Raw genomic sequence first — 57,671 nt, 5'->3', positions numbered from 1 at the left:
TGGTGCAGGTCGTTCAGCCGATCGAGCATGTTGCGTCGACCTTGTGCGGAGATGCCGGGCGGGTTCGACAGGTACAACACCGGTTCCTTCCCGGCGCGAAACTGGACGCCTTGGTAGCGTGCCGGCAGGAACCCCGATCCCCACAAACGGGAATACAACGGTTGGCCGCCCTTGCCTTTCGTAACCAACACGACAAACGTGGGCAGGTTGTCGTTCTCGCTGCCGAGTCCATAGTGCAGCCAGGCGCCGATGCTGGGACGGCCGGACAGTTGGTTGCCGGTCTGCAGAAACGTGATCGCCGGATCGTGATTGATCGCTTCGGTGTACATCGATTTGACCACCGCGATCTGGTCGACTTGCTTGGCCATGTGCGGCATCAGCTCGCTGACCCAGGTGCCGTTTTCACCGTGCTGATTGAACTTGTAAATCGAACCGGCCAACGGCAGAATTGCTTGGTTGCCCGACATCCCGGTCAAGCGTTGCCCCTGGCGAACCGAATCGGGCAACGGTTCCCCTTGTTTTTCGTTGAGCAGTGGTTTGTGGTCCCAGGTTTCCAGTTGCGAGGGGCCGCCGGCTTGAAACAGGTAGATCACCCGTTTGGCCTTGGGGGCATGATGGGTCGGGTTGACGACTCCGCCGCTGGGCACGCCGGGACCATTCGACCCGGCCGGGGCGGCGCCCGCGAGGTCGCGGTGCAGCAACTGCGATGCGGCGATTCCTCCCAATCCCATCCCAAACTGTTGCAACCAGTGTCGTCGGTTGGTTGTCGCGTTCATGGTCGGTCTCACTTATCGAGCAAGGTTCGGGAATCGTATGTGGGATAGGCTTCCAGCCTGTCGGGGCCCGCAATGACAGGCTGGAAGCCTATCCCACAGGGCTGCCGCAGGGTTAGCGGAGCATGATGGTTTCGTCGTAGGCAAACAGGGTCTGGACCACGATGGTCGTCGCCGCCAGATCACTTCGCTTAGTCGCATGACGCAGCGGTCGAGCACCGACGCTTAGGAATTCATCGGCTTGCGCGGGTTGTTCTGAGAAAGTCGCCTGCTGTTCTTCAAACAACTGCTGAATCACTTGTCGTTCGCCGTCGCTGGGCCGACGGCTGAGCAATCTTCGAAACAGCTCGTCCCAACGTGCTTGGTGGTCGGTCGGATGGGACTCCACGAGCGATTCAGCCAACACACGCGAGGCTTCGACGTATTGCGGATCATTCAAGAACACCAGCGCCTGCAGTGGCGTTGTCGTCAGTTCGCGTCGGGGTGTACAGCTTTCTCGGCTAGTCGCGTCCAGCGTCAACATGGTCGGCGGCGGCGCGGTGCGTTTCCAGAACGTGTACAAGCTGCGGCGGTACAGCCCCTGGCCGGTCGATTGATTGTACGACTTGCCGGTCCCCGATTCTCGCCACAACCCCGCCGGCTGGTACGGCATCACACTGGGGCCGCCGACCCGTTTGACCAACAATCCGCTGGCAGCCAGGACGCTGTCACGCAACTGTTCGGCGGACAACCGGTGCTTGGGTCCGCGCGTTAGCCAGGCGTTGTCACGATCACGCTGGAAAAGGCTGGGATCGTTGACATCAGATGATTGGCGATAGGTCGACGACAACACGATTTCACGACACAGCCAGTGCAGGTCCCAATCGTTGTCCATCAACGATCGGGCCAGATGGTCCAGCAGCCGCGGGTGAGTGGGCGGTGTCCCCTGGGAACCGAAATCTTCCAAGGTGACCACGATCCCGCGGCCGAAGAACAGGTGCCACATCCGGTTGACGATGACACGTGCCGTCAGCGGATTCTGTGGAGCGGTCATCCACTTCGCAAGCGACAACCGGTCCGGTCCGGCGGCTGGCAGTCCGCCCGAGAGCGCCGGCGTGGCCGGTGAAACCTGGTCTTGCTTGTTGGTGTATTCGCCGCGTCCGAGCACGTGCGTCGGTGGTGCATCGTCGTAGTGTCGCATCGTCATGATTTCGCGGATGCCGGCGACCAGCTCGTTTTCGGCGTCACGCGCTTCGACCAGCCTGCGACGCGCCTGGGCGACGGTTTCATCCGCGGTCAACAGTTGATGCTCAAGGGCCGCTTCGGTGTCAATCTCGACAGGTGCGACCTCGGGCCGGGCCTGGGCAACCATCGCAAGCACTTCGGCCGAGGAGAGCTGGACGTCAAATACTTTTAATTCATCGACCTGTCCGTCACGAAAGCCGATGTCACGAAAACGGGCGCCCAGTGACAAGGCAACCTTCTCGACGTCCAGGTCGCCCCAATCCTTTCGTTGTCGGACGTCGCGTGAAAGTTTGTCTCGAATGATTTCCACTTCGGCGAGTTGTCCGTCCACGTAGATCCGCACGCCGTCGGCGCGTCCGCTGCCGTCATGCGTCACGGCAAGGTGGGTCCACTGGTCAGTCGGGATCTGTTTGGTGGCCCGCACCCGCAACGCGTTTCCGGGCCAAAAGTGGATCATCGAAAACTGTGGGTGCCCTTGATCCAGGGTCAGTTCCAAGCCGCGAAACGCTGCGTCTTCGGCCGCCCGGGATTGGTTCAGCACCATCATCCGCGGCCTGTGCTGTTGGGGACGCACCCACAGGCTGTACGAAAACACCGACGTCCGCCCGAACAGCGGTGCGTCCTGGCAGGGAATCGCGTCGTCGCCATTGCAAACCGTGGCCTTGCCGACAATCCCATCGACCGATCCATCGAGCGAATTCTCGTACACGGCCGCGCGAGGCTCGGGCAACGTGTCGATCAATTCGTCTTTGCGCGACCGCCAAAACTCACTCGCCGTTACGATGGCCGAATCGAATGCCGACTCCGCATCCGCAATGGCTTGCTTGGCCGCTTGGTGCTGTTGTCGCTGGTCACCTTGGTACAACAGCATCGCCGGGGTCGGTGCGGAGAAGGTGAAGTGGGAATAGAGACCGAGTTCATCGATGTCGGAAAAGTAGGCCGACAATTGATAAAACTCTCTCTGTTTGATCGGGTCGAATTTGTGGTCGTGACAGCGGCAACATTCCATCGTCAGCCCCAGGAACGCGGTGCCGGCGGTGGTGGTCCGGTCGGTGATGCCGGTCAGCCGGAACTCTTCGGCAACGCTGCCGCCTTCATTGGTTTGTCGATGCAAACGATTGAATGTCGTTGCCAGCCGTTGGGCATCGGTGGCATCTGGAAGCAGGTCACCGGCGATTTGCTCGGTGATGAACTGGTCGTAGGGCATGTTGCGGTTGAACGCGTCGATCACCCAGCCTCGCCAAGGCCAAACTTCCATCGGGATGTCGTTTTGGTAACCGAACGTGTCCGCGTAGCGAGCGACGTCCAACCACATGACCGCCATGCGTTCGCCATAGGCCGGTGACGTCAACAAACGCTCGACCACGGTTTCATAGGCATCGCCTGATTCGTCGGCCAGGAACGCGTCCAGTTCCGCTAGCGTCGGGGGCAATCCGGTCAAATCGAACGTGACCCGCCGCAGCCAAGTCGCCTTGTCCGCTTCGGCACTGGGCTGAAGCTTCTTTTGCCGATGCATTCGGGCAACGAACGGATCGACCGAAGTCCGCGGCCAATCATCGACGACTTCGGGAATGGTCGTCGTCTCGGGCAACGGTTGGAACGACCAGTGGGTTTCATACTCGGCGCCCTGACGAATCCACTCGGCCAACAACTGCTTTTGCTCCGCCGTCAAGACCTTGTGGGAATGCGGGGGCGGCATGATCAAGTCGGGATCGTCCGACAAGATCCGCTCCATCACCAGACTGTCCTCGGGGCTGCCTTCGATGATCGCGCCGTAGTCGATCGCCGGCTCGCGCTGGTCCAGCCGCAAATCGGCCGCCCGCTCCGCTTCGTCCGGTCCGTGACAGGCGAAGCAGTTCTCCGAAAGGATGGGACGGATATCCGAATTAAAGGAAATCGGTGTCTCGGACCAAACCGCCGCTGCGTGGCATTGAATCAGCCAAAACGCTGCCGCGATGGTAAGATTCTTCACAGGGAACATTCGCGAATCCGCCGATGCGGGTAGAGGTGGGCATTCTGAACGCCCTTAATTCTAGCCGATGACGCACCGAGGTCTTGTACATCCACCGGTTGTTTTTGGTACGATTTGCCGATGCCGAATTCTGACTCCCCACGAAACGGCCGGGCCTTTAGCAAGGCATTTGTGCGGCGACATCCCGGTGTGCGCAGCGTGATCGAGCTTTTCGAGCACCTTCCCCTGGTACTTTTCTACGCCAAGGACCATCGGCAGCGTTACATCGCGGTGAACCCCCGCACGCTGACCGACGTGTTCGGATTGGCGGACGTCGAGGAGCTTTACGGACGGACTGACAGCGATTTTCAGCCGCCGGCGCTGGCCGATGCCTACCACGCCGAAGACCGCCGGGTGATGAAACTGTGCCGCTCGATTCCCAACCAAGTTTGGCTGGTTCCCCACGTACGCGGGACGCCGCAGTGGTATGTCTCCACCAAGACGCCGCTGTTTTCCGCGACCGCCGAGGTGATCGGGATCGCCGGCGTGATGTACCCGATTGCCACACCGGACGAGCAGGCATCGTTCTTCAGCGAGTTGGCGTCGGCGATCCGATTCATCGACGAGAACTACGCAAAACCCCTCTCGATAAAAGACTTGGCCGAGATGTCGGGTCTGTCCTCGTCGCAATTCAATCACCGTTTTCGCTCGCTACTGAGAATGTCGCCAAGCGAATACATTCTGTCACGCCGAATCCAGGACGCGCGCGACCGCCTGACGCGCACGTCCGATTCGATCACCGATATCTCCGTCGCGGTCGGCTTTTTCGATCAAAGCCATTTCACGAAACGATTCCGCCGCTTCACCGGCATGACCCCGCTGGCCTATCGCAAACGTTTTCGAGACGTGGAATGAAAGGCCGGTCGCGCGTGCGGCACGGACCGGGATGATACTCGGGGACGTCGGTGATTTGTTGGACAACGTGACATGAACGTAGCTACGCTCGCCAGAGCGTGGAGGAGGATCCACCTTCTGGCGAAGGTAGCTACGTTTCAGCGGCGATCACGACTCGGTCGCTTCCCGCTTGCCCGTCGCGATGGCCAGGATGTCCTCCAGGATCAGGTACAAACAGGGGACCAGCACCAGGATGATGGCGGTTGCGAACAGGATGCCGAAGCCCAGTGAGATGGCCATCGGGATGATGTATTGGGCTTGCAAGGAATCTTCGAAGATCAGCGGCATCAACCCGCCGAAGGTGGTCAGCGTGGTCAACAAGATTGGTCGGAATCGCCGCAGGCCGGCTTGCAGAATCGCGTCGAAGGCGGTGTACCGTTCTTCGCGGCGACGGTTGGCGTAATCGATCATGATCAACGAGTCGTTGATCACCACACCGGAAAGCGCGATCACGCCCATCAGGCTGACCAGCGAAAGGTCATAACCGAGCAGGATGTGCCCCAGGACCGCCCCGACGATCCCAAAGGGGATGGCGACCAACACGATCAACGGTTGGATGTACCCGCGAAACGCGACGGCCAATAGCGAATAGATCACTGCGAGCGCCAGACCGAACGATCCCCAAAGCGAAGCGGTGGCACGTCGCATCTCCGCATCGCTGCCCTCGAAAGTCCACGTGATCCCGGGATAGTCGGCGCGCAATCGCGGCAGTTCTTCGTTGCGAAGGGCTTCGATCACTTGCGTCACCGCGCGTTTGGGTTCGACATCCATCGAAACGTTGATCACCCGTCGGCCGTCACGTCGATCGATCGAACGAAACGCCAACGATTGCTCCAATTCGGCAACGTCCAACAAGGGCACCTCGGCACCCGAGGGCGTGCGAATGATCATGTCCTCCAGATGATAGATGTCCTCGCGTTGATCCTCCGGCAACTTGACGCGGACTTCGGTTTCGTTGGTGCCGCGCAACAAACGCAGGGCCAACGAACCGAAGAACGCGCCGCGAAGCTGTTCGCCCAATTCTTCATCGGTCAGCCCCAACGCACGGCCTTCCGGACGCAGGCGAAAGTCGTATTGAACCTTGCCCTTGTTGTAGCTGTCGTTGACGTCGCGAACGTTGGCGAACCGCTCGCAGCGCTCGACCAAGGCTTGCGACGCCTTTTCCAAAACGTCGATGTCGCTGTGGCTGAGGGCGATGCTGATCGGGCGGCGGTGACCGCCGGGGCCGCTTTCGGCTTCAAAAGTCACTTGGCTGACGCCCGGCAGGTCGCCGATCGAATCGCGCCAAAGTTCGATCACCTGGCCGGCGGTCATGTCGCGCTGGTCCGGCGGCTTCATCACAATTTCCACGTCGATGAAACTTTCGCCGCGGACGTTGGTTTTGATCCCTTCGGCCACCTCGTACAGATTGTGTTCTTCGAACATCCGCAAACTGGCATCGGTCACCGCTTTGGCGATCGCGGCCGCCTGGGCCTGGGTGGTGCCGACCGGCATGCGGACGCCGGCTTCGATTTCATCGGCGGAAACTTCGGGCATCAGGATCATGCCCATGTGGGCGCTGGTGGCGTAACCGCCGACGACCAGAAACAGCGCCAATGCGGTCGACGCGGTGATGTAACGGAATCGCAAACAGGTGACCAAGACGGGGCGGAAGAAGATTTCGACCGTGCGATTGAACAATCGGCCAAAGGCTTGTTGGCCGCGGTGCAGGGTCGCCCCCAGTCCGCGCTTCTTGCGTCCGCCCTCGCGCGCGTGGGCCAAGTGGGCCGGCAGAATGAACAGCGATTCCAGCAAGGACAGCGACAGCACCAGGATCACGACGACCGGTAGCGGCCCCCAGAATTTTCCGGTCTCGCCGGGAATAAACATCAGCGGAACGAAGGCCACGATGTTGGTCAGGATGCTGAACACGACCGGGCCGGCGACTTCGCGCGTCCCGTCGATCGCGGCCTGTTCGTCGTCGTCGCTGTGTTGCCGTTTCTCATAGACGTTTTCGCCGACCACGACGGCGTCATCGACGACGATCCCCAACACGACCAGGAACCCGAACAACGAGATCATGTTGATGCTGACGTCCGCCAACGGCAACAACAAAATCCCACCGATGAACGAGACGGCCATGCCCATCATCACCCAGAACGCGAGCCGCATTTCCAAAAACAGCGCCAGGATTACCAACACGATGACGACCGCCATCACTGCGTTTTCCAGCACCAGATTCAAGCGGCGGCGAAACTCTTCGGCGTTGTTTCGATCGACACGCCACTTCACGCCCGGCGGCAGTCCGGTTTCAAAGGCTCGCATCGTCCGTTCGACCGCTTCGGCAACATCGGTTGGCGACTGGGAACCGGTGCGAAAGATGTCCAGTTCGACCGACGGCGTTTGGCTGAACTGGGAGTGAAAGCCGACCTCTTCGAATCCGTCGCGGATGGTGGCGATGTCGCCCAGGGTGACGGCCGGGCCGTCGCGACCGGTCACGATTTCCATCGCCGCGAATTCATCGGCCCACTGCTTGCGCGCCTTGACCCGCAACAAGATCTCGCCGCCGCTGGTCTGGACCGAACCCGCTGCGACGTCTTGGCTGGACGTTCGGATGATGTCCGCCACGTCGGGCAACGTCAGCCCGTACTCACGCAGCCGTTGGCGCGGGATTTCCACGTGAGTGACATAGGCCGGGACCCGTCGCAGTTCGACCTGGGTGATTTGGTCGTTGGCTTGCAATTGATCGCGCAGCTGTTCGGCCAGTTTACGGAGCGTCCAAATGTCGACCGGACCATAGATCGCCACCTGCATCGCCTCGCGCTGCTCGGACTGCAAACGCACTTCGGGCTGTTCGATTTGGTCGGGAAAGGTGCGGATCCGGCTGACCGCTTGCTCGATATCCTGGAACGCCTTCATCCGCTGCCCGCCGGCCACGATTTCGATTAGCACTTCGCCACGGCCTTCGCGGGCTTCGCTGGTGATTTCGCGGATGCCTTCGACCGAGCGCACGGCGCCTTCGATCGGTCGCAAGATGCCTTGTTCGACCTCTTCCGGAGCGGCGCCGGGATAGTCCACGCTGACTTCGACGATGTCGAGTTCGAATTGTGGAAAGACCTCCTTCTGGATCACGATGGCCGACCAGACGCCGCCGCCGAGCAGGATGAACATCAGCAAATTGGCGGCGATCGAATTGCGGGCCATCCATGCGATCGGTCCGCGATGTGACGGGCGGTCTGCCGACGGGGGAACCTCGACCTCGGCTGACGCAGCGTCCTGCGGTTCCGCAACTTGGGTCATTGGATCGACTCCGCATCGGCGGTCGCCGCCGGATCAGATCCGTCATCGATCTTGCGCAGCCCGATTCCCGGGGCCACCGTCGCCAGCGTGGTCACGACGACCTCTTCGCCGTCGGCCAGCCCCTGGCGGATGTACGCGTACTCGGCGTCGCGAAAGACAATCTCGGTGTCGCGGATTTCCAGGACGTCGTCTTTCATCACCCAAACGGTGTCGCTGTCGCGAATGTACTTTCGTTCCAGCCGCACCACGTCTTCGATCGGTTTGCCTTCGATCTCGGTTTCGATCAGCGTGTCCAGGATCAGCGGCGGTGCCTGGTCGGATTCCCCCAGCGGATCGGGGACGGTGACCAGCACGCGGGCCAAACGCGTCTGTTGGTCCAGCGTACCGATCATCCGCGCGACCTGTCCGATTCGCTCGGCGCCCTGCGGCCAAGCCCCCGGGTTTCGCAAACGCACGGTCGACCCGTTGTTTTCGGTGGCACCTTGATCGTCGATGAATTCGCCGTCGTTGTTGGTTGCTTGCTGGTCGACCGGTTCGGGGAACTGCACCCAGGGCAGGCTGCGGACCGGGACGGCGGCCATCACCCAGTATTCCGCAACGCCGACCAGTCGGGCGAGTTCATCGCCGGGGGAAACCTGGGAACCGACGTTGACCGAGCGGCTGAGGATTTGAGCATCAAAGGGGGCCACGACGCGGGTCCGCTGCAAGTCCAGCTCCGCTCGCTCGACGGCCGCCTTGGCCGCGCTGAACTCGGCCCGGATGGATGCGATTTGGGGTTCGCGGAGCACCAGGGATCGATTGGCGTCGCCGATCGTCCCCTCCAGCAAGGACAGTTCTTTTTCGGCCAGACTTTGCCGCCCCTGTTCGATTTCCAGCGACGCTTGGGCCTGCTCCAGTTCACTCTTGCGAATCGAAAGCGTGTTTTCAAAGTCGGCCGGATCGATCCGCAGCAACAAATCGCCGGCACGAACCATCCCGCCGGGGACGAATCGGGGCGACAGTTCGATCACTTGACCGCTGACACGCGGGCTGAGCACGATGTCTTGGGCCGGTTCCACCGTACCGAGGACAGACAATCGCGGCCGAAACGTGCCGCGTTGAACGGTAATGGTATCGACCAGTGCGGCCGATTTGCGTGTCGCACTGATCTGCTGGGCCGTCGGCTCGGTGCGGTTGATCACGACGATCGCGGCGGCCGAAGCCCCCAGAATCAAGCAACAGGCCAGTGCATTGCCGGCGATGCGGAGCAGTCGCCAAATCAGTCGTCGTCGCGGGGCGTCATTGTGTGCCATCGATTACAGGGAGTGGCTCCACCGACCGTAAAAGTTGTTCAAGTTCCGAAGCCGGCTCCGGCAGCGTTTCGGGCTGCGGGCCGAAATCACCCTCCGTTGGCGGCGATTCGCCAGGGGCATCCAACTCCGGTAACTCTAATTGCTCGGCCCGTTGGGTGTCAAAATCTCCGGCCAACGCCAGGTACAAATTGACGCGGATCAGTAGTAATTCTAGTCGAGCGGCCAAGGTTTCACGCTGCAGACGCTGTTCGGCCGTGGTCGCGCTCAGCACATCCAGGTAATCCGCCTCGCGGAACAGGTAGCGGCGACGCAGCTGATCGGAGGCCTGACGGGCCGATTCGGATTGCGACTCAAGGTGCTTCAAACGCTCCAACTGGTAGCGTTCCAGCGCCAAATTGTCCTCGACTTCGCGAAACGCCGTCAGCATTGTCTCGCCATATTCGTTGAAACGCTGGCGAAGCAGGGCCGCGGCGCGGTCGACTTCGGCCCGACGTTGCCCGCCGTCAAACAGCGGCGCGATCAATTGTCCGCCGATCGCGACGAACCAATCGCGAAACAACGTTTCCGGCTTTTCGGCGATGTTCAACACCGATCCGCTGAGATTCAAACGCGGGTATTGGGCGCTGATCGCCGCCGCCAAATCACGATCGGCGGCCATGAAAGCCAGGTAGTCGCGGCGTACGTCGGGGCGGCGTTGCAGCAGCTCCGACGGCAACCCGGTGTCCGGCAGCGGCGGCAACGCGGGCAGTTCCGATCCGGTGTAAAACTTCGCCTGCTGGGGCAGGTCTCCCAACAGCACGGCCAGCTGATGCTCCAACACATCGATCCGAGCCTTGACCACCACCGATTGCTCCAACGTCGATTCGACCAATTGGCGCTGCCGCAGAACGTCGGGGCCGCCGACTTCGCCGGAGCCGAATTTGAGTTCTTGGGCGATCACTCCGTTGCGGTTGGTTTCAATTTGTTCTTCGACCAACGCCAGCTGGGCACGCGCTTCGATCAGCGAAAACCAGGTGCTGACGATTTCGGCCGACAACGTCAATGCGATCGCCTGATAGTCCTCCCGGGTGGCCGACGCACGCAGCCGTTCGGCCTGAACCCGCGATTCGATTTGCCCCCAAAGGTCGACCTGGTACGACGTATCAAACCCCAGCGTGTAGCTGGTTCGATCGCTGCCCGGACCGAAGACGCTCGCGATCTCCGCCACGCCGTCAACGTCCGGCCACAAATCCGATGCCTCGCGGCGGGTCAGGGCGCGGGCCGCGGACAACCGATCCAGGGCCGCGGCGAGGGTGAAGTTGTTGGCCAATGCCTGATTGATGTGACCATTCAGTCCTGGGTCGTCGAAAACCAACCACCAGCGATCCGGCATCCCCTCCGACCCGCTGGCGGAAAACGGCGGCGGGGACTCGTTTCGGAATGTCCCCGCGACCTCTCGACCGGCGCAGCCGGCCAGTGTCGAAAGCAGCAGGGTAACGATCCACCCGAATTGGCGGGTGTGGAGTGGTTCGAGACGAATCATGTGCCCAGATCTAGAATTCGCCCGCCGCCGACGGCAAGACCAATCGCGCGGAACCCTGCCACCATTCTCTGCACCTGGCGCGGCGCAGCCCTTTTGGACACCGCTACGCTGATTACAATCTTCAAGCTGGAAAAGACCTGGATTCATTGGTGGATCGTCGGACGACGTCCTTCCGGGGCATCGCACAGCGTCCCATGGACGACGGCGCCGGAAGGGCCATCGTACTCCGAAACCGCTCGTCCTAGTTCCGGACGGTCACTGACCCTGCAAACTGCCCCCTTTTCCGCAGCCCCCCTCACCCATCGCGTCGTTTTGCCACTTGGCGATTTTCTCGCGGACATGGTTTACTCTTGTGACCTGCTCCCCAGCCCAGAATCTTCATGAACACTCTCCGCAGCTTCGTTGCAATGCCCCAAAAAACTTTCCTACCACTGCTGCTCTCCAGCGTCCTGGCTGCGGTGATCGCGGCCCCATCGGCCCAGGCGGCCGAGCCTTTTGAATTCCGCGAGAACGATGTGGTCGCGATCTATGGCAATGGTCTGGCCGACCGAATGCAGCACGACCCGTGGGTCGAAACGGTGCTGCAGAGCCAGTTGAAAGGCATGAACGTCAGCTTTCGCAACATGAGTTTCTCCGGCGACATCGTCAACAAACGCCCCCGCAACAAGGGCTTTACGAACGACGCCGAGTACCTGCAACACGTCGCCCCGGACGTGTTGTTCAGCTTCTACGGGTACAACGAGTCGTTTGCCGGGCCGGCCGGAGCGGACGCCTACCGGGGCGAATTGGTCAAGTTGGTCGACCGATACACACAATTGCGAAAGGAGGCCGGCAAGGACATTCGCTTTGTCTTGTTCAGCCCCATCGCCTATCAATTCACCGGCGACCGGCATCTGCCCGACGGGAAAGAACTGAACGCGAACTTAGCCGTCTACACCGAAGCGACGCGACAAGCGGCGGCCGAAACCGGCGCCACCTTCGTCGACCTGTACACGCCGACCCTTCAGCTGTTTCAGTCCGATTCCAAACGGTACACCATCAACGGCATCCACCTCAACGCCGATGGCTATCGAAAGCTCAGCCAAATCATCTCGCAGGCGTTGCTCGGCAAAACCGTGCCGGCCGACGAAACGCTCGCCGACATCTACGCGGCGGTCGAGGACAAGAATTGGCATTGGCACAACCGCTATCACGCCACCGACGGCAACGACATCTGGGGCGGCCGATCGACGCTGACCTTTGTCGATGGGCAAAGCAACGCCGACGTGCTGAAACACGAATTGGTCATGCTGGATGTGATGACGGCCAATCGCGACAAAGCGATCTGGGCGGTCGCCGAGGGGAAAGAATACACCGTCGACGACAGCAACGTCCCGCCACCGGTGAAGGTGATCTCCAACATCGGCGGAGGCAGCAAAAGCTCCAGCGCCGCAAAAGAAGGCAGCATCGATTACCTGAGCCCCGAGGAATCGTTGGCCAAAATCAATGTACCCGAGGGCTATGAATTGAACGTCTTTGCCTCCGAAGTCCAGTTCCCCGACCTGGCCAACCCCGTGCAGATGCAGATCGACGCCAAGGGGCGGCTGTGGGCTGCCAGCTGGAACACCTATCCCAAGTGGGAACCCGGCAAGGAGATGAACGACAGCCTGATGATCTTTGAGGACACGGACAAAGACGGCAAAGCCGACACGCGCAAGATCTTTGCCCACGTTCATAACCCGCTCGGGTTCGAGTTTTGGAACGGCGGCGTCGTCGTCACCTCCGGACCCGATCTGCTGTTTTTGAAAGATACTGACGGGGATGACAAAGCCGACGTGCGTTACCCGATCCTACAGGGTCTGGGAACCGCCGACACACACCACGCGGCCAACAACTTGGTGTTCGGTCCCGACGGCGGGATCTATTGGCAAAGCGGGATCTTTCTGGTCCACAACCACGAAACCCCGTGGAAACAGAACCTGAACATCGGCGCTTCGGGCATGTATCGCTTTGACCCCCGGACCTTCGCGATCACGCCCCACGCGGGCAACTCGCCCAACCCGCACGGCACCAGTTTTGATTACTGGGGTTACTGCTACGCCAACGACGGCACCGGCGGCAGGTCGTATCAGGTGCGTCCCGAAGGCAAGGGGTTCAAGATGCACACCCTGCTGGAAAAAGAATTCCGCCCCGTCGCCGCCAACGCGATCCTGTCCTCCCAGCACTTCCCCGAGGAACTGCAGAACGACTTTCTGATCTGCAACACGATCGGCTTCCTGGGCGTGAAACAGTATTCGCTGGATCGCGAAGGCAACGGCAAAGACCGCGCGTTCGGACACGTCTGGGGAACGCCCGGATTGGAACTGCTCAACAGCGACGACCGTAACTTCCGCCCCACCGACGCGGTCATCGGTGAAGACGGCGCGTTGTATGTTTCCGACTGGCACAACGCCATCATCGGTCACATGCAACACAACATTCGCGACCCCAACCGTGACCACAAGCACGGCCGTATCTTCCGCCTGACGGTCAAGGGTCGCCCGTTGCAGCAGCCCGTCAAGATCGACGGCCAGCCGATCGCAGCATTGCTGGAAAACTTGAAACACCCCGTCAACGGTGTCCGCCACCGCACGCGGGTGGAATTGAGCGAACGTGATAGCGACGAAGTGATCGCGGCGGCACAGCAATGGATCAAGGATTTTGATCCCAACGATGAAACCGAAGCCCACCACTTGCTCGAAGCACTCTGGTTGCATCAGCAACACGGTGTCCGCAACGAAGCGTTGCTGGACACGCTGCTCAGCAGCGACGTCAAACACGCCGTCGTCGCGGCCAGCACCGTGAAGCATTTTTGGGAGAACGTCGACACGACCGGGGCGAGCGGATTTGAGGCGCCGGCCGAGATCGAGTTCGTCAAATTCGATCCCCCCAAGCATCTCAATCGTGCCGATCGCAAGGTGTACAAGCTGGGCGCGGAGGTTTACCAACGTGAATCGCACTGCGCGACGTGTCACCTGACGCACGGCAAAGGCAGCGGAAACATCTATCCATCGCTGGTCGACAGCCCTTGGGTCAACGGCAGCGAAGAACGTCTGATCAAGATGACGCTGCACGGGCTGTGGGGCAAACTGACGGTCAACGGAAAGACCTATGATCCCTCCCGCGGCGTGCCGCCGATGACCGCGTTCCGATCGTTGCTCAACGACAAAGAGATTGCGGCGGTGTTGACCTTTGTGCGGAACACCTGGGGCAACCAAGCCTCACCGGTCAGCCCGGAGAGCGTCAAACTGGTGCGTGAACAGACCGGCGACCGGTCGACGTTCTGGACGCCCGACGATTTGCTCGCCGAGCACCCGCTGGAAGCCGAACTAATCAAGAGCGATCCGGGAGCGGAAGTCAAGGAGTTCTCTAATCAAGCCTTGGAAGAAGAGCTGCTCAGCACCCCGTATGCCGAATTGGCCAAGGTTGCGATCGATCAAGGCAACTTGCGTCGCGGTAAAAAACTGTTCTATCAATCCGCCGCCGCATGCTTTGCCTGTCACGACCCGCCGGGCGGAGCGGCGCGTCTGGGGCCGGATTTGACCAAGATCAAAACCAAGCTGACGCCCGAGCAACTGGTCGAATCGATCCTGGATCCTTCCAAACTGATCGACAAGGAATTTGCACAAGTGAGCATCCTGACCGCCGACGGCAAGGTGCAAACCGGTGTGCGGATCTCCGAGAACGATGACGAGATCGTCTTGAGAAATCTGGCCGCCCCTGAGCCGATCACGATCGCCCAAGACGACATCGAAGACGTCAAGGAATCCAAGGTTTCTCTGATGCCGGAGAATCTGGTCCGGCAACTGAAAAGCCGCAAGGAATTCAATGACCTGATGAAGTACGTCATCGAAGTCCGCAAACGCTAGCGGAAACACGCCGAGTGGCAAGCTTTCCCGAGTCTTCTCCGTTCCGCTAGGATTCGTTGATGAGCCAGCCTAATCACCGCATCCTGATTGCCGACGACGAACCGTTGTATCGCAATACGACGGCCGAATTGCTCCGCGACGAAGGGTACGAATGCGTTTGCGTGGAAAATGCCGATGACGCGATCACCGTCCTGGCAGAACACTCGTTTGATCTGATCCTGACGGATCTGAACATGCCCGGCAATTTCCAGCTGGAGCTTCTCAAACAGGGACGAACGACCTATCGGCATGTTCCGATGATCGTCGTGACCGGCGTGCCCTCGGTCCCCAGTGCGATCGAAAGCGTTCGTCTGGGGATCGCCGACTACCTGCTGAAACCGGTCAAGTTCGACGAACTGTTGGCTGCGGTCGTCCGGGCCCTCCGCGGGCGATCGTCCGCGACCACGCCATCGGCCGATCTCGTCACTGCCGCCAAGTCAAACTCACGCGGCGGCACCATCATCGGCCAAAGCGCTCCGATGTTGGAAGTCCTGGACATCGTTGACCGCGTCGCGGCCAGCAATACCAACGTGCTGATCACCGGTGAAAGCGGAACCGGTAAGGAAGTCATTGCCAAGGCGATTCACGACGGAAGCGGCCGCCATGAAGACGCATTTCAAATCGTCGATTGCACGGCGATCCCGGAATCGTTGTTCGAATCCGTCCTGTTCGGTCACGTCAAAGGATCCTTTACCGGTGCGATCAAGGACCAACAGGGATTGCTGCGCCGCTGCGACGGCGGCACGGCTTTCTTTGACGAACTCGGCGAGTTGCCGGCGGCTTCGCAAGCGAAATTGTTGCGGGTGATTCAAGAACAAACCTTCACGCCGGTCGGTGAAAACAAACCGGTCAAAGTCGACACGCGTTTCATCGGCGCGACCAACCGCGACCTGCACGCCGAAGTCGACGCGGGGCGGTTCCGACAAGACCTGTATTATCGGCTGGCGGTGATTCACATCGAATTGAGCCCGCTGCGGCGGCGCGGCGACGACGTGCTGCTGCTGGCCGATCATTTTTTGAAACAATTGCGGCCCAAGGGATCGACCTTGAACCGTTTCTCAGCCGAAACGCTGGAGTGCTTTCGACGCTACCACTGGCCGGGGAACATTCGCGAACTACGCAACGTCGTCGAACGCGCGGTGACGCTGGCCCGCGGCGACCAGGTCGAACTCGCCGATCTGCCTCCTCAGATTCTTGATCCTGAACCGTCGCTGGCCGGTGAAGCCGACTTGGCCGAGATCTCTCGTGATGAAGCCCTCGACCATGCCGACCGGGCTTATCTGTCCGCGCTGCTGAAAAAGCACGAAGGCGTCATCGCCCGCGCGGCGCGACAGGCCGGGCTGTCACGCCAGGGTTTGAACAAGTTGCTCAAACGACATCAGATCAGCGCCGACGAGTTTCGCTAGTGCGGCGTTTTTGGGGTATTCCAAAGGTTTCAAGCCATGAATTAACCCTCCCTGGAAGGGAGGGGCGAGCGCAGCGAGGGGAGGGTGTCTACTATAGCCTCGCCTCTTCTGTATCTGCCCGCTTTTCGATGGCTGTAAAAACAATCGACCGTCATTGATCGTTCTGAACCGGTGCGATCTCTCGAATCGCCGTTCCCGCGCGGGCGAAAGAAATCCCTTGCTGGCCCTCGGTGTCAATCATGACCGCTTCGATGATCGGTTCGGAGACGCGTTGCTGGGCCACCCAGTCGACCAAAAAGTTCGCACCACTGCCGCCCGAACTGTCATCTCGTTCGATCAAGAACTCCGTCGTTCCCAGTGGTGCCAGAGTGAGCGGTTGCTTCAGGTACGACTTCACTTCTTGTCCCCGCGTATCAAAGTAACGCACGCTGCGGACGGCGATTGGATGCTCGTCACTCGTGTTGCGAATGCTTAGCGTGATCGTCAACAAATGCGGGTTTCCGTCCTCGTGATAAACGTGGGAATACGCCGGGACATAGACGACTTGCCCGGATGTGGCCGCCAGCGGGATCTGTTCCGCGTCGTCGATGGCGGCAATCGGACCATCGGGTTGGGGGAATTGGTAACGCAACGAATCCTCAAACTGATCCATCCGCCGGCCCATGTACACCGCATAGATCAGCAGCGGCAGGAAAAACACCACGACCGCCACGCCGATGAAGATCTTGAATTGGAACATGAAGGAGTCGACTTCTTCGGCGGTGATTTTCTTGGACATGCTTCAGCGTTCGGTGCGATGGATCAGCTATTCGTCGGACGTCTTTATGACAGAAATTGATTGACCGGTGGCGGACGGGGAGGCGGATTGGCGATCTCCGCAAATCGCGGTGTGTTCGCGTTACAAGTCAGACTCGCCCTTTCCCCATTCGATAACACTGAGGTATAAGATGATCCCGATGATTCGGCAACTAGGATTTGGTAGCGTCCTGCTTTCGCTTGCCATCACGGTTCCGGCAATCGCCCAATCCCAGGCTTCCAAGCCTGTGGAAATGGCCAAACGGACGCTCGCCAAGGGCAAGACGGCCAAGGATTTCCAGTTGCAAGCGATTGCCGGCGAGCTGTCGGGGTCGGTGCAGTTGAGCCGGGTGAATGCGAAAGGCCCGGTCGTCATCGTCGTTTTGCGGGGATTCCCAGGGTCGCAGTGCCCCGCGTGCACCGCCCAGGTCGGTGACTTCGTGAAAAACGCCGAGCGTTTTGCGGCCAAGAACGCGCGGGTTCTGTTGATTTACCCCGGTCCGCGATCGCAGCTGGACCGACATGCCGACGATTTCCTGGATGGCACGACGTTGCCCCAACCGCTAACCTTCCTGCTCGATCCGGGCTACGCATTTACCAACGCCTACGGATTACGCTGGGACGCTCCGAATGAGACGGCATATCCATCGACGATCGTCCTGGATGAATCGGGCACGATCACTTACGTCAAGATCAGCGAAACACACCGCGGCCGATCAACGGCCGACGAAATCCTGAAAACCTTATAGCGTCATTTCTATGGCATGGATCTATCTGCTGATCGCCGGCTGTTTGGAAATCGGTTGGGCGATCGGATTGAAGTACACCGAAGGCTGGTCACGTTTCTGGCCGAGTCTGGCGACCATCGCAACGATGGTCGCCAGCTTTTATTGCTTGGCTTTGGCAGTCAAAGAGATCCCGATCGGCACCAGCTATGCAATCTGGACGGGGATCGGTGCGGTCGGCACGGCCAGCTTGGGAATCGTGTTGTTCGCCGAACCCGTTTCCGCGATGCGGATCGCGTGCATGGGATTGATCGTCGCCGGAATCGTAGGCCTGAAACTGGCCTAGACCGGTGAGGACTCGGCGACGACGCGGGGAGGGGGACTTACTTGATGGATGACGCCACCTCATCACCCAAAGCCCACGCACCGCGTTTACGAAGGGCACGCGGCGATGCCGTCACGTTCGGGTTGATACAACAATTCTTCGACCCGCCAGCAGCCCTTTCCGCTGGGAACCGTCCAACGGACCAGGTCGCCGACACGATAGCCCAGGATCGCCGTCCCGAGCGGGGCCAGGACCGATAGCTTGCCGCCCTTGATGTTGGCCTCGTCCGGATACACCAACGTGAACGTTTCGACTTCCTTGGTCTGCATGTCCTTCAAACGAACGATCGAATTCATCGTGATCACGTCGCCGGGAACTTCCTCTGGAGCAACAACCGACGCACGGTCCAATTCACCACGCAGGTCGTTCAGGTAGGGCTTGTTACGAAACACCGCCGCCAACGTGCTTTTGAACAAGTCCTCCAGACGCTCACGATCTTTGTTGGTGATGATGATTCTCTTCTTGGCCATGACGGTAATGATCTCGACGGAAAGGGATGGGGGGAAGCCTGCAAGGTTCTGCAGAACAAAACGAGCTGGACCGTTTCACTTTGACATCGCGACGCTCGATGCGAGCGTGGAAAGCGCCGGGGATCCACCTTCTGGCGAAGGTAGCTACGTGAAAGTGGCGCCGTCGGACTACGCGAGCGTGCGCAGCAGAATCGCAAGACAAAACAATGCGAGCAAAGCGAGTTGCCCGAACAGCATCTGGTGACGCGGTGCGATGGGAAAAGGTTCGTCGACCTGCGTTTGGTCGGTCCGTGCATAGACGACGGACTCGTGACGAACCGATTTTTCTGGGTTGCGCATCAACATCGTTGTGAGTTCCGGCAAGGGGAAAAGACAGGGCATCGCCGGAGTGGAAAGCAATCGCTATGCCAATCGCGATCTTCCGCTCACTGGGAAGACATCGGACGTGGTTCACGATTCAACGTAGCTACCTTCGCCAGAAGGTCATTCTCACTGGGTTTCCACGCTCGCATCGAGCGTAGCTACATTCCAGCGGGACGGTCCGGCTAGCCTGCATCGAAATCACCCGAGCGGTCACCCGCAACGGCCTCTCGCAGACGCTCCAGCACTTCGGTCGGGCTCAGCCCCTGATGGATGCACACGTAACGCAGCGACTTGCCCGCGCAACTCGTGTCCAACCGCATCGCATTGAACACGCGGGTCGTTTCCGGATGCTCAATGATCCATTCGGGGATACTGGTGTCGAGGTCACAGTTCATAAACAGATTGTAGCACGACCACGCGAGAATCCGGCTGCTTCGAATTTCGAGTCACGCACCGGAAACCGGGGTTTCCGGTGCGTCAACTGAAGTTGACGGATTTACCCTGTCAAACCGCGGTTCATCCGGGATCGACGCCACTGGCCCGTTGATTGCACGTGGGTTGGCGTAACCCACAACGAGGCAATGACGATGTTTCATGCACTGATCGCCAATGCGCATTCCGATTCCAAGACCCCGAATCCGATGGTGACCACGACGCCGTCTTTGGATCCGGCGACGACACGCACGCGTTTTGAATCCGAGGATCGGAACGATCGCCTGCTCAGCCAAGAGGAGCGACGCATCCTGGTGTGGTTGCTGCCACTGCTGATCTTGTCAATTTCCCCTCCGATCCTGCTGGTCATTTTGCATTGGTTCTTCCCGCACGTGATGTTTCTGGACACGGTCCAGGGGCCATGACCCGCATCGATCGCGTTAAATTGATGCCATTCGTAGTCTTTTCCGCTCACGTGAAACGCGGAATTTATTCTTTTGCCGCCCCTTGCCCAGAACTTTTTTCGTCAGAAACCTTGGCTTCGTGAAATGATCTTCCACTAGGTCGTCTTTCTTTGGCAACGGCGTCAGCGATGACGCCAACGACTTCACCCCCAAGACCAAGGACAAGACGATGAACATTGCCAAGAAGATCACTTTGGGCCTGCTGATGATCGCACCCGCCGCCGCGGCACGAGCGGAGTTTCCGATTCATGGCCCGTCGCCACGATCGATTCACCGCACGGTTCAATCGGTTCCGGCCTATCGGCTGGCCCGCCCCCAGATCACCACCGGCACCCGCATCACGATGTTCGCCAACTTTTTGCAACAGGATCCCGGCATCGTGTTGCTCGAAATCGGTGGCACCACGACCCGTTGCGAGTTGCTTGAGTGGTGTTCCAACTCGGTCACCGTGCAATTGCCCAGTTTTGGCGTGGCCGGCCCCCAGGATGCTCGGATCCGAATCGTGCTGCCCAATGGCCGAGTGGCGAAATCCGTCTCCGTGATGCTCGTCCCCCAGCCCAGCATGATTGTTCACGAGGAAACGATCCCCCAGCCGATGCCGACCGCCGAAATGCCGAAGCCGGCGATCTACGCCGATTCGGAAGAGTAACACCGGCCCATCGACCCTCCTGCCAGGAGAGTGATTTCCAAAAGCCGCACGAGTTTTTCCAGGGAGGGTTAGTAAACGCCACATCACATCTGAGGTTGAAAACCGTACGACCTCGAAAGAGCGGATGCCCCTCGGGCATCCGCTCTTTTTTTATTGTCGTCGGCCGCATCTTTTTTTCATTTGCTGAAACACTTTGACCGCATCGCGTCTTTCCCTTGCATCGGCCACTGAGCCAGACGTCACATTTCCACCCCGTGCTTCGAGGACCTAGAAGATGAATCTCACCGTCAAAACCACCTTCGCCGCTTTGTTGATGACCGCCGGAATGATCGGATCGGCCCAGGCCGACCAGCCGACCGATGGTTACTCGACCTTGGCCGATTGGACCCGGCAAATTTCTCGCGTGATGGAGCGGCCCGTTCAGTCCCAGCCGGCCTATTCGCTGAGCCGACCAGAAGTGGTCAGCGGGACTCGGATGACCGTCTTTGCGGGATTCCTGGAGCACCAGACGGGAGCGGTCCTGTTGGAGGTCGGCGGCACCGTCGCCCAGTGCCGAATTGTTGATTGGCGAACGAATTCGGTCACGTTTTACCTTCCCATGCTGGGCATGGCGGGAGGGCGTGATGCGACGCTTCGAGTCGTCAAACCCAGCGGTCGCATCGCCAAAACGCTCGACGTCCGACTGGTGCCACAACCGGAGATCGTGATCCACGGTGAAACGGTTGGCCAACCGGGACCGGCCGCGGGATACGTCGGCCTGCCCAGCTACGCAGCACACTGAACCGACCGCCGGACCGCCGAACGATCGAGACCGCCAACGGAAACGTTGGCGGTTTTTTGCTGCGCACCGAACGAAAAGAAATTTCAAAAAGAGTGAAACGAATCCGCTCGCAAGCGTCTTCTCTTCGTAACCGCGTCACAACGACGCTCGAATCGAATCGAAACGACATCCATCAAGGAAAACACAATGACCAGCCCACAAAAAATCGCCTTGACCGTCCTGATGTTCCTCCCTGGCGCTGCGGCACTGGCGGAGTCTCCCCAACCGAGCAGCGGCCCCACCGCCGTCTACCGCATGGTGCAGTCTGTTCCGGCCTATCAGCTGCGTCGACCGCAAATCACCACCGGTGCCCGCATCAGCCTGTTCGCCAATTTCCTCCAGCACGATCCGGGCGTGGTGCTGCTGGATGTCGCGGGCACAACCGCCCAGTGTGACGTGTTGCAATGGAAGCCGAATTCGGTCACCGTGCAGTTGCCTCGATTGGGACTGGGCGCACCGACCGACGCGAGGTTGCGGATCGTCAAACCCGACGGACGCGTCGCCAAAACCATGGCGGTTCAACTGATCGCACAACCCGAGATCGTCGTGCATCAAGAAACGATCGCCCAACCGATGCCTGCCGTGGGAAGCGCTGAATCGGCCGTGTACGCCGAGCCCACCAGCGGCGGCATCACGTTTTACAGCGAATGATCGACCACAAACACGACAGCCATCCGACAAGGGCATCACCAACGTGATGCCCTTTTGGGGTTGGGGCGTAGACGCCAAGTTGAGAATGAACCCACCCTGGCGAGCTTGTGCGGTTTTTAAATTCACCCTCCCTGGCAGGGAGGGTGAATTCTTAACTTGATGCCGAACCACAGCGTCTGTCTCCGGCCGCTCGCGCATCGCGTCCACCCCTTGCCGAAAAACAGGCGTGCCGTTGAATCCCAAAATCTCTGAAACACTTTCACGCAAACGCGTCTTTATCGAGCAGTGGCCAATTGGCCAAAACATTTCACGACTCGATCGAAAGGTGTGTTGCGATGAACGATCTCCTGAAACCTCCCTGGCTGGCTTTACTGCTTTCTGCAGGCATCGTCGGCGTGGCCAATGCGGGGCACCCCTGTGTGCGGCGACCGTGTGTCCGACTTCCCTGCGCTCGACTTCCCTGTGGTCGGCTTCCAACGGCATGTGTCAATTGCACCCGAGCGCCCTGTGTGTGCATCTTCATCGCTCGGGCGAATTCACGCTTGCCCTCAAAGACGGAGGTGATCGCGTTGCCCGACACTCGCCCGAGTCGTCTCAATGCACCGTTCAACGCACCCATCAACGGGGATTCGTCACCGCAGGATTCCGGTGCCGGCGTGCTGCATCATCCGGTGAGACCCGATGGCTGCGGACCGAATCTCCCGTCCCCGGACTCGTCTTGGGATGGGCGGAGTATTCTCGGGCCTTCGTGGCAGGTCCCGATCGGGCGAACCGATGTGGTCAGCGGGGCACGGTTGACGGTGCTGGCGAATTATCTCCAGTACGTGCCCGGGACGGTCCACTTGATCGTGGCCGGCACCACGTCGTCGTGCCGCATCATCGCTTGGAGCGACACCTCGGTCACCGTTGACCTGCCGAATCTGGGGCTGCGACAGACGATGGATGCGGTGATCCGCGTGGTCCGGCCTGACGGACGCGTTGCCAAAACGGTCCCCGTGAATCTGATTCCCGCACCGACCGTGATCATGCACCGCTGGGACGCGGTGCATCGGGTTTCGCAAACCCTCGGGGCAGGGATCACCGCCGCAGCAGGCATCTACGCCGACTGACCACGGCACGACGCCATTTGCAAAGCCGCCTGCGCTGCCGGTGGCTGGGTGGAAATCCTGAGAAAACGAATCGACGGAATCCTCCGGTTATACTATCGAAAACCACCCCAGACGCCGCGCCATCATGCTTCGAATCCATTCGCTTCTTCTCGCACTGTTGTCATCATTGCACCCGACCGTGACGTCGGCGCAACCGGCGACGGAACCTCAAGGACGCATGCACGCGATCCTGATCGGCGTGGACGATTACTATCGATCGACCAGTTTGAATTACGCCGGAGCGGATGTCCGATTGCTCAAGGAGACGCTGCAAACGCATTGCCGATGCGACAGCGTCTACGTGATGACGCAGCAGGGTTCGCCACGGGATCAACCCGATTTTGCCAAGGTGCTCGGTGCCCTGCGAGACGAATTGCATCTGGCCAACAATGGCAACTACGACTCGCTGCTGATTTTTTTTGCCGGGCACGGTTTGAATCATCTCGATGACGGCAGTCTGTTCCTGGCACCCGGTGATTTTATTCCCGGCTTGGAGAAACAGACCTGCATCCCGATCGCCCTGGTCCGCGAGCTGTTGGCTCATTGCGATCACATCGAGCGCAAAATACTGATCCTGGACAGCTGCCACGCCGGATCGAAAACCGACGACCGAGAGGAGTTGCGGTCTCAGCCCACCGGCGGCGAAATCGCCCGGCAACTTGGCAACCCCGGCGGGTTGATCACGTTTGCCAGTTGCCGCAGCGAGCAGTCCAGTATCGAATGGCCGCAGCGACGGCACGGGTTGGTGACGTTTTGGATGTGCGTCGGGCTGAGCGGATGGGCCGACCAAGAAACCGATGGCCGGCGGGACGGACAAATCCAGGTCGGGGAACTTCACCAGTTCGTCAGCAAAATGGTCGCATCGACGCTCGACCTGTTCGCGTTGCGAAAAGGTGTGCGTCACCCACAACAGCCCGACCTGATCGCCCCGACATCGGAGCACCAAACGGTGATCGCGTCGGTCGACCATGATTCCGATTCCCAAGCGATCACGTCCTCGCTCGCAAAAGCCTCGCGTCTGATTAAGCTACTCCGCCCCGAAGACGCGATCGTGGAACTTGAGAATGCGATGAAACTGAAACCCTGGGATCCCGAGATTTGCGCTTGGAAGGCGAAGGCCCATCTGCATTTTTATGAAAAATCGAAACGAAGCGAACACTTGGCGACGGCGCTGGCGGATCTGGACACCGCGATCTTGCTGACCGAGTACCTGATCAAGAATCGAGGACGCCGCGACCTTTCATCCGACCTTCGGCAATATCAGATCCGACGCGAAGGGCTGATCGCCGAATATCCGGAGGTTGCACGATGACCCGGCCACGCCCGTCAAAGTTTTTGGCATGTTGCATCGTCGCCACCTTCCTGAGCGGCGGCGGAGCGTTTCGCAACTGCCTGGCCGACAACTCTCGTTTGTGCCTGATCGGCACCGCCGATCGCGACGCCGCGGCGGACGTATTGAGTGTATCGCTCGTCCGTTCCTTCAGCCGCTGTGGTTTTTCCGTCGTTCGGGAATCCGTGCCGCGTCGGTTGGCGCGACAAGCGATGTCGGCCGAACGATTCGTGATCTACGTCCGAGGCCGCGCGGCCATCAGCGAGTCCGACTGCCAGATTCATACCGATCAACCAGGAACCACCGTCTCGCTGGGGAGAATCGTCGGCTTGCTCAATCGCGTCGATCCCCAACCGAGACACGTCATCATTGTGGGTGACCTGCAATGTGACATCGATGTGGCAGCGTTTCAAAATTGCTTGTCCAGGCTGGTGTCTCGATCCGATGTGCCGATCCATCTCATCGCGCGTCTGGCCTCAAGCGATGATCAAGGCAGCGGTCGCTTGGCGATGGAAACGCTCCACCGCGCCACCACGTCGCTGCGACTGCCCGATGCCGACAGAAACGGGGAGCTGTCGGTCGGCGAACTCGTTCGGTTTTTCGTCGCCGAGTCTGGAAGCCCGGAAACGATTTTCAGCGTCGCATCGCCGACATCGTCCGAAAACGGAACGGTGATTCGGTACCGGACCGCCGATCTGGAACACGCGTTGGAAGACATCGCCGACGAAGTCGCGCGATATTGCCATCACCCCGCGATCGATCATGTCGCGGTGCTTCCATTCCTACTGACCGCCGGCCAAGAAGTCCGGTCCAGCCAGCTGGGCCGCTACCTGTCCGAGCGTGTTCGGCGTCACCTTGTTCACAAGCATCAGATCGATGCGTGTCCGGACGAACACGAGGTGATCGAAACACTTCGAACCTCGCGAATCCGCACCCGTGAAATCGTCCGCCGCGCCGGAGAGGTTTCCCAGGCACTGCTACGTGAATCCCACCGCCGGGGTGTGGTCGTGTTCGGACGGATCGACGCTCTCGTCCCATCGGGCACTGACTTCACCGAAATCCGCGGGCTGCAACTGCGACTGGTCACGCTTTCATACGGAAAACCCCAACCGGCGATGCAACTGGCTGTCGATTCGATCCGGCTGAAACCGGGGCACTCGGGCATGGTTTCGCCACGCCAGCGGATCGCGATGTCGCGTCTGGAAGGTCTGAACGATGACTCGCTGGCCGTGCATCCGATGACCGATCCGTCCTTTCGACCCCGCATCTACCTGACGGTCGACGGAAAACGCGTCGACCATGAGTACATCAACCAGGATTCTCGCATGTCGGTCCGCGTGGATCCGAACACCAGCTACGAGATCGTCGTCGACAACCAAGGCGGCGAGGCGTTTTTTCTGCGGTTGTTGGTTGATGGGAAGAACACGATTCCCGAGCGTCCCTATGACAATTCGTTCGGCAGCAGCACCGAGCGACGCCCGGGCATCCTGGTCAGTCTGCCGGAGGCGAGATGTTGGTACGTGGCCGAGAACGCGATTCATACCTTCAAGGGATTTTACAACGACGTCGACAACGGCGACGGCCAAGCGGTCGCGTACGGGTTTCGGGTCACCGACCAATTGGACGACGACGCCTACGACAACTTGGACACGGGCGTGATCACCGCCGCGATCTACAAGCCGATTGCCAAATCCAGATCGTCGATGGGGGCGATTCCCCAGTTCGCGACCGAACTGGGCCGGCGCCTCGAAGCGCCGATCGCTCCGTACCGCGGCAAACAGGCACCTCGGGATGAGCCGTCGGATATCATTTATATTGACTATGGGTTTTGAAATTCTTTCAACGTTTCCAGCATCATGTATTTCATCGCTCCATTAAAATGTCCCGTCGGGCGGCACAACGCTTGCACGTGGATCATTGTCGCATTGGCCGCCTTCATCGCGGGGGCAGATGCCACAACGGTCCAGGCACAAACCCGCCATGCGATCGTCTTTGCACCGGGGCAATACCAATCGCTGCCCGGCGCGGCTTACCATGCTCTGAGCGCCAAGGGACTTCCGCGGCAGTTGGAACGCAGTGGTTTCCAGCGTCAACAGATGCGAATCTTGACCGGCCCCGCTGCGACCAAAAAAGGACTGCACGACGCGATCGAAGATGCGGTCTTGTCCGTTTCCCCGGGTGACATCGTGGTGCTGATCGCGCAGTCGTATGGCTTTCATTCGGGCGGAGCGGATTATCTGGCGAGCTATGCGACCGAGCTGGCCGCCGACGGAAGCGTCGCCGGCGAAGCGATCGACGTTGCGGCATTGGGGCGCAATCTGGCGGACATCACCGACACCCAACAAATGATCCTGATCGATGGGCACAGCCACGGCGTGGGGATTCCGGAAGAAGCGGCGGCGCGATTCGGGCGCTCGTTGCCGGTCCCCGCGGCCGGTCAAGTGATCGCCGTGGGGCGTCAGAGTAAATTGATGACTCGCAGCGGGGTGACATTGACCGCGTTCAGCTGGTCGTTGTTTGACGGTCTGGACTCACACGCCGATCGTGATCGCAGCGGAGGCGTCTCGGCGCAAGAATTGACGCGTTATGCTTCGGACTTTGCCGCCGATGCCCGTGTTTCGGTTCCTCGGATCGCAGGCAAACTGTCCGGCAATGAAAGTCTGTTTCTTGTGACGTCGCCGGAACAAACGCGCTATGCAGATCAATTAAACCGGCAGGCACGACGTCTGGCCGCCGAGGCCATGCAAGCCTTGCACCTGGAACTCGATGCGAAGGCCGCGATCAATCTTCTTGACCGAGCCAAACGACTCTGCCGCGACGACCAGATCGAAGCGTCCATCAACGACTCCCTGCGCTCGGCCGACGTCTTGTACCGAGGGTTTGACGCGGTCTTTGCCCCATCGGTCAAACCCGAGCGTTCGTGGCAATTGATCATCGAAAAACCCACCCCGCTCTTTGTCGCATTGAATCCTGTTCCCGTAGCAACCCTGGAGATCGGGACGGTGGTCCGGATCGACCGGCGACAAGGCACCTGGCTGGAGGTCGAATCGGTTCGCCGTCCCGTCGTCGATGGCGGAACGTTGCGGTTTGCCGATGTGAACCTGCCCCCGGATGGATTTGTGCGGACGAGCGATTTCCGCGGGGCCAGCTCGCAAGTCGTTCCCAGTGAGTATCTGAAAAACCAACTGGTGAGGATTCAATCGCCCGCCGGAGCACCCAGTACCAATGCGTCAGAAGAATAAGATGACTCGCCCCACCACATCCATCGGAAACGAAGTCATGCGAATTTTAACCTTCACCCTTGCGCTCAGCTGCATTGTCGCACTGCCCCACGGCCGGGCCGATGCTCAGTGGCAAGGGATCGCGCGAGGGATCGCCCAGCAAGCGATGTCCAACGCGCAGCCGCGTCCGCGTTCCTATCGACCGCAAGCGACCAGTCGGCCCGTGGCGCCGTCGCAAACGATCAATCGGCAGGGAACGACCACATCGACGTCTCCGGCGGTGACGGGGCGTGGGACGACCGGCGCCACAAATCAGCCATCTCAACCGGCGACTCCCACGAAGTATTCTGCGTTAATCGTCGCCACGCGGGACTATTCCCAAGCCGGCGAACTGCCCTCGCTTTCAGGGACCAACCGCGACGCCGAACTGATCGCCGCGGCGCTCCGTCGGGGTGGTTACGACGAAGACGATATCACGTTGATTTACGACGATGCGGAATCCGAATCGTTGCGTCCGACCAGCGTGAACATCGAAAAACAGTTCTTCGAGTTTCTTTCCCGAGCCGATGCCGGCGTCGCAACGATCTTCTTTATCGGCCACGGCATCACGCACGAGGGCAAAAGCTACTACTGCGCGCAAGACACCAACGACGAATCCCTGGCCGATCCCAACCCCGATGCTGCCGGTCTGATTTCGATCAACGCCCTGGCCAACGTCTTCGCCAAGCCTGCCAACTGTGCCGCGGAAAACAAACTGATCGTCGTCGATGCCTGCCGAAACGCCGCGTCGGACCAGTATCGCGGACTGGTGTCGTCGCTTTCGACGATCGAAGACGTCGCCGATGATGTCTGGATTCTCAGCAGTTGCAGCGAAGGCCAACGATCGTGGATCAGCAATGACATCGTCCAAGGCGAACAACACCCCGTCTTCACCTACTATTTGGCACAGGGGTTGGAAGGCGCCGCCGACTTGCTGGGCGATCACGACGGACGGGTCGGACTGTTCGAATTGTTCACCTATGCGTTCGTCAAGACAAGCGAAACGGTTGACGCGTTCGAGGCCAAACCGGGAAGCCCACCCACCCGTCAAACGCCAGAACTGTTCGGACTGGCACCGCCGTTCGAACTGGCCACCGTCAGCAATTTGGTCGCACGCCGCACGCTGACCACCGGCGACGTGCAAGCCGAAGCAAGACGCTCGGCCGATCAGATCGCCGATGACATGCTTGTCAACCTGCGAACGTCCGAAGCCTTGTTTCGACAACAAATCTCCGTCGATCGATCGGACGAAGAGTTCGCTCGGTTGCAAAACACACAGCGCGGGTACTTGAATTATTTGCTCGGCAATCGAATCCGGGCGGCGCTGGAGATCAACGCCGACTGTCGGCTGGCGCACTTGGCCCGTGGCATCACCTATCGACAAGCCGGCCTGTTCGCCGAAGCCTTGGATGGTTTCAATCGTGGCGCTGAAAACTTTACCTTGTTCGTCGTTTCCGATGACCAGAGTTTGCATCGACACTTCGTCAGCGATGACCAGGGGAACCGGCTGGTCGACGCCAATGGGGTTCCCGTGCCGAAAATCAAACGTGAGACCGACGTGACACGAGTGCAGGTATTCAGTGAACCGGGAAGCGGTCCGGCGGCCACGATCGCGCGAGAATCCAAAATCAAAATCGTTGACGTTCGCGACGTCGACGACCAGCAATGGCTACGTTTTGACACGCTCAATGACGAACCGATCGGTCCCTATTGGATCAGCCGCGACCTGGTGCACTGGTTGCCCGACGCCGTCGACGTCTACACGCCCAGCACGGTGATGCGACCGATGGGTGCAAGTGCCTCCGGGGTCGCCAATCGATTTGATTACGCCGCCAATCAAATGTCTCAGTTGGCCGATCGCATGGAATTGCCGGCCCGTCGACTCGATCAAATCGCAGTCCAGATGCGAGAGCCGGGAGAGCGGATTCGAGCCGCCGGTCAAAATCTCGGCCGAGGAATCGACGAGTTCAACTACCGGGCGGCCAGGGCGTCTGGGCTGTTGAATTCGATTCCCGGAGTCTACGTCCCTTCGTTCGGCATTCCCAACTACCCCCGTCGGATCGCAGACTCCGCCGCCTACTATGCCGACATTCCAGCCACGATTGCGTCAGTCGCCGCCGGCAAAGCCCGAATACCGGCGGGATTCGTCCGCCGTGGCGGAGGTTATGTCCAGATGCCGTCCAACTACATCCACCGCGTTCAAGGCTGGTCCGGCCAGGCGGTCAAGTACGAATCGGGGCATCGGCAGCAGGTCAAAATGGAGCAGAAACGCAAGAAGCTGGAAAACAACGGGCACCTCGGCCCCGTCAAAGCGACTCCGATCCGGATCGCCGACTTGCCCTGGTTGTTCGACCGTGACTCGGAGGACGAAAAAGAACGCCAAAAGTCTACGGATTCCTGAAACGATTTGCGTTGCGTCTGTCTTTCCCTCGTTGGACAACGCCACTTTGCTCTCGAAACATCGTGATTCGCCGGTCAAACGTAGCTACCTTCGCCCAAAGGTGGATCCCCGACATCATCCACGCTCTGGCGAGCGTAGCTACATCGAGTCGGCGTTGTCCAGCACGAGAACGTCGCCGCCATGGGGGCGTCGCAAGGGACACACGTTTTTTGGAAATGAAATGGCAATCCAGCACTTCCCACGAATTCTGATCGGTTTACTCGCGCTGCTCTGGAGCGTCCAGTGCCGGGCGGACCGAGCGGGCAATTTAATTAGCGAAATCAACGACAAGGCGGCGTCGGTCGCCCGCGAACTGCAACAACAAGGATCGCGAGTCGTCGGCGTCTTAAAGTTCGAGGTTCGCGACCAGCACCGGCGTTCGGTCCGCGGCGATGATACGCTCAGCAGCGAATGCGGCGACTGGTTGGAAACCGCCTTGCGACGATACGCGTCCAATGGCAACTTGCAGATCGTCAAAAACGCCAGCGAGGTGGCCAGCAAAACGGCCGGGGCGAATCATCGTTCCGAAGCCGGACGGCAACGGTTGTTTGCGGCAAACTATCGCTTGCCCGATGGGAAGCCGGCCAAGGTGGACACTTTCGTGACCGGCCGCATCGTCGTTCGGCAAGACTTGGCCAGCGTCCGGGTGATCCTGCAATCGGTCCACGATCGCCGCCAGCGTCCCCTGTATTCGCTGGACGACTTTGACGCCAATACCAAGATGTGCATTCTGAATCAGTTGGGTGTGCCGTACCACCTTCGTGACGGCGGATCGGCCGACCAGGTGCATTTGAGCGCCCTGGAAACACTCCGTGACCCCGAACGCAACCACCCGGCGAAACGCAATCCGCTGATCTCCTTTGAAGTGTTTTACGACGGGACCCCCGTGCCGCCCCGAATCGTCGATGGCATGGCCGTGCTGCCCGAGCCGCGGCAAGGCCAACACGTTTGGCTGAAATTGAAACGTCTGGACCAATCCGACAGAACCTTTGCGGCAGTCGTCAAAGTCAACGGCGAGAACGTGTTGTGGCGAAAACGCCTGGTCGACTTTGCCGGCCCCAAGTACGTGCTGCACAAAGGCGACCCCGCCATCATGATCAAAGGGTTTCAGAAAGATGACGGCCAAGCCGACGCCTTCCAGATCGCCTCGGCCCAGCGATCGCGTGAACTGGAATCGGTTTACGGTGCGGATGTCGGTACGATCTCGATCACGGTTTTTCAGCAGGGTGAACCAGAAGATACGATCGCCCCCGAACTTCAAAGCCTGGCGATCGGCCAAGCGGACAGCGAATCCGCCACCATCACGCCGGACAAGTACGTCACCCGCGGCGTCATCCAGGCGGGATCACGCGTCACCACCCAACGGGTCCGCCTGGTCGATCCGATTCCCTGGGATCCAACGCCGGTTCTGTCGTGCGTGTTTCATTACTATCAACCCGGCGACAGGTAGTGGGCATGAGTGTTGGTGTCTAGTACTCCAGTACGCGAATCGAACCGTCCTCGCTACCGACGAACAACCGTGATCCGGCGTCGTCGACCGCGATCGCCGTCGGTGCTTTGCCGGACAGGAGAATCGATCCTCGCTGCGTCATCGTCGGCCTGGTCCGTGGATCCCAAAACCGCAGTCTCCCCGGCTCTTCCGACGAGACCAACGTGTGACTTCGGTCGACAAAGGCCAGTGACGTGATGTACGTGTTTTGCTCTGATGTGGAACGCGAGATCACGTTGCCGTCTAAATCCGCCAGGATCAATTGCCCCGATTCGTTCGCCACGGCAATCTGTGCGGCGTCATCGGAGACGGCCATGGCGACGACGGAAAACGGAAACTCGATCGAACGTCCTTTGCCCGTCTTTGGATCCCCGATCCAAACTTCCGATTTGTCATCGATCCCATAGCGATCGACCAGACCGAACAACCGTTTCGCGGTTTTGCAATAGTGCAATTCGAGCACTGCAAGCTCGGTTTGCCAGACGGGGCTGCGCTGCCCTGGACGCAGCATCATCAATCGATAATCGGTCGTGGCGACGACGATCCCCTCGGGCGTCACGGCAATCGACTCGGTCGACAGTTCCTCGTCGGTCAACGGCATCGCGTCAGACAAGTCCTCGGTCGATCGGCAGGTGAAAACCGATTCGCCCGAGGCCCAAGCAAGCCATCCTTCGCGATCGACAGCCATCGCGTTGATGGAAGCACTGCCGGGTGAGTTCCAGACCTGCAGACGGCGACCGGTCAGCGGATCCCAGCGAGCGATCTGGCCGGCCAAATCACAAGACACCAATTGTTCCGTGGCGGAATCAAAAACCAGACGCCCGATCACACGATCCGATGGATCGGCATCGGCGACCAGGTAAGGCGGCTCCATCGACCGATTCAGATCCCAAACTTCGGTCGCTTGATCGCGTCGCCCCACCCACAACCGATCGGATTCCTCAAAGGCCAACGACAGCACCTCGGCTCCGCACTGTGCGACAAACAACATGCGTCCAGATTCAAAATCCCAAACCCGAACGCTCTGGTCATAGCTTCCTGCGGCCAACAAGCTGCCGTCGGCGGAGAAGGCGATACAACTGCCCTTCTCGGAAAACGCGCCCTCAAATTCTCGGGCGACGCTGATCCGGTTGTCGGAAACCGACCACTCGCGTACCATCCGACGTGCGCCGGTGGAGACCAACACGGCCGGTTGCCATGGGTGAAACGCAAGTGCATTGGCATCCTCCGACATCGTCGCACCAACATCCTGCCAGCCGGGGATCGTACGCACTCGGATTTCCCCCGTCGGCTCTCGGGCACAGCTCGCGACCAGATTTTCGTCGGCATTGATCGACATGCCGATCAGCGAACCATTCTCATTGCCGCTGTCCACCGTCGTCGCAGGGCCGGCAGCTGGCCATCGGCGGATCACGCCGTCGCTGTGGGCCGTCAGACACTGGTCGTTGCCCAAGAACTCAATCGCGTTGGTATCCCCCACCGCGACCGGCGACTCGCTCGCGTCGAGCGTTCGGACTTTCTGCCACGAATCCGTCTCCCAAATCAACGCCACGTCGTCTTGTCCCGACGTCGCCATCCATTGGCCGTCGGGGTGAAAACGGACGCAAGTCACCGCTTCGGTGTGAGCGTCGATCTGTTTGGCATCGACCGGGGCGTCCAGCGGCTGAATGACCAGCTTGCCCTGCGAGGTGCCGAGGGCGACGATCGAGGCATCGGGCGAGACCGCCATCGCCGTGACATCCCTCGCCTCGGAATACACGGTCCGTTTTTGATCACAATAACGCTTCAAGACGTGCCAAAAGACACTCCGCAACTCGGGCCGACAGATCGATTCATCCTCCAGGTACACGATCGCTTTGGTCGGATCTCGCGGGGCGAGATCGGCAGCACGTCTTAATTGAAGCGCAAACGCCGATCGATGGCTTTGGTCCAGCGTCTTTTCGAGCGCGGATTGTTTCTGCTGCAACTCGGATTGTTGCCGGCGAAGAACGATGTTCAGTCCGACGACGATCGGCAACGCGACCAGTAGCGAGACGACAAACAGCGATCCGAAGGTCGTGGCCAACGGATTACGTTTTGCGCTCTTGCGCCAGCGATCCCAAAGTGACGGCACACGCGATTGAACCGGCAGACCGGCCGAAAACCGCCGCAGGTCGTCGGACAGCTCGGCGGCCGTCGCGAACCGTCGCCCGGGTTCCTTTTGCAGGCATCGCAGACAGATCGCTTCGAGATCGCGGTCGATTCCAGGTTTTAACGCGTTCGGCCGGACCGGTTCGGTGCTGCGAACGTTTTCCAACACGGTCAGCACGCTGCCTTGGAACACCGGTTGCCCGACCAAGCAGTGGTACATGATCGCGCCCAGCGAATAAATGTCCGTCGCCGGCGTCAATCGCGTGGACCCTTCGGCTTGCTCGGGTGACATGTACGCCGGCGTGCCCATCGGAACACCGGTGATCGTCTTCGAATCGGCGTCATCCAAACGTTTGGCCAGCCCGAAGTCGGCGATTTTCGGAGTCCCATTTTCGGTCATCAAGATATTGTCGGGTTTCAAATCACGATGCAGAACCGATCGCTTGTGGGCGTAATGGACGGCGTCGGCGATCGTGGCCAACAGCCGTGCCGTTTCGCTGGGCGAAAGCGGTTGACGACGCATGCGCTGGGCCAACGTGCCACCGTCGACATATTCGAACGCGCAATACAGGATCCCGTCCGCTTCGCCGAATTCAAAGATTTGCACGATGTTGGCGTGCTGCAGGTGCGCCGCCGCGGCCGCTTCGACTTGAAACCGCGAACGATCCTCGGGCCGCCATTCACGCTGCGGCGCGATCACTTTCAACGCCACCTGGCGTCGGACCCTCGGATCAAAGGCCCGATACACGACGCCCATCCCGCCGTGTCCCAACAGGTGGTGATCTTGATAGTGTGGAATCCGCGTCGGGTCCGCCCTGCGGCCGGCGCCGGCGGAACCTTTCCGGATCGGTGGCGGTGAATGTTGACCCTTCGGCTCGGATTGAAAAGGGACGGATTGATGAGGGATGGGACGAACAATCGTTTCGTCCATCCCCTCGTACAGTAAACGCACCAACGGATCCGGCTGGACATCCAGATCGTCGATCCGCTGTCCACAGGCATCGCACTCAGCCAAGTGCTTTTCCAGCTCGTCGATCTCGCCGGATGAGAGACGCCCCGACTTGAATCGTTGCAGGACGGAGTCGTCAGGGTGATTCATGCAAGTCTGCCGAAACCGGTGGCATCGCTAATCGTCCAAAAGCCCTTCGCCCAACTCGCGCAACCGGCTCAGCACTCTGGACTGGGCGATTCGCACGGCGTTGGCCGTCAACCCGAGTTCTTCGCCGACCTCCTTGGCCTTTCGGTTTTCCAGAAACACCATCCGAAAGGCCGACATCGTTTGGGGCGAGAAATCGGGTTTGGCCAGAGAGAGCAATCGTTCGCAAAGGCGTTGTTGGTATTCCTGGTCCCACAACTGGCTCAACTGGCTGTTCGGATCGGCAAGCTGTTTGGCCATTTCGCCGACCTGCTCGCTGCCGGCACCCTGTCCCAGGCGTTGCTTTTCTCGCCAAGCAACCGTCAGCCGGTTTGCGACCACATTCTTCAGCCACAAACGAAACGCACCGGTGTTGCCGTTGTGCTCGAACGCGGGAAGCTTCTCCGCCAGCTTTTCCATCACACTCTGCTGCACGTCATCGGCATCATTTTGATTCAATCCGCGGCGGATCAACCAACCCCGGATGATCGGCGAATAAAGATCGCAAAACCGCTGCCACGCCGCCTCGTCGGCGGAATCACGAAGCCGCTGCAGCAGACTGACAGAGGTGGGGCCGGACATGAAAAACACTCTCGTAGGGACGACGTTGCCCCACGGATTATAAAACGGATTCAAGCCGCCTGCCATCGCCGTACGCTGCGTTGGGCAACGGAACCCGTCCCCGAGGGAATTACCAGAATGATGGGAAGGCAGAATGATGATGATGCCGGTCATGAACCAGCAGATGCGGCCCAAGCCCCATCAACTTCCCCCATCATTCTGCCTTCGCCTGCAGCCCATCTACGACGCCAACTGCGACCACAAAACTCCGGCGGCGATCGCCGAACCGATCACGCCGGCGACGTTGGGGGCCATCGCGTGCATCAACAAATAGTTTCCGGGGTCTTCTTCCTGGCCGACCAGTTGCACGACGCGGGCCGAACCGGGCACCGCCGACACGCCGGCCGCGCCCACCAGCGGGTTGATCTTCTCCTTCAAAAAAAGGTTCATGACCTTGGCGAACAACACGCCACAACCGGTTGCCACGGCAAAGGAGACGGCACCGAGCACAAAGATCAAGATCGACTCGCCCTTGAGGAAATACTGCGCAGTCGTGCTGGCACCGACACAAAAGCCCAACAAGATCGTGACGATGTCGATCATCGCCGTCCGCGCCGTCAACGACAATCGATCCGTGACCGTACATTCTTTCAACAGGTTTCCAAAGAACAACATTCCCATCAGCACGATCGAACCGGGGGCCAACAGCGTGCAGATCAGAAACGCGACGATCGGAAACATGATCAATTCCTGACGCGTGACCTTGCGCGAGGGCTTCATCCGAATCAGACGCTCATGCTTGGTCGTCAACAGCCGCATGATCGGCGGCTGGATAACGGGCACCAGTGCCATGTAGGAATAAGCCGCAATCGCGATGGCTCCCAACAATTCGGGCGCCAAATTGGACGCCAGGAAGATCGCCGTCGGACCGTCGGCACCGCCGATGATCCCGATCGCACCGGCCTGTTGGGGCGTGAACGCCAGACATAACGCTCCCAGATAGGTCATAAACACACCGACCTGGGCCGCGGCCCCCAACAGCACCAACTTTGGATTGGACAGCATCGTGGAAAAATCGGTCATCGCGCCGATCCCCAAAAAGATCAACGGCGGATAGATCTCTTTCTCGACGCCAAAGTACAGGAACCGCAGCACACTGTCCTCGGCGAACACCAACGGCACTCCGGATTCGGTCGGCATGTTACCGACGATGATTCCGAATCCGATCGGGATCAACAACAAGGGTTCATAGCGTTTGGTGATGGCCAGGTAGATGAAACCCAGGGCGATTACCATCATGACCACGTTGCCCGCTTCGAGCCCCGCAAAGGCCGTCGTCTCGTAAAGCTGGACTACTTTTTGGCTCAAATATTCCATGGCGTTCACTTCCGGTCTCGATGTTCGATACGGTGCGACATGTGGTGCTTCATCCGTCCTTCCAAGGACCAAGCGTACTCGCCGGCCCCCAAACCACGGATCTTGACGATCCGGTGCGGTCGATCCATCGCTTCGGCCACCGCGGCGGCGATGACGACCAGAACCTCTTCGGGCAACTCGTCATCGTGAGCGGTCGGTGCGGAGGCCGATTCCGTCGCCGCGGGTTTGTTGAACGGGGCGACCAGACGCGGCAGCACCGTGATAAAAACAACGATCAACACGAGCGCCGAAAAGACGACCACGATGCCCATGATGGCCATCGGAATCCCGTGCTCTTCGGTCAACGGGGCCAGCGAAAATTCGATCAGCCGCTTGCTTTCTTCCTGGGCCAAGAACAACATCACTTACTCCAGTACGACCAGGGTTTGGCCTTCGGCGACCGAATCTCCCGCGGCGACGTCGATGCTCTTGACCGTGCCGTCGACCGGCGCGGTGATCTGGTTTTCCATCTTCATCGCTTCCAGGATGACCATCCCCTGTCCACGCTTGACCGTGTCGCCGGGTTTGACCAGGATCGATCGGATAGCGCCCGCCATCGGGCTGGTCACCGCACCGCTGACGCTCGGCTGCTCGGGCCCCGGTGCCGACTCGCGAGCGATTACCGGCGCCGGTGCGCCGCCGGACGGTTGCACCGGTGCAGGTTGCATCGGGGCCTGATACGTGTCCGCGTCGCTGAGATCCTCCACGGTGACGTCATACGATTTATTCCCAACGGTGATGCGTAATCTTTTCATAGCGGAATCAAACCATGCTTCTTAGGAGGACGGGTTTCGCTCTTGTTCAGCGTGTTCTGGAGGGCGAGTGAGACAACGGATCGGGTTTGCGCCGGGACGATCACGTCGGTGATCATGCCATGCGACGCCGCCAAGTACGGTGAAGCGAATCGGTCGCGGTATTCTTGAATGAACTTCTCGCGGAGCGCCGCTTTGTCTTCGGCCTCGGCCAACTCTTTGCGGTACAGCACGTTGACGGCACCCTCGGCGCCCATCACCGCGATCTCCGCGGTCGGCCATGCGAACACCATGTCGGCCCTCAAATCGCGACTGCACATCGCCAGGTACGAACCGCCATAGGCCTTGCGGGTGATGACGGTGATCTTCGGAACCGTGGCCGACGCGTAAGCGAACAACATCTTCGCACCGTGACGAATGATCCCGCCTTGTTCCTGTGCCACACCGGGCAGAAACCCGGGAACGTCCACCAACGTCAACAGCGGAATGTTGAACGCATTGCAAAAACGAATGAACCGCGCGCCCTTGTCCGAGGCATCGATGTCCAGCGTGCCCGCTTTCACGTTGGGCTGGTTGGCGATGATGCCCACCACCACGCCATCGACCCGCGCGAAGCCGACAATCAGGTTGGGGGCGAACCCGCGATGAACTTCCAAAAATGCGTCCTTGTCGACGATCCGCTCGATCACCGCGTACATGTCCATCGGATCCTTGATGTTCTCCGGGACCACGTCGTTCATCGACAAATCCGGGTCCAGACATAGCTCGTCACTCAACTGGTGCGGCGGGTTTTCGGCATTATTCTGGGGCAGATAAGACAGCAACTGCTGGACGATCTGCATCGCGTGCCGGTCATCGTCGGCGACGAAGTGCACGTTGCCGCTGATCGCGGCGTTGGCCGTCGCGCTGCCGATTTCCTCCATCGTGCAATCGACGCCCGTGGCCGCCTTGATGACCTGGGGACCGCAGATGAACATGTTGGCGTTCTCACGCGTCATCACCAAAAAATCCATCAGCGCCGGCGAATAAGCCGCCCCGCCGGCACAGTTCCCAGCGATCACGCCGATTTGCGGGACACAGCCCGAAAGCATCACGTTGCGATAAAAGACCTGACCGTAACCCGACAGCGAATCGACGGCTTCTTGAATGCGAGCGCCCCCGGAATCGTTGATCGCCACAAACGGCATCCCGCTTTCCAGGGCGTAATCCATCATGTCGCAAATCTTCTTGCTGTGCCGCATCCCCAACGCTCCGCCACCGACCGTTGCGTCCTGGCTGAACGAGGCCGCGGGCCGTCCGTTGACACGTCCCACGCCGGTGACCACGCCGTCACAGGGCATGGACTTTTTCTCCATGCCGAATTCATGGCAGGAATGATCGACGTGCATGCCCCATTCCTGAAACGTGTCGGCGTCGAAGAACAGATCCAGCCGCTCGCGTGCCGACAGCATTCCCTTTTCACGGCGTTTGGCATGCCGGCTTTCCCCGCCGCCCGATCGCAGCTTTGCGCGGCGTTCTTCCAGACCCGTTAAAAACTCTTTTCGAATACTCATGGCATTCCAGTTCTGTTGACAACCCAGCCGGTTCACACAGGTGTGCTCGGTTGCGTCTTGGTAACAAAAAACTCACTAAACGCCGCAGTGATCCTGCAACCCGAACGCTTCCAGGATCTTGCTGGCCGCCGCTTCGGGCGGCAGGTTGCCGTCCAGCACGTCGGCTTCTAGGGAGTCACGAATGCGACGTACTCCCGGATGCTCGCGGAGGGCCTGTTTCATTCGGTCTTCGATGATCGCCCACAACCATCGAACTTGTTGTCGACGCCGTTTGGCGACCAATTCCCCATCGGCTTTCATCGCCGTGTAGCGGTCTTCGATGGACTGCCAGACTTCGTCGACACGTTGGTGGTGCAGCGCGCTACAGGTCAACACGCGTGGCGGGTTGTCTTGTTTTCCCAGGATCGAATGGATCGCCATCTCGTATTGATGCGCCGCCACCTCGGCGGCTTTGCGGGTCGCATCGTCGGCCTTGTTCACCGCGATCACGTCGACCAATTCCAACAGCCCGCGTTTGATCCCCTGCAAATCGTCTCCGGCCCCAGGCAACATCAGCGTCAAAAAGCAATCCGTCATTTCCGCGACCATCGTTTCGGATTGCCCGACGCCGACGGTTTCGATCAACAACACTTCGTATCCGGCCGCTTCGCACACCAACATGCTTTCGCGGGTCTTGCTGGCCACGCCGCCGAGCGTGCCGGCCGACGGGGAAGGCCGGATGTAGGCGTCGGGCTCGGCCGCCAACCGCGCCATGCGTGTCTTGTCGCCCAGGATGCTGCCGCCACTGATGCCGCTGGATGGATCCACGGCCAACACCGCGACGCGCCGACCCTGGGCGGTCAACTGCAATCCGAGTGCCTCGATGAATGTGCTCTTTCCGGCGCCGGGGGCGCCGGTGATGCCCACGCGGATCGCATTGCCGGTATGCGGCAACAGTTGTGTCAGCAACGCCTCGGCCTGGCGTTGGTGACCCGGGTTGCTGGATTCGATCAACGTCAATGCCCGCGGCAACACGGTGATATCACAGGCCCGCACGCCATCAAAGTAGTCCTCCGTCGTCAACTGACGGCGTCGTGGAACATCACGCTTCATGCCCAATTCCGTTCACGCATCTTGAGTTTCGACTGTTTCATCGACCGAGAACCCCAGTCGATCGGCGAGATCGCGAACCACGCGGATCGCCGCATCGCTGATGACCGTCCCCGGTCCGAACACCTCCGCCGCACCGGCTTCGTACAACGCCTCGCGGTCCTCCGGCGGGATCACTCCGCCGGCCACGATCATGATGTCTTCGCGGCCCAGATCTGCGAGCGCCTTGCGCAGTTCCGGCACCAACGTCAGGTGACCGGCGGCGAGCGAGCTGACGCCGACCAGGTGCACATCGTTTTCGACCGCCTGGCGGGCGGTTTCGGCCGGCGTTCGAAACAGCGGTCCGATGTCAACATCGAATCCCAGATCCGCAAATGCGCTGGCAATGACTTTTTGGCCACGGTCGTGTCCGTCCTGTCCCATCTTGGCGACCAGGATCCGAGGGCGCCTACCTTCGTTGCGTTCAAAGGCTTCGACGATTTGACGGACTTCCGTTGTCATCGATTCACTCTCCAATGCCGCGGCATACACGCCGCGAACGGATTGAACGGGCGCCTGATAACGATTGTAAACCTTTTCAAGCGCCGCGCTAATCTCACCGACCGTCGCCTTCGCTCGGGCCGCATTGACGGCCAACTCCAACAGGTTGCCCGTTTCACTGCGCGCCGCTTCGGTCAACGCATCCAATGCCGCATCGACGTCCGCCTGGTCCCGCTCGGTGCGCAGCTGTCTCAAGCCTTCGATCTGAGCCTTTCGCACCGCGGAATTGTCGACGTGCAACACACGCATCTCGTCTTCGGTCGTCGGCCGATACTTGTTCACGCCGATCAACGTTTGCTGTCCCGAATCGATGCGGGCCTGGGTGCGCGCCGAGGCTTCTTCGATCCGCATCTTGGGAATCCCGGCCTGGATCGCCTCGGTCATGCCGCCCAGTTCTTCGATTTCGACCAAGTGCCCCCAAACACGCTGTGCCAAATCGTGCGTCAAACGTTCGACGTAATAGCTGCCCGCCCATGGATCGACGACTTTGCAGGTGTCGGTTTCTTGCTGCAGAAACAGTTGCGTGTTGCGGGCGATGCGGGCCGAAAAATCGGTCGGCAAGGCCAACGCTTCGTCGAGCGCGTTGGTGTGCAAGGATTGCGTGTGCCCGTGTGCCGCCGCCATCGCTTCGATACACGTCCGCGTCACGTTGTTGTAGACGTCTTGCGCGGTCAAGCTCCATCCGCTGGTTTGGCTGTGGGTCCGCAGCGACAAACTCTTGGGGTTCTTGGGGTTGAATTGCTTGATCAGTTTGGCCCAAATCATGCGGGCCGCCCGCATTTTGGCGATCTCCATGAAGTAATTCATGCCGATCGCCCAAAAGAACGACAATCGCGGGCAAAACGCATCGACATCCAGCCCCGCGGAGATCCCCGTGCGGACGTACTCCAGTCCATCGGCCAACGTGTAGGCCAATTCCAAGTCGGCCGTCGCCCCAGCCTCCTGCATGTGATAACCGCTGATGCTGATGCTGTTGAATTTTGGCATCCGCTGGCTGGTGTATTCAAAGATCGCGGCGATGATCTTCATACTCGGCGCGGGCGGATAGATGTACGTGTTACGAACCATGAACTCCTTCAAGATGTCGTTCTGGATCGTCCCGGCCAACTGCTCCGGTTTCACGCCTTGTTCTTCCGCGGCGACGATGTACAGCGCCATGATCGGCAACACCGCACCGTTCATGGTCATCGACACACTCATCCGGTCCAGCGGAATTCCATCGAACAGCGTCCGCATGTCTTGGATGCTGTCGATCGCGACGCCGGCCATGCCGACGTCACCCGAGACGCGGGGATGATCCGAATCGTAACCGCGGTGCGTGGCCAGGTCGAAAGCGATGCTCAACCCCATCTGCCCGGCCGCCAGGTTGCGACGGTAAAACGCGTTGGACTCCTTTGCGGTCGAGAACCCGGCGTACTGACGCACCGTCCAAGGCCGTTGCACATACATCGTCGCGTAGGGGCCGCGCAAGAACGGTGCGATCCCCGGCATGGTGTCCAAGTGATCCAGCCCCGCGCGATCGGCCGATGTGTACAACGGCTTGACCGGGATCTGCTCCGGCGTTTGCCACTGCAGTGGTTCGGTGCGGCCATCGACTTTCGCTTGCCAGTCGTTCAAGCTGCCGGAAGCGTGCTTTTCGCTTTGGAACGGGATCTCGGAAAAGTTTGGGATCGTCATTTCACCGGCTCTCCTTCTTCAATAACACCGACTTGCGCCAGCAGGCTGCGGAGTGTTTCAAGCACATTGCAACGCATGAAGATGAAGCGGTCGACGCCCGCCTCTCGCCACGCTTGTTCGTTGTCACCGGGGAATCCGGCCAGCACGACCGCTTCCGCCCCGGCGGCCTTCAATTTGCCCGCCGCCGCAGGAACGACGTCGGGATAAAGTTTGTCCGAGGAACAAATCAACGCGATCTTTGCACCGGATTGCGCGAACGCCACCGCCGCCGCGTCGGCATCGTCCGAGCCCTCGTCGGTGACGACCTCGAATCCGCCCGCTTCAAAGAAATTGGTCGACCAGGTTGCTCGGCCGCTGTAGTGGGCTACCGGGCCGAAGCCGGCCAGGAACACGCGCGGTCGATTTCCGTGCGTCCGTTGCCAAGCGTCGCTGGCATCACGCAGCTGATCAAAGGGTTCCGCCAAACGCTGCGGTGCGATCGCCGTCATCGATGCCGTTTCGCCCCGGCGGAATCCGAGCCCGCCGGCCAGTTGCCCGAGCGTTGCGCCGGCCGACGCGGCCGTGACCGCCGCAGCGACCGGATCGTCGGCGACCACGAGCGAAGCGGCTTCATCGCTCGCCGGGCGAGCATTGTTCACCCGTGTGGCGGCTGCCTGGGCAAGGGCATTCAAATCCGCTGCCTCGCGGACCAATGGTTCTTCCGCGACATTGGGAAACTCGCTGACTCCCGTGACGCCGCGTTTTCGCGTCGCAATGTCCTTGGCTCGGGCCTGGGCCGTCGCGGCGATTTCTTCGGCGACCCATCCGCCGGCGAGCGCCGACGCCATGCCACCCTGACGTTCGGTCTGCTGAAAAATCTCCCACGCCTTGCCCGCCAAATCTTCGGTCAATTGGTCCAAGAACCAACTGCCGCCGGCGGGGTCGATCACGCGATGCAAGTGCGATTCTTCTTGCAACACCAACGCGGTGTTCCGCGCGACTCGGCGGCTCAGTTCGTTCGGTAACCCGGCGACGCAATCAAACGGCACCGACGTGATCGCGTCGGCCCCGCCGATCCCGGCGGCGAACACCGCCACGCAGTTGCGAAGCAAATTGACGTACGGATCATGCTTGGTCAGCACGCGGTTGCCCGTCCGCGTTTGAATCCGCATCGCCCAAACCTCTTCCGACGCCCCGCTGGATTCCAACACACGCGACCACAGCCACCGGGCCGCGCGCAGTTTGGCGATCGCCCGGAAATGCTCGGTGCCCAGACTGATGCGAAACAGAATCTGTTTGGCCGCCGCATCGACGTCCATCCCGCGGTCGGTCATCGTCCGCAAGTATTCAACGCCCGTCGCCACCGCAAGGGCGATGTCCTGGGCCGCGCTGGCGCCCGCATCGTGGTAGGGCGACGTGTCGACGCCGACCGCAGTGACCTGCGGAGAGTGTTTTGAAGTCCACGCTGCCAGATCCGCCAACGACGACAACGCGGTCGATGTCTCGGTCGGCAATTGTCCCCGTCGCGCCAGCTCCGCCAGCGGGTCTGCGTTGAACGCACCACGGGCCTGTTCGGGCGACACACCACGGCGCTGCCACAGGGCGGCCAAGGTCGCCGCGGCGGGAACAAATGCCGCGCCGGCGTCCAACGCCACGGCGATCAGTTCCAGCTGAACTTCGGCGAGCAACTTGTCCAGATCGTCGACGCTGTACACCGTCGCGCCGCCGCGTCCCACGCCTGTGTCACTGGCCGAATCATCGGGATCCAATCCGTCGCGGCCGGCATCATCAAGCCGGATTTGGATGGACGTCACGCCCCCGGCCAAATCCGCCAAGATCGCTTGGTTGCCTTCGGCCAGGCAGGGTTCGGTGTACTCTTGACGCAGGTCCCAACCCGACTGTACCGATCCGAGCGGACGCCCGCCACGGACCCGCGATGCCAAACCGGGAAAGCCCATCGGATCGTCTTGGCCGGACTCATCGCGGCGACTGTAGATCGGCTGGATGGCGAGGTTGTCGTAGGTTTTTGAAACGAGTTTCTTTTCAAACGGCGCCCCGGCCAACGCCTTTTCGACCACCTGACGCCACTGGTCATAGTCGACCGCAGGGAAGTCGTCTTGAACACTCAGTTCGCGGGGAAACGTAACCGTCATTGTCCTTTCTCTCGGGTTTTCAGTTTACGCGTGTTGGGCTGATTCACAGAGTTCGGTCAGCACCCCGCCGGAACTCTTGGGATGCAAGAACGCGATCTGCATTTGATGCGACCCTTCGCGCGGCTTTTCATCGATCATTCGCAATCCCGAGTCGCGTAATTCTGCAATCCGCGCCGAGATGTCGTCGACGGTGTAGGCCAAATGGTGCAACCCTTCGCCGCGTTTTTCGATGAACTTGGCAACCGTGCTGTCCTCGCTGGTCGGTTCCAACAATTCCAACCGCACATCGCCGGCGCGGAAGAACGCGACGCGCACTTTTTGACTCGGCACGTCCTCCAGCCCCTCGAATTCCAACCCGAGGGCACCTTCGTAAAAAGGCTTCTGGGCGTCGATCGATTGCACGGCGATGCCGATATGATTCAAAGACTTGACCGCCATTGTTTTCGTCCGTTCGTTAAAGGGAGACGTTGAAATTGTTTGATGATCTGCCTTGGCAACTTTCGATCGCGTCGAGGGCATGCCCCGAAAGGAAACTGGTAAATGCGGCGGGAGCAGCGAACATCGCTTGGGTTATATCGAAATTGGAAAGTCGCGTGGCAAAACTGCGCGAGAAAGGAGGGTGCAACCAACGCTGCGGCAATTCGATCGCAAAGTGCCGCAAGAATTCGGTGTTCAGGGTCCGGTCCAAGATGCCCGTCCGTTCACCAACATCGGTCACGACGCCTTCGAGCGCGAGCAACGATTTGCGGAACAACATCAGTTCATCGCTGACCCGTAACTTGGCGTGTTGGACCGCTTCGTCCAGCATCGCAACCATCCAACTCAATCCGGGGAATTGACCGCGGCGGACACTGCAGACCCATTTCTCGGCCACCGCTTTGAGCGCCGATGGATCGGCAGGTGGCTGGACGGCCAACTCGGCCATCCGAGCGGCGACCGCACGGGCGTCCAACAGGATTGCCGAAAGACAAAGCTGGACCACCGTCCGACGCACGTCGGCCCCCAATCGCCCGACCAGACTCCAATCCAGAATCCCCAGACGACCTTCATCGGTCAAAAACAGGTTGCCCGCATGCGGATCGCCGTGAAAGATCGGATGATCGGATTTGGAAAAGATCGGTCCGGCGATCAACGCTTCACCGACAAGCGTGGCGAGCTGTCGTTTTTCACGTTTCGCAAACAACCCATGCTCGGTCACCTTGCCTCCGCTCAGACGTTCCATGCTGGTGACGCGCTTGGTGCAGTGTTCCAGCAAGGTGGGGATTTGAACCCGCGGCTCGTCGGCAAAGAACGCCTTGGCTTGAACCAAATGCCGCTGTTCATTTTCCAACTGCACTTCATCCAGCAAGCGGACATGGGCTTGCGTGAACGCGTCGCGATAATCCAGCTGGGGGATCTGCAATTCGTCGCAGCGTCGATCCAATTGTTCACCGACCTGCACCAGCAAGCTGAGTTCTCGATCAAGTTGTTCCTCGATGCCAGGCTTCAGCACCTTCATCACGCCACTTGCGGCCGTCGCTCCAACTGTCCGATCACAGTCAAACGGGACCACCACCGCCACGCTGGCCTCGGCGATCGCCGGCCCGAGCGTGATGCCCAGTCGATCGGTCGGCCCGAGTTCATCCACGACCGCGCGCTCGACTTCCTGTTGGGAAACCGACGGGGCCAGACTTTCCAACTCACTCAAATACCCGCGCAGCTCCAGCGGCAACCGTTTGTCGCGGGCCAGGATCTGGCCGACCTTGTGCAGCACCGGCGAGCTTCGCGCCAGAATGCCCAACCGCTGCGAGAACGATGCCGATGCGGGCAACTTCGCTTGCCCACGCAGGATCGAGCGCTGTTGCGGTTCCGGCAAACCGCTTAAAAACAACCCCAACCCCTCCCGAATCGGACGCGCAAAATGCGCGTGCTGGGGAGGCAAGATCGACTGGAAAGCGGCTTCGTCGAGCAGGAATTCCCAACGGGGCGTCATCTCAGCTACCCGATCGTTCGGCGAGCCAGGCTTCGATGTGCGGCCAGGTGTTTTTCTCCGCTCCGCGGCCGGCCATGATGCCGATGTGGCCGCCCCGCACCCGCAGCACTTCCTTGTCCTCGCTGCCCACCGCGTCCATCACGGCCTCGGACTGACACGGCGGCGTGATGTGATCGGCTTCGGCGATCACGTTCAACAAGTTCGCTTTCAACTTCTTCAGATCCACTGTTTCCCCACGCAACTGCATCGTGCCCTTCATCAACTTGTTCTCTTTGTAGAACTCGTTGATCAATTGCTTGTAAGCACCGCCGGCCATCGGAATGATGTCGCGGACCCAGGTGTTCATCGCATGCCAGGCTTCCACGGTGCCGGGGTTTTCGATCTTGTCCCACAGCATGCTGTAGCTGCCGAAGTAGTTTTCGATCGGCTTGAGCATTTTTGCGCCCGAATCGATCATTTCGCCGGGGACGTTGCCCATTTTTTCGACGATCGTGTCGGCATTGAAGGCCGGATTGCTGGACCAGCGGGTGAACCCGCCGGCCTCTTGGTCGCTGAAATCCAGCGGCGCCGTCAACAGCAACAGATTTTTCAAACCATCATCGGGCCGTAGCGCGGCGTACATCGTGCTGATCAGCGCGCCCAGGCACCAACCCAACATGCTGAACTCCTGGGCACCCGAGACGCTTTTGAATTTGCGAATCGCACGCGGCAGGTACTCCAACACGTAATCGTCAAAGCACATGTTCTTGTCTTCCGGGCCGGGTTCGCCCCAGTCCATCAGGTACAGCTCGTAACCGTGCCGCAGCATGTACTCGACAAAACTGTGTCCCGGCCGCAGGTCCAACACGTGCGGGCGATTCATGATGGCAAACACCATGAACAACGGAACCGGCTTGCGATCCTGTTCGGGGACGACGGGGATGTAGTGGTAGAGTTTTGCCTTGTTCAGAGTCCAAACGACCTCTTTGGGTGTTTGTGCGATCTTGGCGTCGGTGGTCAGCATGCGGTTGAATCGGTCGAGATTTTCCGCGGCCCGGTGCCAGTTTTGGCAAACCTCGGTGAAGGAAGGCATGCCGGCATCCACCGTTTGGGTCGATTCTTTCGTGGTCATTTCAATCCCCTTCAGTTCGTAGGTTGCGTGTCGTTGGACCGGGCACCTTCGCTCAACTGCGCGTCGAGGTCGTCCAACCGCATTTCGATGTTGGTCAAACGTTCGGCCAGACGTGTGATGTCATCGCGAGTGGGCATGTTCAATTGGGCCATCGCCTGGGACATGGCGGATTCCATGGCTTTGCGGAACGGCCCGGACGTCGTCAACCAAGCGTCCAGCATGGCGCCGGTCGATTCGGCATAGGCCTCGGTGTTGACGAAGTCCGTCATGATTTTCGACCACGATTCCATGTTGGAATCGCGCATTTGTTTCAGCATGCCCGTCGGATCGAAGGGGTCAAATGTTTGATTGTCTTTGGATTGCGACATCGTTTCTTCTCTAGCTCCTATTTTCACTGCGTGAATAAGACGGCTTCGATCGCGGCACCCGACGGGCACCGGCGCGGCCGGCGTTACATGAAGGCACCGCCGTTGACGTTGATCTGTTGCCCCGTGATGTAGTCACCGTCGGCGACCAGGAAGGTCACCGCATGGGCGATTTCTTCGGGGTGGGCGAATCGTCCCATCGGAATCCCGCCACGGATCTTGGCTTGAATCACCGGCGGGACCGCTTCGAACATGTCCGTGTCGGTGTAACCCGGCGCGATCGCATTGACCGTGATTCCCGAATGCACCAGCTCCGCGGCAGCCGTTCGCGTGAACGCGATGATTCCACCCTTGCTGGCGCTATAGTTGGCCTGGCCGATCGCAGGCACCTGACCATTCATCGAACTGATGTTGACGATCCGACCATAGCTTTGTGAGGTCATGATCGGGATCGCCGCCGAGGTGCAGAAAAAGCAACCGCCCAGGTTGGTCTGGATCACATCCATCCATTGCTGGTCGGTCATCCGCGGCAACATCGCATCGCGAGTGATCCCGGCGTTGTTGACCAAGATGTCCAAATGAGTGAACTCGTCGGCCACCTTTTGCACCATCGCCCGGGCTTCGGCCGGGTCACCGATGTTGGCTTTCGCCAAAATGCAAGTGCCTCCGCCGCGACCGATTTCATCGGCCACCTCCTGCGCCTTGGCCTCGTTGCTGGAAAAATTGATCGCGACCTTGGCCCCCTCACGCGCCAACTCCAACGCGATTGCGCGACCGATTCCACGTGACCCGCCGGTGATTAATGCAGTTCTTCCGTCGACCCTTCCCATCGTTGTCTGCTCCGTTTGAATTGCTGTGTTGAGTGAATGATTGTCGCCACGCGGATTAGATGTGTTCAAAGATCGCCGCGATCCCCTGACCGCCGCCGATGCACATCGTCACCAAGGCCCGTTTCTTGCCGGTGCGATTGAGTTCATAGAGCGCCTTGATCACCAGGATCGCGCCGGTCGCGCCGATCGGGTGTCCCAGTGAAATGCCGCTGCCGTTGGGATTGGTGCGGTCCATCGGCAAGTCCAATTCGCGACAAACCGCAATCGCCTGTGCTGCGAATGCTTCGTTGACTTCAAACACGTCGATGTCGTCGAGTCCAAAGCCCGTTTTTTCGAGCAGCTTGCGGACCGCGGGCACCGGTCCCATCCCCATGTACTTGGGGTCCACGCCGGCATAGGCATAGTCGACCAAGCGGCCCATCGGTTTCAAACCGCGACTCTCGGCAACTTCGCGATCGGCCAACACCAATGCCGCCGCGGCGTCGTTGATGCTGGACGCATTGCCGGGCGTCACTGTGCCCTCACGATCAAACACCGTGGGCAGTCGAGCCAATTTTTCCGTGGTCACGCCGTAACGCACCGTTTCGTCGACCTCAAAGGGAACGACATCACGTTTGACCTTGATGTCGATCGGGACGATTTGGGCTTTGAAATAACCGTGATCGATCGCGGCGCCCGCTCGACGGTGGCTCTCCACCGCCAATTCGTCCTGATCCTCACGCGAGATGCCATACTTCTTGGCAACGTTTTCCGCCGTGACGCCCATGTGGCAATCGTCAAAGGGGTCGCTGAGCGCACCGACCATCATGTCGACCATCGCCGTGTCATTCATCCGCGCACCGAACCGCATCGCGGCCGAACTGTACGGTGAACGACTCATGTTCTCCGCACCGCCGGCGACCGCCACTTCGGCATCCCCCAACATGATCGCGTGGGCCGCCGTGATCACCGCTTGCAACCCGCTGCCGCAAAGTCGGTTCAAGGTCAACGCGGGCGTTTCATGCGGCAACCCGCCGTTGATCGCCGCGACACGGGCAAGGTAATGATCGTGCGCATCGGTGTGAATGATATTGCCAAACACCACATGTTCGACATCATTCGGCTTGACCCCCGAACGCTTCACCGCCTCCTTCACACACTTGGCGGCCAGGTCACACGGGGCTGTGTCTTTCAAGCTGCCGCCGTAGCCTCCGATCGGAGTTCGCACGCCACTGAGTACCACCACTTCACGCGTCATCTCGCTGGCTCTCCTCTGCAACACATTGATTGATACGGCGCCTTGAAAATTCGCACCGACTGCGGGAACAAGGACACCTGATGGGCCACCACCGTTGATTCATCGTTGCGGTGGGCAGTGGCGTCAGCTTAAGCAAACGCTATACCAATCCTGGGGGTCGCCAAGCTTCCCAATCTCGAAAACAGGGACGGGCAATTACAAAGACAACAACCGTCAACAAACGCGCAACCAAGCGCAATTGCGTGCCCCATCGCACTTACCTTTCCAACGCAACAGCAATGCGCGCGGTGACGTCTCCCAGACGAACTGTGCGTCTGCGTAACGCTTTCGATACCGATCCGTCTCGCTCGTGCGTTATCGCTCGGTTTGCGTGACAACCATCACCATGCCAGCGGGAAGCGTCACGGCCTGTTGATTTAGTCGAAATGAAACAGCTAACGATTAGCCGATGGGCGCCAGCCCGGGTTTTGCGGCGGCGAGAACCGCGGCTAACGCCGTGCGGCTGATTAGATCAACAGGCCGATAAGCGAGCGGCCCAGGGGGTTACCCCGCGTCCAGCGCCCGCCACTGGCTGACGCCACGTGCTGGCATCCCATGCCGGCGGGAAGCGTAAGCGAGCGGCCCGTGCATCAACTCCACCCCCAGCGCCGGCCGATCCCGAAGGTGAGCGGAATGCCGCGCTCGGGTGTGCACCCGCACACTTTTGATGCGATTGCGCTACCCGAAAACCGCGATTTTACTTGGTTTTCGCTACGGTATGAGTTTTGCATACCTGGCAATGCTGCAATCGCAGCAATCGGGCGTTGCCGGCACCCACGCGGCCTGGCAGTCGCACGTTCACACAGTTTTTCGGAGGCATTCCCCATGTTACCAACCAACGGCAACGTGCTTGATTCGATGCTCCAGGGCATGCGTCAAGCCACGGAAGCCAACCTCAGGTTGCAGCAAGATTTGCTGCGGAGTTGGACGCGCTATTGGCCCGGCTTCACGGCTCGGCCCGTCGCCCCAATGACCGATCAAGAGAGCGGGCTCTCCAACCCGATCGCCGCGGCCGCCCTGCGAGCGGTGAAAGCGCAACAGGCGATAGCGATGGAGCGCTACGACACCGCGCTGGCGGCGATGGATGCGGCGCTGGGGATCGCTCCAGAGACCGACGCAGAAACAACTTCGCCGGCGCGCGTCGTGCCCGTGAACCGCCCTGCATCAGCAACACCGCCTGCAGCCGAACCGACAAACGAATCGAGCAACCCCAACGAAAACGGAACGTCAACGATGATTACCAAAGCCCCCGAACTCGACTTGCAAGAAGCTCCCCAACTGCCACCGAGCGTTTACAAGAACATCCGCGAAAAGGTCGCCGTCGTGACCGGTGCCGCCAGCGGGATCGGCGAAGCGGTGGCGCGTGAATTGGCCAACCGCGGCGCCAAAGCGGTGATGCTGGTCGACCGCAGCGACGGCGTCCAAGAGTTGGCCAAATCGATCAACCAGGCGGCCGGTCGAGAAGTCGCCGAGGCCAAATTGGGCGACACGACCGACGAAGCCTTCCGTAAACGCGTCTTCAACGAAGCGGCGGAAAAGCATGGCATCGTCACGATCTGTGTGCCGGCCGCGGGGATCACCCGTGACGCTTTGTCGGTGACGATCAACAAAGAAACCGGCCGGGCGCAAATCTATCCCACCGAAACGTTCCGCCAAGTCACCGAGGTGAATCTGATCGCTCCGATCTATTGGGGCATCGAGATGGTCGCGCGGATCGCCGAAGACCGCCGCCAACGTGGTCTGAAACGCTGGGATCCCGAAGAAACGGTCCAAGGCGTCGTGGTGTTCCTCGGTTCGGTTTCCTCGCAAGGCAACAAGGGACAGATCTCCTATGCCGTTGCCAAAGCGGGCCTGGAAGGTGCCGCCGCGACGTTGACCAAAGAAGCGATTTTCCACGGCGTCCGCTGTGGCATCATCCACCCCGGATTCACCGACACGCCGATGGCCCGAGCGCTTGGACAAGACTTCTTGGACAAGAACGTGCTGCCCTACACCCAACTGCGACGCCTGATCAAACCGGAGGAAATCGCCGACGCGATCTGCTTCATGATCTCCAACTCGGCGGTCAGCGGTGAACTGTGGGCGGACGCCGGCTGGCACGGCCCGGCTTAGTCGTCGCCCGCTTCGAGTTGTTCGATCCGCTCTTCGAGTTGCTTCACCCGTTGCGACAGTTGAGCGGATTCGGGCGACGCCGATTGCTGTGGATCGGGTTTGGATGAAGTCGACACGTTGTCCAGCCAGGCCTTGATCCATTGCATCGGGGCCAGCGACGCGGCGGCCGGATTGTGTCGCCGCAAGTAATCAAGGTAATCCAACGAATGACGGAAATAATCGCCCAGCAACCCCGACATCAAGTCGTTGGACCGGAGGACAAAATGCAACATTTCCGAGGGGAAAAGCGAGATTTTATCGGGGTGACGCTCCATGATGATTTGAATCAACACCGTTTGCGTCATGTCCTCACCGGACTGACTGTCGCGGATTTCCACCGTGTGCCCGCTGATCACCATCTCTTCGATGTCCTTCAGCGACACATACTTACTGGTGTGACTCGCATAGTAGCGGCGATTGGGATACCGCTTGATCAAGATGGGATGGTCGGTCATGAAAACCATGATCCTCCGAATAGCAAAGCCACTTTAGAACGTGCAGCACGCGTAAACGCTGCAAGAGTGTCCGTCGATTTATGATCCGACAGACACCGATTGGAAACCGACGCTTAAATGAGGAGCGAATGCAATGTCAGCGAAAACAGAAACGAACGTGTACGATCAAGTGTTTGAAAACATGAAGAAGGCTGCCGATGCCGGACTCAAGATGCAACAGGAAGCTATCGCCCAATGGACTGCATTATGGCCCGGCGTTGCCTCGCCGCAATCCGTTTGGGTTGACAAAGTGCGTGAATTCCAAAAGCAATGGGGCGAAGTCGTCTCCGAATTGGCGCATCGACATCGCACCACACTGGATCAACAGTATGATGCAGCGGTGGAATCGTTCGAAGAAGCCTTGCAGATCGGCGAATCGACCGACCCGCAAGAATTTCGCAAACGCACCGAACAGTTTTTCCGTAAAACGCTCGACTGCATGCGCGAAGCCAGCGAAGCTCAGATGAAAGAGTACCAGGAAGCGATGGCGAAACTGAGTGAACTGGTCACCAAGGCCGGGGCCTAATCCCCACGCCGAATGACGGCCCGAATTTCGCAGGAACCGAAACGCAGAAGGAAGCGCGATGCAGCGTGTGACCCTGACACCGGACGCGGCCTTGACGGACGCCGACTTGGATCATTTGACCAGGTCGACGTTCGTGCGGCAGATCGAGTTTCACCGGACGATTGATTCGACCAATCGCCGTGCGCTCCAACTGGCGCGAGAATTGGAACATGGCGGCTCGCTCGATGGCCCCCTGCTGGTTCTGGCCGAGTCACAGACCGATGGTCGTGGCCGTGGTACGAATCGCTGGTGGGCCCGGCCCGGTGCGTTGACGTTTACACTGCTGATCGACAGCCATCTGCCCCAACGGCGACTCCCCCAAGCCTCGTTGACGGTCGGACTGGCGGTGTGCGAAGCGATCGAGGAATTCCACCCACGCTCGGACATGCAGCTCAAATGGCCCAACGACGTTTTCTGTCGGCAACGCAAATTGAGCGGCATTTTGATCGAATTGCCGTTGAGCAACCCGCGATTGTTGGCCATCGGAATCGGGATCAATATCAATAACTCACTCCGCGACGCCCCCGAGGAATTGCAAGCGACGGCGACCGCCCTGTGTGACGTCGCCGGGCACACGTTTGACTTGACCGAAGTCCTGACCGGAGTGCTGAATCGATTGCAGTACCGACTGGAGTGTATCGGACGGCACGACGACGAACTACGAACCAAGTGGCGAGAGAGATGTTTACTGACCAATCGCGACGTCCAAGTCGACTTGGGAACACGGAAAGTTGCAGGTCGATGCCGTGGCATCGACGACGACGGTGCACTGGTCATCGAAACCCCTGCCGGATTAGAACCCTGTTTCGCCGGGTCGGTTACCCTGTTCTAAAACGCCACCACCTGCAAACACCACGCGGGCGCGAACCCAACGAGACGCCGTTCAAATCATGCATGAATGACCCCTCCGGCCAGCCGAATGCGAGCGCAAGAATACCGCCGCCGTTGGTGCGGTGTTGGACCGACGCCGTGAAACAGGCGGCCGAGGACGCGCGCGCCAGGCAACCCGCCGCGGATCCCAATGACGATCCCAAACGCCACCGACGCCGGTGGTTCAACCTGTGGGGCCGGGCCACCGAAACCTACCTCCGCAGCTCCGAGTTCTTGCAGGTTCTGAAACAACACATCGACACCCTGATCGCCACCAAACGCGCCGGCGACGCCCACTCCTCGGCCGTCGACATCAACAACAGCACCTTGCCCGAAGATGTTCGCGCCCTGGCGGCCAACTTTCGGCGACTGCTGCCGGATGCGACCCGGTGCCGGCAACCTGCGATCGCCGCTGAGTCAGAGAGCACTGTAACACCGCAATCAAACGAGTCGCTCAGCGGACCGCCGAAGTGGGCCACACCGTTTGACGTGGTGCATGAAGAATCGCAGATGAGGTTGCTGCACTTTTCCCCCTCGCGAGTTCAATACGCCCAGCCGGTGCTGGTCTGCTTTGCGCTGGTCAATCGCCCCTACATTCTGGATTTGAAAGAAAACCGCAGCGTCGTCCGGCGTCTGCTCGACCGCGGGCTGGATGTGTACGTGATCGACTGGGCCGCACCCGGCGACGCGGATGCTTCATTGCGGCTGGATGATTACGTCGGATCGATCCTGGACAACGCCATCAACATCGTCTGCGAGCAATCGAACGCGTCGCAACTGAGTCTGCTGGGGTATTGCATGGGCGGTACGATGACCGCGATGTACACCGCACTGCGTCCCGATCGGATCAAAAATCTGATCTTGATGGCGACGCCGATCGATTTCGACGGTCACAACGGATTGCTGAATTTGTGGGCCCGCCGCGAAACGTTTGACGTCGACGGACTGATCGACGCCTTCGGGAACTGCCCCGGCGAGTTCCTGCAGTTCGTTTTCCAGCTGATGAAACCCGTCCAAAACTTTGCCGAGAAACAACTGTCGTACCTGGAAAACGTCGGCGACACGGCGTTCATGGAGGACTTTGAAACGATCGAGCGCTGGTCCAACGACACGATCCCGGTGGCCGGCGAGACGTTTCGTGACTTCGTCTCCATGCTGTATCAACAAAACCGGCTGGTGAACGACCAAATGGTCTTGGCCGGCGAATCGATCCGGTTGGAATCGATCACCTGTCCGATTTTGCTGTTGGTCGCCCAGCGGGACCACTTGGTGCCGCCGGAGTCGACCTTGGCGATCCGACAACACGTCGGCTCACAAGACATCACGACTTTATCGATCCCCGCCGGCCACATCGGTCTGGCCGTCGGCTCCCAGGCGCAACAAGAACTCTGGCCGTCGGCGACGGACTGGATCGCAAACCACTCAACGGAACGATGACCCCTTAGGAAACGCCAGCGTCTTCATCGGCGCCGGCCGCAATTGAAAGAGAATCATCATGCAGGATATCGTCAAGCGACTCGAAGAAATGCGCAAGGCGGCCGAATTGGGCGGCGGCCAACGAAGGATCGACGCGCAGCACAAGAAAGGCAAACTGACCGCACGGGAGCGGATCGAACTGTTGTTGGATCCGGGCATGTTCGAAGAATGGGACATGTTCGTCGAACACCGCTGCAAAGATTTCGGGATGGACCAACAGAGCATCCCCGGCGACGGCGTCGTGACCGGCTACGGCACGATCAATGGGCGCGTCGTGTTCGTCTTCAGCCAAGACTTCACCGTCTTCGGGGGATCGTTGTCCGAAGCCCACGCCGAAAAAATCTGCAAGGTCATGGACCATGCGATCAAAGTCGGCGCGCCGGTGATCGGCATCAATGATTCCGGCGGGGCACGAATCCAGGAAGGCGTCGCGTCACTGGGGGGTTACGCCGATGTCTTCCAACGCAATGTGCTGGCCTCCGGCGTCGTGCCGCAGATCTCGTTGGTGATGGGCCCCTGTGCCGGCGGCGCGGTTTATTCGCCGGCGATGACCGATTTCATCTTCATGGTCAAAGACAGTTCGTACATGTTCGTGACCGGGCCGGATGTGGTCAAAACGGTCACGCACGAAGAGGTCACGCACGAACAGCTCGGCGGTGCGGTGACTCACTCGACCGTCTCCGGCGTTGCCGACCGCGCGTTCGAAAACGACGTCGAAGCCCTGGCGATGGTGCGGCGGTTCATGAACTATTTGCCGGCCAACAATCGCACTCCCGCTCCGCATCGCCCCACCCCCGATCCGTCCGACCGTGTCGAACCTTCGCTCGACACGCTGGTTCCCGATTCGCCGACGATGCCCTACGACATGAAGGAACTGATCCTCAAGATCGTCGACGACACCGACTTCTTTGAACTGCAGCCCGAACATGCCAAAAACATCGTCGTCGGGTTGGCCCGGATGGACGGCTATCCGATCGGCATCGTCGCCAACCAACCGCTGGTGTTGGCCGGCTGCCTGGACATCAAATCGTCGATCAAAGCCGCACGCTTCGTCCGTTTCTGCGACGCCTTTAACATCCCGCTGTTGACCCTGGTCGACGTCCCCGGCTTCATGCCCGGCACGGCCCAGGAATACGGCGGGATCATCAAACACGGCGCGAAACTGCTGTTCGCCTATGCCGAAGCCACCGTCCCCAAAGTCACCCTGATCACCCGCAAGGCCTACGGCGGTGCCTATGACGTGATGTCGTCCAAACACCTCCGCGGCGATGTCAATCTGGCCTGGCCGAGTGCGGAAATCGCGGTGATGGGCCCCAAAGGCGCGGTCGAAATCATCTTTCGCAAGGATTTGGACAACCCCGAGAAGATCGCCGAACTGACCGAAGAGTACCGCGTCAAGTTCGCCAACCCCTTCATCGCCGGTCGTCGCGGTTTCATCGACGACGTCGTGATGCCGCGGATGACCCGCAAACGTATTTGTCGATCGCTGGCCATGTTGCGCAGCAAGAAACTGGAAAACCCCTGGCGGAAGCACGGAAACATCCCGCTCTAAAGATTGGTCAAATCAAGAATCATGTTCAATAAAATCCTGATCGCAAATCGTGGCGAGATCGCATGCCGCGTCATCAAGACCGCGCGCAAAATGGGCATCGAAACCGTCGCGGTTTATTCCGAAGCCGATCGTGACGCACTGCACGTTTCCATGGCCGACCAGGCCGTTCTGATCGGACCGCCGCCGTCGGCCGAAAGCTACCTGGTGATCGACAAACTGATCGCCGCCTGTCGTGACACCGGCGCCCAGGCGGTTCACCCGGGTTACGGATTCGTG

46 protein-coding genes (2 of these 46 cut by a window edge) are annotated in these 57,671 nt (G+C 59.8%); 21 read left to right on the top strand and 25 right to left on the bottom strand.

Features of this window, described 5'->3' with window-relative positions:
* Together H1B37_RS10425 and H1B37_RS10420 are read right to left on the bottom strand one after the other, a co-directional pair.
* Window positions 1-776, bottom strand: partial view of a DUF1501 domain-containing protein gene (locus H1B37_RS10425; protein WP_182866583.1) — the 5' portion only. The gene continues 676 nt to the left of window position 1, outside the view; only the first 776 of its 1,452 coding nucleotides appear in the window; its start codon is at window positions 774-776; the stop codon falls past the left edge of the window.
* A gap of 112 nt (window positions 777-888) precedes the next feature.
* Entirely contained in the window at window positions 889-3,969 is a 3,081-nt protein-coding gene (locus H1B37_RS10420) for a DUF1553 domain-containing protein (protein ID WP_182866582.1), read from the bottom strand.
* 120 nt (window positions 3,970-4,089) lie between these two features.
* Between H1B37_RS10420 and H1B37_RS10415 the strand changes: the two genes are divergently transcribed.
* Window positions 4,090-4,863 (top strand): AraC family transcriptional regulator, encoded by a 774-nt coding sequence (locus H1B37_RS10415; RefSeq protein ID WP_182866581.1) that lies wholly within the window; start codon window positions 4,090-4,092, stop codon window positions 4,861-4,863.
* Between the two features lie 147 nt (window positions 4,864-5,010).
* Here H1B37_RS10415 and H1B37_RS10410 read toward each other — a convergent pair whose 3' ends face one another.
* From H1B37_RS10410 to H1B37_RS10400, 3 genes are all read right to left on the bottom strand, one after another.
* The gene (locus H1B37_RS10410) at window positions 5,011-8,085 is read right to left on the bottom strand and encodes an efflux RND transporter permease subunit (protein WP_182866647.1); all 3,075 of its coding nucleotides are present in this window, start codon (window positions 8,083-8,085) and stop codon (window positions 5,011-5,013) included.
* Window positions 8,086-8,177: 92 nt separating this feature from the next.
* Window positions 8,178-9,473, bottom strand: coding sequence for an efflux RND transporter periplasmic adaptor subunit (locus tag H1B37_RS10405; protein WP_182866580.1), 1,296 nt, complete (start codon window positions 9,471-9,473; stop codon window positions 8,178-8,180).
* Window positions 9,460-10,995, bottom strand: a complete 1,536-nt coding sequence (locus tag H1B37_RS10400) for a TolC family protein (protein ID WP_182866579.1) — start codon at window positions 10,993-10,995, stop codon at window positions 9,460-9,462. The genes H1B37_RS10405 and H1B37_RS10400 overlap by 14 nt, the downstream gene beginning before the upstream one ends.
* A 407-nt stretch (window positions 10,996-11,402) precedes the next feature.
* Between H1B37_RS10400 and H1B37_RS10395 the strand changes: the two genes are divergently transcribed.
* Both H1B37_RS10395 and H1B37_RS10390 read left to right on the top strand, forming a co-directional pair.
* On the top strand, window positions 11,403-14,882 hold the full coding sequence (locus tag H1B37_RS10395) for a PVC-type heme-binding CxxCH protein (RefSeq protein WP_182866578.1): 3,480 nt from the start codon (window positions 11,403-11,405) through the stop codon (window positions 14,880-14,882).
* A 56-nt stretch (window positions 14,883-14,938) separates the two neighbouring features.
* Complete coding sequence (locus H1B37_RS10390) at window positions 14,939-16,327, top strand: sigma-54-dependent transcriptional regulator (RefSeq protein WP_436298269.1); 1,389 nt, start codon at window positions 14,939-14,941, stop codon at window positions 16,325-16,327.
* 151 nt (window positions 16,328-16,478) lie between these two features.
* Here the strand turns inward: H1B37_RS10390 and H1B37_RS10385 are convergent, their stop codons facing one another.
* Window positions 16,479-17,105: a DUF3124 domain-containing protein gene (locus tag H1B37_RS10385; RefSeq protein WP_286177601.1), complete on the bottom strand. Its 627-nt coding sequence runs from the start codon at window positions 17,103-17,105 to the stop codon at window positions 16,479-16,481.
* Between the two features lie 178 nt (window positions 17,106-17,283).
* Here H1B37_RS10385 and H1B37_RS10380 point away from each other — a divergent pair, with 178 nt between their 5' ends.
* On the top strand, window positions 17,284-17,871 hold the full coding sequence (locus tag H1B37_RS10380; RefSeq protein ID WP_182866576.1) for a peroxiredoxin family protein: 588 nt from the start codon (window positions 17,284-17,286) through the stop codon (window positions 17,869-17,871).
* A 10-nt stretch (window positions 17,872-17,881) separates the two neighbouring features.
* Window positions 17,882-18,193: a quaternary ammonium compound efflux SMR transporter SugE gene (gene sugE / locus H1B37_RS10375; protein ID WP_182866575.1), complete on the top strand. Its 312-nt coding sequence runs from the start codon at window positions 17,882-17,884 to the stop codon at window positions 18,191-18,193.
* Between the two features lie 86 nt (window positions 18,194-18,279).
* Here sugE and rnk read toward each other — a convergent pair whose 3' ends face one another.
* The 3 genes from rnk to H1B37_RS10360 all read right to left on the bottom strand — a co-directional run bounded on the left by rnk (window position 18,280) and on the right by H1B37_RS10360 (window position 19,460).
* On the bottom strand, window positions 18,280-18,702 hold the full coding sequence (gene rnk / locus H1B37_RS10370; protein WP_182866574.1) for a nucleoside diphosphate kinase regulator: 423 nt from the start codon (window positions 18,700-18,702) through the stop codon (window positions 18,280-18,282).
* A 168-nt stretch (window positions 18,703-18,870) separates the two neighbouring features.
* A complete protein-coding gene (locus H1B37_RS10365) occupies window positions 18,871-19,041 on the bottom strand; it encodes a hypothetical protein (protein WP_182866573.1) in 171 nt (56 codons plus the stop codon).
* 206 nt (window positions 19,042-19,247) lie between these two features.
* On the bottom strand, window positions 19,248-19,460 hold the full coding sequence (locus tag H1B37_RS10360) for a hypothetical protein (RefSeq protein ID WP_182866572.1): 213 nt from the start codon (window positions 19,458-19,460) through the stop codon (window positions 19,248-19,250).
* Window positions 19,461-19,646: 186 nt separating this feature from the next.
* Here H1B37_RS10360 and H1B37_RS10355 point away from each other — a divergent pair, with 186 nt between their 5' ends.
* The 10 genes from H1B37_RS10355 to H1B37_RS10310 all read left to right on the top strand — a co-directional run bounded on the left by H1B37_RS10355 (window position 19,647) and on the right by H1B37_RS10310 (window position 31,709).
* On the top strand, window positions 19,647-19,922 hold the full coding sequence (locus H1B37_RS10355) for a hypothetical protein (protein ID WP_182866571.1): 276 nt from the start codon (window positions 19,647-19,649) through the stop codon (window positions 19,920-19,922).
* Between the two features lie 208 nt (window positions 19,923-20,130).
* Window positions 20,131-20,610, top strand: a complete 480-nt coding sequence (locus H1B37_RS10350; protein WP_182866570.1) for a hypothetical protein — start codon at window positions 20,131-20,133, stop codon at window positions 20,608-20,610.
* A 274-nt stretch (window positions 20,611-20,884) separates the two neighbouring features.
* The gene (locus tag H1B37_RS10345; RefSeq protein ID WP_182866569.1) at window positions 20,885-21,391 is read left to right on the top strand and encodes a hypothetical protein; all 507 of its coding nucleotides are present in this window, start codon (window positions 20,885-20,887) and stop codon (window positions 21,389-21,391) included.
* A 186-nt stretch (window positions 21,392-21,577) separates the two neighbouring features.
* The gene (locus tag H1B37_RS10340; protein ID WP_182866568.1) at window positions 21,578-22,081 is read left to right on the top strand and encodes a hypothetical protein; all 504 of its coding nucleotides are present in this window, start codon (window positions 21,578-21,580) and stop codon (window positions 22,079-22,081) included.
* 542 nt (window positions 22,082-22,623) lie between these two features.
* A complete protein-coding gene (locus H1B37_RS10335) occupies window positions 22,624-23,190 on the top strand; it encodes a hypothetical protein (protein WP_182866567.1) in 567 nt (188 codons plus the stop codon).
* 217 nt (window positions 23,191-23,407) lie between these two features.
* Window positions 23,408-24,541 carry a caspase family protein gene (locus H1B37_RS10330; protein WP_220498142.1) on the top strand — a complete coding sequence of 378 codons (1,134 nt, stop codon included), beginning with the start codon at window positions 23,408-23,410 and terminating at the stop codon, window positions 24,539-24,541.
* Window positions 24,538-26,391 carry a hypothetical protein gene (locus H1B37_RS10325; RefSeq protein WP_182866565.1) on the top strand — a complete coding sequence of 618 codons (1,854 nt, stop codon included), beginning with the start codon at window positions 24,538-24,540 and terminating at the stop codon, window positions 26,389-26,391. The genes H1B37_RS10330 and H1B37_RS10325 overlap by 4 nt, the downstream gene beginning before the upstream one ends.
* A gap of 24 nt (window positions 26,392-26,415) precedes the next feature.
* Entirely contained in the window at window positions 26,416-27,801 is a 1,386-nt protein-coding gene (locus tag H1B37_RS10320; protein ID WP_182866564.1) for a hypothetical protein, read from the top strand.
* 37 nt (window positions 27,802-27,838) lie between these two features.
* On the top strand, window positions 27,839-30,220 hold the full coding sequence (locus tag H1B37_RS10315; protein WP_182866563.1) for a caspase family protein: 2,382 nt from the start codon (window positions 27,839-27,841) through the stop codon (window positions 30,218-30,220).
* A gap of 220 nt (window positions 30,221-30,440) precedes the next feature.
* Window positions 30,441-31,709, top strand: a complete 1,269-nt coding sequence (locus tag H1B37_RS10310) for a hypothetical protein (protein ID WP_182866562.1) — start codon at window positions 30,441-30,443, stop codon at window positions 31,707-31,709.
* A gap of 19 nt (window positions 31,710-31,728) precedes the next feature.
* On the opposite strand, the gene H1B37_RS10305 is transcribed toward H1B37_RS10310, so the two are convergent.
* From H1B37_RS10305 to bktB, 15 genes are all read right to left on the bottom strand, one after another.
* Window positions 31,729-34,977 (bottom strand): WD40 repeat domain-containing serine/threonine protein kinase, encoded by a 3,249-nt coding sequence (locus tag H1B37_RS10305; protein ID WP_182866561.1) that lies wholly within the window; start codon window positions 34,975-34,977, stop codon window positions 31,729-31,731.
* Between the two features lie 27 nt (window positions 34,978-35,004).
* A complete protein-coding gene (locus H1B37_RS10300) occupies window positions 35,005-35,595 on the bottom strand; it encodes an RNA polymerase sigma factor (RefSeq protein WP_182866560.1) in 591 nt (196 codons plus the stop codon).
* Between the two features lie 219 nt (window positions 35,596-35,814).
* Complete coding sequence (locus H1B37_RS10295) at window positions 35,815-36,951, bottom strand: sodium ion-translocating decarboxylase subunit beta (RefSeq protein ID WP_182866559.1); 1,137 nt, start codon at window positions 36,949-36,951, stop codon at window positions 35,815-35,817.
* A gap of 5 nt (window positions 36,952-36,956) precedes the next feature.
* Entirely contained in the window at window positions 36,957-37,352 is a 396-nt protein-coding gene (locus H1B37_RS10290; protein WP_182866558.1) for an OadG family protein, read from the bottom strand.
* Window positions 37,353-37,355: 3 nt separating this feature from the next.
* Window positions 37,356-37,745, bottom strand: a complete 390-nt coding sequence (locus H1B37_RS10285; RefSeq protein ID WP_182866557.1) for a biotin/lipoyl-containing protein — start codon at window positions 37,743-37,745, stop codon at window positions 37,356-37,358.
* Window positions 37,742-39,295 (bottom strand): acyl-CoA carboxylase subunit beta, encoded by a 1,554-nt coding sequence (locus tag H1B37_RS10280; protein WP_182866556.1) that lies wholly within the window; start codon window positions 39,293-39,295, stop codon window positions 37,742-37,744. Before H1B37_RS10280 ends, H1B37_RS10285 begins: the two co-directional genes overlap by 4 nt.
* A gap of 75 nt (window positions 39,296-39,370) precedes the next feature.
* On the bottom strand, window positions 39,371-40,387 hold the full coding sequence (meaB, locus tag H1B37_RS10275) for a methylmalonyl Co-A mutase-associated GTPase MeaB (RefSeq protein ID WP_182866555.1): 1,017 nt from the start codon (window positions 40,385-40,387) through the stop codon (window positions 39,371-39,373).
* Between the two features lie 12 nt (window positions 40,388-40,399).
* On the bottom strand, window positions 40,400-42,601 hold the full coding sequence (scpA, locus tag H1B37_RS10270; protein WP_182866554.1) for a methylmalonyl-CoA mutase: 2,202 nt from the start codon (window positions 42,599-42,601) through the stop codon (window positions 40,400-40,402).
* Window positions 42,598-44,733 carry a methylmalonyl-CoA mutase family protein gene (locus tag H1B37_RS10265; RefSeq protein WP_182866553.1) on the bottom strand — a complete coding sequence of 712 codons (2,136 nt, stop codon included), beginning with the start codon at window positions 44,731-44,733 and terminating at the stop codon, window positions 42,598-42,600. Before H1B37_RS10265 ends, scpA begins: the two co-directional genes overlap by 4 nt.
* Window positions 44,734-44,757: 24 nt before the next feature.
* A complete protein-coding gene (mce, locus tag H1B37_RS10260; RefSeq protein WP_182866552.1) occupies window positions 44,758-45,171 on the bottom strand; it encodes a methylmalonyl-CoA epimerase in 414 nt (137 codons plus the stop codon).
* A 16-nt stretch (window positions 45,172-45,187) separates the two neighbouring features.
* Window positions 45,188-46,705: an AarF/UbiB family protein gene (locus H1B37_RS10255; protein ID WP_182866551.1), complete on the bottom strand. Its 1,518-nt coding sequence runs from the start codon at window positions 46,703-46,705 to the stop codon at window positions 45,188-45,190.
* Between the two features lies 1 nt (window position 46,706).
* On the bottom strand, window positions 46,707-47,816 hold the full coding sequence (locus H1B37_RS10250) for an alpha/beta fold hydrolase (RefSeq protein WP_220498141.1): 1,110 nt from the start codon (window positions 47,814-47,816) through the stop codon (window positions 46,707-46,709).
* An 11-nt stretch (window positions 47,817-47,827) separates the two neighbouring features.
* The gene (locus H1B37_RS10245) at window positions 47,828-48,184 is read right to left on the bottom strand and encodes a hypothetical protein (protein WP_182866550.1); all 357 of its coding nucleotides are present in this window, start codon (window positions 48,182-48,184) and stop codon (window positions 47,828-47,830) included.
* A gap of 83 nt (window positions 48,185-48,267) precedes the next feature.
* Window positions 48,268-49,011, bottom strand: a complete 744-nt coding sequence (locus H1B37_RS10240; RefSeq protein WP_182866549.1) for a 3-oxoacyl-ACP reductase family protein — start codon at window positions 49,009-49,011, stop codon at window positions 48,268-48,270.
* A gap of 55 nt (window positions 49,012-49,066) precedes the next feature.
* Window positions 49,067-50,248 carry a beta-ketothiolase BktB gene (gene bktB, locus H1B37_RS10235; RefSeq protein ID WP_182866548.1) on the bottom strand — a complete coding sequence of 394 codons (1,182 nt, stop codon included), beginning with the start codon at window positions 50,246-50,248 and terminating at the stop codon, window positions 49,067-49,069.
* A gap of 864 nt (window positions 50,249-51,112) precedes the next feature.
* Between bktB and H1B37_RS10230 the strand changes: the two genes are divergently transcribed.
* Window positions 51,113-52,399, top strand: a complete 1,287-nt coding sequence (locus tag H1B37_RS10230) for an SDR family NAD(P)-dependent oxidoreductase (RefSeq protein WP_220498140.1) — start codon at window positions 51,113-51,115, stop codon at window positions 52,397-52,399.
* Here the strand turns inward: H1B37_RS10230 and H1B37_RS10225 are convergent.
* Window positions 52,396-52,893, bottom strand: a complete 498-nt coding sequence (locus H1B37_RS10225) for a polyhydroxyalkanoate synthesis regulator DNA-binding domain-containing protein (protein ID WP_182866547.1) — start codon at window positions 52,891-52,893, stop codon at window positions 52,396-52,398. The genes H1B37_RS10230 and H1B37_RS10225 overlap by 4 nt on opposite strands.
* A 133-nt stretch (window positions 52,894-53,026) precedes the next feature.
* Between H1B37_RS10225 and H1B37_RS10220 the strand changes: the two genes are divergently transcribed.
* From H1B37_RS10220 to H1B37_RS10200, 5 genes are all read left to right on the top strand, one after another.
* Window positions 53,027-53,458, top strand: coding sequence for a hypothetical protein (locus tag H1B37_RS10220; RefSeq protein ID WP_182866546.1), 432 nt, complete (start codon window positions 53,027-53,029; stop codon window positions 53,456-53,458).
* A gap of 58 nt (window positions 53,459-53,516) precedes the next feature.
* Complete coding sequence (locus tag H1B37_RS10215) at window positions 53,517-54,329, top strand: biotin--[acetyl-CoA-carboxylase] ligase (RefSeq protein ID WP_182866545.1); 813 nt, start codon at window positions 53,517-53,519, stop codon at window positions 54,327-54,329.
* 62 nt (window positions 54,330-54,391) lie between these two features.
* Window positions 54,392-55,804 carry a class III poly(R)-hydroxyalkanoic acid synthase subunit PhaC gene (gene phaC / locus H1B37_RS10210; protein WP_182866544.1) on the top strand — a complete coding sequence of 471 codons (1,413 nt, stop codon included), beginning with the start codon at window positions 54,392-54,394 and terminating at the stop codon, window positions 55,802-55,804.
* Between the two features lie 58 nt (window positions 55,805-55,862).
* A complete protein-coding gene (locus tag H1B37_RS10205; protein ID WP_182866543.1) occupies window positions 55,863-57,395 on the top strand; it encodes an acyl-CoA carboxylase subunit beta in 1,533 nt (510 codons plus the stop codon).
* Between the two features lie 21 nt (window positions 57,396-57,416).
* Window positions 57,417-57,671, top strand: partial view of an acetyl-CoA carboxylase biotin carboxylase subunit gene (locus H1B37_RS10200; RefSeq protein WP_182866542.1) — the start only. 1,743 nt of this gene lie beyond the right edge of the window; 255 of the gene's 1,998 nt are visible here — the first part of the coding sequence; the start codon lies at window positions 57,417-57,419; its stop codon lies beyond the right edge, outside the window.

It is taken from the genome of Stieleria mannarensis, from assembly GCF_014154935.1.
Classification (GTDB): domain Bacteria; phylum Planctomycetota; class Planctomycetia; order Pirellulales; family Pirellulaceae; genus Stieleria; species Stieleria mannarensis.
Note: the sequence above shows the minus strand (reverse complement) of the source record. Positions and strands in the feature narration are given on the sequence as shown.

Bases quoted from the DNA above. Each gene is read 5' to 3' on its own strand.
- H1B37_RS10415 (WP_182866581.1), top strand. From the start codon at position 4,090: ATGCCGAATTCTGACTCCCCACGAAACGGCCGGGCCTTTAGCAAGGCA.
- H1B37_RS10410 (WP_182866647.1), bottom strand. From the start codon at position 8,085: ATGGCCCGCAATTCGATCGCCGCCAATTTGCTGATGTTCATCCTGCTC.
- H1B37_RS10405 (WP_182866580.1), bottom strand. From the start codon at position 9,473: ATGGCACACAATGACGCCCCGCGACGACGACTGATTTGGCGACTGCTC.
- H1B37_RS10400 (WP_182866579.1), bottom strand. From the start codon at position 10,995: ATGATTCGTCTCGAACCACTCCACACCCGCCAATTCGGGTGGATCGTT.
- H1B37_RS10395 (WP_182866578.1), top strand. From the start codon at position 11,403: ATGCCCCAAAAAACTTTCCTACCACTGCTGCTCTCCAGCGTCCTGGCT.
- H1B37_RS10385 (WP_286177601.1), bottom strand. From the start codon at position 17,105: ATGTCCAAGAAAATCACCGCCGAAGAAGTCGACTCCTTCATGTTCCAA.
- H1B37_RS10380 (WP_182866576.1), top strand. From the start codon at position 17,284: ATGATTCGGCAACTAGGATTTGGTAGCGTCCTGCTTTCGCTTGCCATC.
- sugE (WP_182866575.1), top strand. From the start codon at position 17,882: ATGGCATGGATCTATCTGCTGATCGCCGGCTGTTTGGAAATCGGTTGG.
- rnk (WP_182866574.1), bottom strand. From the start codon at position 18,702: ATGGCCAAGAAGAGAATCATCATCACCAACAAAGATCGTGAGCGTCTG.
- H1B37_RS10365 (WP_182866573.1), bottom strand. From the start codon at position 19,041: ATGCGCAACCCAGAAAAATCGGTTCGTCACGAGTCCGTCGTCTATGCA.
- H1B37_RS10360 (WP_182866572.1), bottom strand. From the start codon at position 19,460: ATGAACTGTGACCTCGACACCAGTATCCCCGAATGGATCATTGAGCAT.
- H1B37_RS10355 (WP_182866571.1), top strand. From the start codon at position 19,647: ATGACGATGTTTCATGCACTGATCGCCAATGCGCATTCCGATTCCAAG.
- H1B37_RS10350 (WP_182866570.1), top strand. From the start codon at position 20,131: ATGAACATTGCCAAGAAGATCACTTTGGGCCTGCTGATGATCGCACCC.
- H1B37_RS10345 (WP_182866569.1), top strand. From the start codon at position 20,885: ATGAATCTCACCGTCAAAACCACCTTCGCCGCTTTGTTGATGACCGCC.
- H1B37_RS10340 (WP_182866568.1), top strand. From the start codon at position 21,578: ATGACCAGCCCACAAAAAATCGCCTTGACCGTCCTGATGTTCCTCCCT.
- H1B37_RS10330 (WP_220498142.1), top strand. From the start codon at position 23,408: ATGCACGCGATCCTGATCGGCGTGGACGATTACTATCGATCGACCAGT.
- H1B37_RS10325 (WP_182866565.1), top strand. From the start codon at position 24,538: ATGACCCGGCCACGCCCGTCAAAGTTTTTGGCATGTTGCATCGTCGCC.
- H1B37_RS10320 (WP_182866564.1), top strand. From the start codon at position 26,416: ATGTATTTCATCGCTCCATTAAAATGTCCCGTCGGGCGGCACAACGCT.
- H1B37_RS10315 (WP_182866563.1), top strand. From the start codon at position 27,839: ATGCGAATTTTAACCTTCACCCTTGCGCTCAGCTGCATTGTCGCACTG.
- H1B37_RS10310 (WP_182866562.1), top strand. From the start codon at position 30,441: ATGGCAATCCAGCACTTCCCACGAATTCTGATCGGTTTACTCGCGCTG.
- H1B37_RS10305 (WP_182866561.1), bottom strand. From the start codon at position 34,977: ATGAATCACCCTGACGACTCCGTCCTGCAACGATTCAAGTCGGGGCGT.
- H1B37_RS10300 (WP_182866560.1), bottom strand. From the start codon at position 35,595: ATGTCCGGCCCCACCTCTGTCAGTCTGCTGCAGCGGCTTCGTGATTCC.
- H1B37_RS10295 (WP_182866559.1), bottom strand. From the start codon at position 36,951: ATGGAATATTTGAGCCAAAAAGTAGTCCAGCTTTACGAGACGACGGCC.
- H1B37_RS10290 (WP_182866558.1), bottom strand. From the start codon at position 37,352: ATGTTGTTCTTGGCCCAGGAAGAAAGCAAGCGGCTGATCGAATTTTCG.
- H1B37_RS10285 (WP_182866557.1), bottom strand. From the start codon at position 37,745: ATGAAAAGATTACGCATCACCGTTGGGAATAAATCGTATGACGTCACC.
- H1B37_RS10280 (WP_182866556.1), bottom strand. From the start codon at position 39,295: ATGAGTATTCGAAAAGAGTTTTTAACGGGTCTGGAAGAACGCCGCGCA.
- meaB (WP_182866555.1), bottom strand. From the start codon at position 40,387: ATGAAGCGTGATGTTCCACGACGCCGTCAGTTGACGACGGAGGACTAC.
- scpA (WP_182866554.1), bottom strand. From the start codon at position 42,601: ATGACGATCCCAAACTTTTCCGAGATCCCGTTCCAAAGCGAAAAGCAC.
- H1B37_RS10265 (WP_182866553.1), bottom strand. From the start codon at position 44,733: ATGACGGTTACGTTTCCCCGCGAACTGAGTGTTCAAGACGACTTCCCT.
- mce (WP_182866552.1), bottom strand. From the start codon at position 45,171: ATGGCGGTCAAGTCTTTGAATCATATCGGCATCGCCGTGCAATCGATC.
- H1B37_RS10255 (WP_182866551.1), bottom strand. From the start codon at position 46,705: ATGACGCCCCGTTGGGAATTCCTGCTCGACGAAGCCGCTTTCCAGTCG.
- H1B37_RS10250 (WP_220498141.1), bottom strand. From the start codon at position 47,816: ATGACCACGAAAGAATCGACCCAAACGGTGGATGCCGGCATGCCTTCC.
- H1B37_RS10245 (WP_182866550.1), bottom strand. From the start codon at position 48,184: ATGTCGCAATCCAAAGACAATCAAACATTTGACCCCTTCGATCCGACG.
- H1B37_RS10240 (WP_182866549.1), bottom strand. From the start codon at position 49,011: ATGGGAAGGGTCGACGGAAGAACTGCATTAATCACCGGCGGGTCACGT.
- bktB (WP_182866548.1), bottom strand. From the start codon at position 50,248: ATGACGCGTGAAGTGGTGGTACTCAGTGGCGTGCGAACTCCGATCGGA.
- H1B37_RS10230 (WP_220498140.1), top strand. From the start codon at position 51,113: ATGTTACCAACCAACGGCAACGTGCTTGATTCGATGCTCCAGGGCATG.
- H1B37_RS10225 (WP_182866547.1), bottom strand. From the start codon at position 52,893: ATGACCGACCATCCCATCTTGATCAAGCGGTATCCCAATCGCCGCTAC.
- H1B37_RS10220 (WP_182866546.1), top strand. From the start codon at position 53,027: ATGTCAGCGAAAACAGAAACGAACGTGTACGATCAAGTGTTTGAAAAC.
- H1B37_RS10215 (WP_182866545.1), top strand. From the start codon at position 53,517: ATGCAGCGTGTGACCCTGACACCGGACGCGGCCTTGACGGACGCCGAC.
- phaC (WP_182866544.1), top strand. From the start codon at position 54,392: ATGAATGACCCCTCCGGCCAGCCGAATGCGAGCGCAAGAATACCGCCG.
- H1B37_RS10205 (WP_182866543.1), top strand. From the start codon at position 55,863: ATGCAGGATATCGTCAAGCGACTCGAAGAAATGCGCAAGGCGGCCGAA.